This window comes from uncultured Ruminococcus sp., assembly GCF_937915125.1.
Lineage (GTDB): Bacteria > Bacillota > Clostridia > Oscillospirales > Ruminococcaceae > Ruminococcus_C.
In genome coordinates, this window is the sequence record NZ_CALDMP010000035.1 from 1 (window position 1) to 55,773 (window position 55,773).

48 protein-coding genes, 1 tRNA gene and 1 CRISPR repeat array are annotated in these 55,773 nt (G+C 48.5%); of the genes, 39 read left to right on the forward strand and 10 right to left on the reverse strand.

The features are described 5' to 3' along the window. Positions 1 to 317: 317 nt before the first annotated feature. The 5 genes from Q0418_RS04045 to Q0418_RS04060 all read left to right on the forward strand — a co-directional run bounded on the left by Q0418_RS04045 (position 318) and on the right by Q0418_RS04060 (position 2,700). On the forward strand, positions 318 to 473 hold the full coding sequence (locus Q0418_RS04045; RefSeq protein ID WP_298482485.1) for a cyclic lactone autoinducer peptide: 156 nt from the start codon (positions 318 to 320) through the stop codon (positions 471 to 473). Next, positions 473 to 1,051, forward strand: coding sequence for an accessory gene regulator ArgB-like protein (locus tag Q0418_RS04050; RefSeq protein WP_298482488.1), 579 nt, complete (start codon positions 473 to 475; stop codon positions 1,049 to 1,051). The genes Q0418_RS04045 and Q0418_RS04050 overlap by 1 nt, the downstream gene beginning before the upstream one ends. Positions 1,052 to 1,550: 499 nt before the next feature. Next, the gene (gene spoVM / locus Q0418_RS11000) at positions 1,551 to 1,646 is read left to right on the forward strand and encodes a stage V sporulation protein SpoVM (RefSeq protein ID WP_367276219.1); all 96 of its coding nucleotides are present in this window, start codon (positions 1,551 to 1,553) and stop codon (positions 1,644 to 1,646) included. A gap of 167 nt (positions 1,647 to 1,813) precedes the next feature. Then, positions 1,814 to 2,104 (forward strand): hypothetical protein, encoded by a 291-nt coding sequence (locus Q0418_RS04055; protein ID WP_298482490.1) that lies wholly within the window; start codon positions 1,814 to 1,816, stop codon positions 2,102 to 2,104. Between the two features lie 89 nt (positions 2,105 to 2,193). After that, complete coding sequence (locus tag Q0418_RS04060) at positions 2,194 to 2,700, forward strand: hypothetical protein (protein ID WP_298482492.1); 507 nt, start codon at positions 2,194 to 2,196, stop codon at positions 2,698 to 2,700. 71 nt (positions 2,701 to 2,771) lie between these two features. Here the strand turns inward: Q0418_RS04060 and spoIVA are convergent, their stop codons facing one another. The 3 genes from spoIVA to Q0418_RS04075 form a co-directional block, all read right to left on the reverse strand. After that, on the reverse strand, positions 2,772 to 4,247 hold the full coding sequence (spoIVA, locus tag Q0418_RS04065; protein WP_298482494.1) for a stage IV sporulation protein A: 1,476 nt from the start codon (positions 4,245 to 4,247) through the stop codon (positions 2,772 to 2,774). A gap of 27 nt (positions 4,248 to 4,274) precedes the next feature. Next, positions 4,275 to 5,831 (reverse strand): DUF3794 domain-containing protein, encoded by a 1,557-nt coding sequence (locus Q0418_RS04070; RefSeq protein WP_298482496.1) that lies wholly within the window; start codon positions 5,829 to 5,831, stop codon positions 4,275 to 4,277. A gap of 410 nt (positions 5,832 to 6,241) precedes the next feature. Next, a complete protein-coding gene (locus Q0418_RS04075) occupies positions 6,242 to 7,012 on the reverse strand; it encodes a type III pantothenate kinase (protein ID WP_298482498.1) in 771 nt (256 codons plus the stop codon). Between the two features lie 156 nt (positions 7,013 to 7,168). On the opposite strand from Q0418_RS04075, the gene Q0418_RS04080 reads away from it, so the two are divergent. The 5 genes from Q0418_RS04080 (at position 7,169) to Q0418_RS04100 (ending at position 11,613) form a co-directional block, all read left to right on the forward strand. After that, entirely contained in the window at positions 7,169 to 7,567 is a 399-nt protein-coding gene (locus Q0418_RS04080; RefSeq protein ID WP_298482500.1) for a hypothetical protein, read from the forward strand. Between the two features lie 124 nt (positions 7,568 to 7,691). Next, positions 7,692 to 8,906: a cofactor-independent phosphoglycerate mutase gene (locus Q0418_RS04085; RefSeq protein WP_298482502.1), complete on the forward strand. Its 1,215-nt coding sequence runs from the start codon at positions 7,692 to 7,694 to the stop codon at positions 8,904 to 8,906. Between the two features lie 22 nt (positions 8,907 to 8,928). Then, a complete protein-coding gene (locus tag Q0418_RS04090) occupies positions 8,929 to 9,861 on the forward strand; it encodes a hypothetical protein (protein ID WP_298482504.1) in 933 nt (310 codons plus the stop codon). 177 nt (positions 9,862 to 10,038) lie between these two features. Beyond that, the gene (locus Q0418_RS04095) at positions 10,039 to 11,133 is read left to right on the forward strand and encodes a hypothetical protein (RefSeq protein ID WP_298482505.1); all 1,095 of its coding nucleotides are present in this window, start codon (positions 10,039 to 10,041) and stop codon (positions 11,131 to 11,133) included. A gap of 6 nt (positions 11,134 to 11,139) precedes the next feature. Then, the gene (locus tag Q0418_RS04100; RefSeq protein WP_298482506.1) at positions 11,140 to 11,613 is read left to right on the forward strand and encodes a hypothetical protein; all 474 of its coding nucleotides are present in this window, start codon (positions 11,140 to 11,142) and stop codon (positions 11,611 to 11,613) included. 61 nt (positions 11,614 to 11,674) lie between these two features. Here the strand turns inward: Q0418_RS04100 and Q0418_RS04105 are convergent, their stop codons facing one another. Continuing rightward, entirely contained in the window at positions 11,675 to 12,793 is a 1,119-nt protein-coding gene (locus tag Q0418_RS04105; protein WP_298482508.1) for a bifunctional chorismate mutase/prephenate dehydratase, read from the reverse strand. 183 nt (positions 12,794 to 12,976) lie between these two features. On the opposite strand from Q0418_RS04105, the gene ruvC reads away from it, so the two are divergent. The 16 genes from ruvC (at position 12,977) to Q0418_RS04185 (ending at position 30,567) form a co-directional block, all read left to right on the forward strand. Further along, entirely contained in the window at positions 12,977 to 13,492 is a 516-nt protein-coding gene (ruvC, locus tag Q0418_RS04110) for a crossover junction endodeoxyribonuclease RuvC (protein WP_298482509.1), read from the forward strand. Beyond that, on the forward strand, positions 13,489 to 14,103 hold the full coding sequence (gene ruvA / locus Q0418_RS04115) for a Holliday junction branch migration protein RuvA (RefSeq protein WP_298482511.1): 615 nt from the start codon (positions 13,489 to 13,491) through the stop codon (positions 14,101 to 14,103). Before ruvC ends, ruvA begins: the two co-directional genes overlap by 4 nt. 25 nt (positions 14,104 to 14,128) lie before the next feature. Beyond that, a complete protein-coding gene (gene ruvB, locus Q0418_RS04120) occupies positions 14,129 to 15,190 on the forward strand; it encodes a Holliday junction branch migration DNA helicase RuvB (protein ID WP_298482514.1) in 1,062 nt (353 codons plus the stop codon). A gap of 68 nt (positions 15,191 to 15,258) precedes the next feature. Beyond that, entirely contained in the window at positions 15,259 to 16,611 is a 1,353-nt protein-coding gene (gene glmM, locus Q0418_RS04125; protein WP_298482516.1) for a phosphoglucosamine mutase, read from the forward strand. 4 nt (positions 16,612 to 16,615) lie between these two features. Continuing rightward, positions 16,616 to 17,326, forward strand: a complete 711-nt coding sequence (locus tag Q0418_RS04130) for a flavodoxin family protein (protein ID WP_367276220.1) — start codon at positions 16,616 to 16,618, stop codon at positions 17,324 to 17,326. A gap of 17 nt (positions 17,327 to 17,343) precedes the next feature. Continuing rightward, complete coding sequence (locus Q0418_RS04135) at positions 17,344 to 18,213, forward strand: class I SAM-dependent methyltransferase (protein ID WP_298482518.1); 870 nt, start codon at positions 17,344 to 17,346, stop codon at positions 18,211 to 18,213. Positions 18,214 to 18,220: 7 nt separating this feature from the next. Beyond that, the gene (locus tag Q0418_RS04140; RefSeq protein WP_298482520.1) at positions 18,221 to 18,439 is read left to right on the forward strand and encodes a hypothetical protein; all 219 of its coding nucleotides are present in this window, start codon (positions 18,221 to 18,223) and stop codon (positions 18,437 to 18,439) included. Positions 18,440 to 18,458: 19 nt separating this feature from the next. Beyond that, complete coding sequence (locus tag Q0418_RS04145; RefSeq protein WP_298482522.1) at positions 18,459 to 19,307, forward strand: energy-coupling factor transporter ATPase; 849 nt, start codon at positions 18,459 to 18,461, stop codon at positions 19,305 to 19,307. A gap of 14 nt (positions 19,308 to 19,321) precedes the next feature. Beyond that, complete coding sequence (locus Q0418_RS04150; protein WP_298482524.1) at positions 19,322 to 20,194, forward strand: energy-coupling factor transporter ATPase; 873 nt, start codon at positions 19,322 to 19,324, stop codon at positions 20,192 to 20,194. Then, a complete protein-coding gene (locus Q0418_RS04155; RefSeq protein WP_298482525.1) occupies positions 20,188 to 20,991 on the forward strand; it encodes an energy-coupling factor transporter transmembrane protein EcfT in 804 nt (267 codons plus the stop codon). The genes Q0418_RS04150 and Q0418_RS04155 overlap by 7 nt, the downstream gene beginning before the upstream one ends. Before the next feature lie 14 nt (positions 20,992 to 21,005). Then, on the forward strand, positions 21,006 to 23,687 hold the full coding sequence (locus tag Q0418_RS04160) for a YfhO family protein (protein ID WP_298482527.1): 2,682 nt from the start codon (positions 21,006 to 21,008) through the stop codon (positions 23,685 to 23,687). Further along, positions 23,684 to 24,418, forward strand: coding sequence for a tRNA pseudouridine(38-40) synthase TruA (gene truA / locus Q0418_RS04165; RefSeq protein WP_298482529.1), 735 nt, complete (start codon positions 23,684 to 23,686; stop codon positions 24,416 to 24,418). Before Q0418_RS04160 ends, truA begins: the two co-directional genes overlap by 4 nt. Positions 24,419 to 24,562: 144 nt before the next feature. Continuing rightward, entirely contained in the window at positions 24,563 to 25,732 is a 1,170-nt protein-coding gene (locus tag Q0418_RS04170) for a DUF5711 family protein (protein ID WP_298482530.1), read from the forward strand. A gap of 3 nt (positions 25,733 to 25,735) precedes the next feature. Beyond that, positions 25,736 to 26,626, forward strand: coding sequence for a CvpA family protein (locus Q0418_RS04175; protein WP_298482532.1), 891 nt, complete (start codon positions 25,736 to 25,738; stop codon positions 26,624 to 26,626). 228 nt (positions 26,627 to 26,854) lie between these two features. Further along, on the forward strand, positions 26,855 to 29,161 hold the full coding sequence (locus Q0418_RS04180; RefSeq protein ID WP_298482570.1) for an ATP-dependent Clp protease ATP-binding subunit: 2,307 nt from the start codon (positions 26,855 to 26,857) through the stop codon (positions 29,159 to 29,161). Positions 29,162 to 29,259: 98 nt separating this feature from the next. Further along, positions 29,260 to 30,567 carry an FAD-dependent oxidoreductase gene (locus Q0418_RS04185; RefSeq protein ID WP_298482533.1) on the forward strand — a complete coding sequence of 436 codons (1,308 nt, stop codon included), beginning with the start codon at positions 29,260 to 29,262 and terminating at the stop codon, positions 30,565 to 30,567. Positions 30,568 to 30,722: 155 nt separating this feature from the next. Here the strand turns inward: Q0418_RS04185 and Q0418_RS04190 are convergent. The 6 genes from Q0418_RS04190 to Q0418_RS04215 form a co-directional block, all read right to left on the reverse strand. Next, positions 30,723 to 30,798, reverse strand: a tRNA-Gln gene (locus Q0418_RS04190). Positions 30,799 to 31,039: 241 nt separating this feature from the next. Continuing rightward, the gene (locus Q0418_RS04195) at positions 31,040 to 31,393 is read right to left on the reverse strand and encodes an SCP2 sterol-binding domain-containing protein (protein ID WP_298482535.1); all 354 of its coding nucleotides are present in this window, start codon (positions 31,391 to 31,393) and stop codon (positions 31,040 to 31,042) included. 18 nt (positions 31,394 to 31,411) lie between these two features. Beyond that, positions 31,412 to 32,962, reverse strand: coding sequence for an AMP-binding protein (locus Q0418_RS04200; RefSeq protein WP_298482537.1), 1,551 nt, complete (start codon positions 32,960 to 32,962; stop codon positions 31,412 to 31,414). A gap of 12 nt (positions 32,963 to 32,974) precedes the next feature. Continuing rightward, the gene (locus Q0418_RS04205) at positions 32,975 to 33,205 is read right to left on the reverse strand and encodes an acyl carrier protein (protein WP_298482539.1); all 231 of its coding nucleotides are present in this window, start codon (positions 33,203 to 33,205) and stop codon (positions 32,975 to 32,977) included. Between the two features lie 13 nt (positions 33,206 to 33,218). Next, entirely contained in the window at positions 33,219 to 34,628 is a 1,410-nt protein-coding gene (locus Q0418_RS04210) for a condensation domain-containing protein (RefSeq protein ID WP_298482541.1), read from the reverse strand. Then, a complete protein-coding gene (locus Q0418_RS04215) occupies positions 34,625 to 35,614 on the reverse strand; it encodes an alpha/beta hydrolase (RefSeq protein WP_298482543.1) in 990 nt (329 codons plus the stop codon). The genes Q0418_RS04210 and Q0418_RS04215 overlap by 4 nt, the downstream gene beginning before the upstream one ends. Positions 35,615 to 35,776: 162 nt before the next feature. Here Q0418_RS04215 and Q0418_RS04220 point away from each other — a divergent pair, with 162 nt between their 5' ends. The 13 genes from Q0418_RS04220 to cas2 all read left to right on the forward strand — a co-directional run bounded on the left by Q0418_RS04220 (position 35,777) and on the right by cas2 (position 49,951). Beyond that, a complete protein-coding gene (locus Q0418_RS04220) occupies positions 35,777 to 36,385 on the forward strand; it encodes a TetR/AcrR family transcriptional regulator (protein ID WP_298482545.1) in 609 nt (202 codons plus the stop codon). 244 nt (positions 36,386 to 36,629) lie between these two features. After that, a complete protein-coding gene (locus Q0418_RS04225; protein WP_298482547.1) occupies positions 36,630 to 38,009 on the forward strand; it encodes an MATE family efflux transporter in 1,380 nt (459 codons plus the stop codon). 171 nt (positions 38,010 to 38,180) lie between these two features. After that, entirely contained in the window at positions 38,181 to 38,549 is a 369-nt protein-coding gene (locus tag Q0418_RS04230) for a CidA/LrgA family protein (RefSeq protein WP_298482549.1), read from the forward strand. Next, the gene (locus Q0418_RS04235) at positions 38,542 to 39,234 is read left to right on the forward strand and encodes an LrgB family protein (RefSeq protein ID WP_298482551.1); all 693 of its coding nucleotides are present in this window, start codon (positions 38,542 to 38,544) and stop codon (positions 39,232 to 39,234) included. The genes Q0418_RS04230 and Q0418_RS04235 overlap by 8 nt, the downstream gene beginning before the upstream one ends. 14 nt (positions 39,235 to 39,248) lie before the next feature. Continuing rightward, positions 39,249 to 39,938, forward strand: coding sequence for a FadR/GntR family transcriptional regulator (locus Q0418_RS04240; protein ID WP_298482553.1), 690 nt, complete (start codon positions 39,249 to 39,251; stop codon positions 39,936 to 39,938). A 128-nt stretch (positions 39,939 to 40,066) separates the two neighbouring features. Further along, complete coding sequence (locus Q0418_RS04245; protein WP_298482554.1) at positions 40,067 to 41,881, forward strand: glycoside hydrolase family 5 protein; 1,815 nt, start codon at positions 40,067 to 40,069, stop codon at positions 41,879 to 41,881. 266 nt (positions 41,882 to 42,147) lie between these two features. Continuing rightward, the gene (gene cas3, locus Q0418_RS04250) at positions 42,148 to 44,508 is read left to right on the forward strand and encodes a CRISPR-associated helicase Cas3' (protein WP_298482555.1); all 2,361 of its coding nucleotides are present in this window, start codon (positions 42,148 to 42,150) and stop codon (positions 44,506 to 44,508) included. Positions 44,509 to 44,551: 43 nt separating this feature from the next. Continuing rightward, positions 44,552 to 45,295 (forward strand): type I-C CRISPR-associated protein Cas5c, encoded by a 744-nt coding sequence (gene cas5c, locus Q0418_RS04255; RefSeq protein ID WP_298482557.1) that lies wholly within the window; start codon positions 44,552 to 44,554, stop codon positions 45,293 to 45,295. After that, on the forward strand, positions 45,292 to 47,115 hold the full coding sequence (cas8c, locus tag Q0418_RS04260; protein ID WP_298482559.1) for a type I-C CRISPR-associated protein Cas8c/Csd1: 1,824 nt from the start codon (positions 45,292 to 45,294) through the stop codon (positions 47,113 to 47,115). The genes cas5c and cas8c overlap by 4 nt, the downstream gene beginning before the upstream one ends. Next, complete coding sequence (gene cas7c, locus Q0418_RS04265) at positions 47,115 to 47,966, forward strand: type I-C CRISPR-associated protein Cas7/Csd2 (RefSeq protein ID WP_298482561.1); 852 nt, start codon at positions 47,115 to 47,117, stop codon at positions 47,964 to 47,966. The genes cas8c and cas7c overlap by 1 nt, the downstream gene beginning before the upstream one ends. Next, complete coding sequence (gene cas4, locus Q0418_RS04270) at positions 47,963 to 48,625, forward strand: CRISPR-associated protein Cas4 (RefSeq protein ID WP_298482563.1); 663 nt, start codon at positions 47,963 to 47,965, stop codon at positions 48,623 to 48,625. Before cas7c ends, cas4 begins: the two co-directional genes overlap by 4 nt. Before the next feature lies 1 nt (position 48,626). Then, positions 48,627 to 49,655 (forward strand): type I-C CRISPR-associated endonuclease Cas1c, encoded by a 1,029-nt coding sequence (gene cas1c, locus Q0418_RS04275; RefSeq protein ID WP_298482564.1) that lies wholly within the window; start codon positions 48,627 to 48,629, stop codon positions 49,653 to 49,655. Positions 49,656 to 49,660: 5 nt separating this feature from the next. Further along, complete coding sequence (cas2, locus tag Q0418_RS04280) at positions 49,661 to 49,951, forward strand: CRISPR-associated endonuclease Cas2 (RefSeq protein ID WP_298482566.1); 291 nt, start codon at positions 49,661 to 49,663, stop codon at positions 49,949 to 49,951. A 159-nt stretch (positions 49,952 to 50,110) separates the two neighbouring features. Continuing rightward, a CRISPR array of direct repeats spans positions 50,111 to 55,695; the repeat unit is 32 nt; unit sequence GTCGCCCCTTGCGTAGGGGCGTGGATTGAAAT. Positions 55,696 to 55,773 lie beyond the last annotated feature (78 nt).

Consider the following 55,773-nt stretch of genomic DNA (forward strand, 5'->3'; position numbering starts at 1 on the left):
ACGAAAAATCTGACGGCGCATCTGACGCACAATCTTTGTGCGGTATTGCCATAAAAATGCTCGTGAATACACAAAGTATTCACTGCGCTTTTTGCTTCATCTGACGAAAAATCTGACGGCGCATCTGACGCACAATCTTTGTGCGGTATTGCCCTAGATAAACTTGCGGCATAAATATCGTCATTCGTCGCCCTTTATTCTCAATGGGCGAAAGCCCATCTTGCGGTATTCTCCTAGACTGACAAATTTTCTGCTCGCAATTTTATCTATTTCCATTTAAGGGATTAGTATAAAAAAACGAAATGGAGGACAGGAAGATGAAGAAGAGTATACTGAAGGTATACAGTTTATTTGGCGGCATGATCGCATCTCTTGCCATGCTGATGACAGTTATGACAGTGAATTCCACATGTATTTATCTGACACATCAGGAAGAACTGCCGCAGAATGCAAAGAAACTTCGCAAATTCTGATGTTCACGAAACTATCAGATACGATTACAGAATCCCTTGCGGAGAACGGCAGGATCGAATCAGAAAATCTGGAGCTTTGCCGGTATGGCGTGAGACAGCTTCTGACAATTTTGTTGAATTGGATAACAACGCTTGTAATCGGATGGCTCTTTGGTATGATCTGGGAAAGCGTTATATTTACTGCTGCCTACATACCGCTGCGCAGCTATGCCGGTGGATTTCATGCCAAAACGCCTTTGCGCTGTTATGTTTATTCGATTTTGATGATCGCTGCCGTTCTGACAGTATTGCGGTTTGTTCCGGAACAGATCGGATATGACGGAGCTGCATACCTGGTCTCCGGTGTTGTTTTCTGGAAACTGGCACCGGTGGAGGATCCGAATAAACCTTTGGATGAAATGGAGAAAAGGGTATTCCGGCGGCGTACAATGTATATATGGCTGCTAGAAAGTGCAGTGATTTTGGTTTTATTTCTTCTGCGGCAGCAGATGGCAGGACGATGTGTTGTTTTGTCCATGCTGGTGCTGAGCGGAATGCTGATTGCAGGAAAAATCAAAAATGTCCGGTATAAATGCTGATCTCTGATTGAAGACAAACGGACAGATCAATAAAGATAAAAAAAGTAGATAACAAAAGAATCGAAGAAAAAACGAGTTGATATCACAGAAAGCCAATTTTTTCATACGTTTGGTGTTATCTGTCTTTAGCATTACACATGATTTATTGAAACGGCTCTGACGTATGCTACGAACAGACAGATACAGACAGGAACAATTCAATATTACAGAAACAGAAGCATAATGATGAATAGAACTGTCAAAACAACGATGGAATGCCACGTGATTATGAACTGGAGACAACAGAACTCACACGAGCAGAAAAATTGGGAACTGAATAAGATCGGTCTCTTCCCGAATATCTGATAAAAAATAAACATGATAATTGGGGAAGACTGTGTGAAGTCCGGACAGAGAGAAAAAATACTGTCCGGGCTTTTTGCATTCTTTTGCGATATATAGACGCACCTTTTTTCGTTATGCGGAATATACTGGATTGAACCTGAAAGGAGGAACAGAGATGAAAATTGTTGTTGTGAAGAGCCCGCGTTTGCTGTCTGGTTTGTTTCGTGTGATATTTAAAATTCAAAAGGAATCGTCTGAGGAAGAACGATAAGGTAACACTGCACAAAGAACGCCTGCGGCTTTGTGCGGTATTGCCCTGAACCATCCATATCCTATGCCTTTGTCATACAAGCTGTGACAAAGGCATATTTTTTGCGTATAGGACATAAAGTGAATCAGAAGAGATAGGCTATACTTGCGAAAAAGGAGCGTAATGACATGGAAGAATTCAAAGAAAATGACATGGAGAAACGTCAGGAGATGATTTCTTCTGAACCAATTCAGATCATTGGCGATACAGTGCCCAAAAAAGAACAGCATGCAGATGATGTGGCTCTGACGCAATGTATTCTCTGTGTGGTTCTCGTGCTTTGTGTATTTGCACTCCATTGGATAAAGCCCGAATGGCAGGAGATGCTTTTGTCACAGTATGCAGCTCATAGAGATGCACCGCCCATTGCATGGCTGGACAGCTTTCTGAAGGCGGTTCAGCAGTGGATCGCCGGATGATTCGGTTGTCTTGGCATGGTATAACATTCTGTGTGGATTTCAGCTTTTTTGCAGTTGCTGCATGGATTGCACTCAGCGGTGGACAGCGAATGCTTTGGGAAATCTTATCTGCCTGCCTGCTGCACGAACTGGGGCATCTGATAGCTATGGAGTGCTTTCATCGCCGGGTGCAGAAGGTGATGCTTTGCGGCGCAGGTGTTCTCATTCAACCGGCAGGGGATTATGCTGCCTATTGGCAGGACGAAATCGTTTTTCTCGCCGGTCCACTTGCAAATCTGTTCTTTGGTGGAATTCTTGTGGCAGTCCAAGGCGTAAATGCATTCGGAATGCTCCATCTGGGATTGGGGCTGTTTAATCTCATGCCCTATTCACATCTGGACGGTGGGTCAGTTTTGTATGCTGCACTCTCCGCTATGAATCTGCTGCCCGATCGGACAATACAAATTCTCAATGGAATCAGTCTATGCTTCTCAGCAGGACTATTTTGTGCTGCATTTGCGCTTGGCGTTCGAAATGTTTCCTTTTATGGCATGGTGTTATATCTGCTGTTTTTACAATTTCTACTGAAAAAAGAAAATACGAGATCGATCCCATGATACATTTTGGATCATATCAGCAAAAAAAGGCTGCTGCATTTACTGTGCATCAGCCTTTTTCTGAATCAAAATTATAAGATAAAACAAATCAATCCGCTGCATCCTTCGTTGATGATACGCTGCAGCGTCTCCTGCAATTTCAGCCGTGCGTCCATGGGCATTTTGGAAAGCTTGTTGTGCAGACCCTCGCCCACCAACTCGTGGAGTGATTTGCCGAAGATGTTGGATGACCAGATCTTTGTGGGGTCTTCCTCGAAGCCCTCCAGCAGATACATGACCAGCTCTTCGCTCTGCCGTTCCGTTCCCACAATAGGGCTTACTGTGGTGCGGATATCTGCACGCATCATGTGAATAGACGGTGCAGAGGCACGTAGGCGCACGCCGTATCTGCCGCCCTGCTTGATGATCTCCGGTTCTTCCAGGGTCATTTCCTCCTGATCAGGCATGACAATGCCATAGCCCGTTGCCTCTACCTCACGCAGTGCCGGTTCGATCTTGGCGTATTCTTTCTGTATCCGGCTCAGTTCCATGAGAATGGGCAGCAGGTCGTTTTCGCCGTGGATATCCAGCCCGGTCGCCTCGCCCAGGATACGATAAAACAGCGTAGAATCAATGCCGATCTGCACGGTCACGCCGCCGGAACCCATGTCAATGTCCCGTATGGCTGCATCTGTTACATAAGGACAGGTGCGTACGGCTTCTGCAAAGCTATCCGTATCCCGGATGGTATGGATCTCCGACGCTGCCTGACGAATGCAGGAAAAGACGGAATCACGCAGCCAGTGGTCTTTCTCCAGCTCGGCGATCCAGTGGGGCATGCACACGTTGATTTCCCGGACGGGAAACACCCGTAGCAGTTCGGTCAGAATGGTGCGGATATCGCTTTCGTCCAAGTCAGGACAACTTACGGGGATCACCGGCGCATTATACTGCTCCTGGAGTCTTGCCGCCAATTCCTTGGCTTCTTTCGTATGGGGATGCAGGCAGTTGAGCAGAACTGCAAAAGGTTTCCCCAGTTCTTGCAATTCTTCAATGACACGCTGTTCGCAAGCGGCATATTCTGCACGGGGCAGATCAGTAATACTGCCGTCTGTAGTGACCACCAGACCAATGGTGGAGTGCTCTGCAATGACCTTTCGGGTGCCAACTTCTGCTGCCATATTGAAGGGGACTTCCTGGTCAAACCACGGGGTATGTACCATCCGGGGATGTTCGTTTTCGATATACCCCAGCGCACTAGGGATAATATAGCCCACGCAGTCGATCATACGCACCCGCATTCTCGCTGCATCTCCCAGCGTCAGCTCCACGGCTTCTTCGGGAATGAATTTCGGTTCTGTGGTCATAATGGTTCTGCCGCCGGCAGACTGAGGGAGTTCGTCAATGGCACGTTCCCGCCAGGCTTCGCTCTGGATGTTGGGAATGACCAGCTGTTCCATGAACCGTTTGATAAAAGTGGATTTTCCCGAACGGACGGGACCGACCACGCCCACATAAATATCGCCCCTTGTACGCCGAGCAATGTCTGCATAAATATCATTTGCCATTCTATCTGCGCCTCCTGTACACACTTGTTAGTGGACGATGGGAATGAAAAGCATACCTGGTGTGGTCAGCTGTTCATCTGTCAGTTCATTTTCCTCCATGATGGCACCAACGCTGGTGTGACACCGCTTTGCAATATCCCAGACATTTTCATGCTCCACGCCGTAATACAGCTTCAGCGCATAGTCGCCGTCACGTACCAGTTTGTTTTCACCATCCACAGTCAGATCAGAAAGGCAGGTATGTCTTGCTGAGGGACAGAGGGTGCCGTGTAGCAGCAGATTTGCCTTGACGGAAATGGTGCCATCGGATGCCAGATGATAGGTGCAATCTGTGGGTTCCACCTGTGCCTGGAGCGTGGCATTATCCACAGGCGTGTCGGAATCGGTGTATACCTCGAATGCCTCTTCTTTTTCCAGGAGCATAGGCATACCTTCTGTATCCCGTGCCAGCAGACTACAGCAGAGCATACCGCTTACACGGATCCGGTTGGTGTCAGAGAGAAGCTGCATGTTGATATTGCGCACCTGGCAGTGCAGGTCATAGATGCACTCTGGAATGGTATCTCCCGGATGCAAGGTCGCATTGCACATCAGATTGGCGTGTACCGGCTCTGGTGCCATGTCGATTTGCAGGGACACGGTGCTTTGCTCACAGGGATACAACGTGGAGAAAGCGTCAGTTACCAGCTGTACTGCGGCAGTTTTCACAGCAGTGCAGCGCATCCGCAGTTCGATCTCGCACTGGAGCAGATCCATGGCACCGTTTTTTCCGGCGGTAGGCTTGAGATCACAGCGGATGACCTGAACATCGGCATTGCCCCGGTAGCTGTCGTCGATCTGTTCCATATCCACGATCTGGCTGTATGGGATGGTGAACTGCATCTGATCCAGACCGTTAGAACCGTCCTCCCGCTGCCAGGTGTAAAGAAAATGCACTTCAGCTTCCCCTTTGACAATGAGCTTTCCAGCCAGAATGGACTGCTCCTGGTGATCCAGCCGTACTTCACTGCGGACAATATTGCGGATGGGCGGTTTTGAAGTGCCCAGTTCGATATCTTCACTGAGGATCATATTTTTCATAGCGCAGCGTTTTTGTGCGGCATATTCCACCGGAATCTTTCGCAGCTGCACATGCATCCCAAAGACATCCCGGATGACCTCCTGCTTGCGGTCGCCTGTTATACGGATCTGAACAGAGACAGCACCTCTTACTTCCAGGCGGCGTGGGCTGACGGCACGGCAGTTGGCGTATGTGGTTTTGGGACGCAGATGTACGGTAGGGGAATCGGTGGGGCGGGGCAGCTCAATGCTGCGGGAAAATGTCATCTGCTGTGAGACGCATTGCAGCAGGGTACTGCCGGAGCCGCAGTAGAGCACCCGGATATCGGCACGCAGCTCATAGGTAATGCGGTCAGTGCCGGTGGTGTAGTTGACAACGGTGGGCTGAATCTCACAGCCGATGATTCGGAAGATATCTGGGTCATAGTCAGGCAGTACATAATCCAGTTCAACGCTCTGCTCCTGCATATCGTCCAGAATGGTTTCCGTGACAGGGATCATCTCCCGGTTGATTTTCAAGTCCATGTGGAACTCCTCCTTTTCGCCGTCCGGCGGCGTTTGTTTGCTCTATCCTATGCAGACAAGCGGACAGTTAGACCAAAGAGGGGATTTGTGAACACGCTCTCATTTATCTCCGCAGGCGATACCAACATTCTTCATTCCTAAGGCAACACCGCACAAAGAGCGCCTGACGGCTTTGCACGTCATATGCTTGCATCTTTTCCGTCATATTTCACAAAAATGCTCGTGAATACACAAAGTATTCACTGCGCTTTTTGCTTCATCTGACGAAAAATCTGACGGCGCATCTGACGCACAATCTTTGTGCGGTATTGCCCTAAGGCAACACCACACAATCTTTGTTCGTTATTGCCCTAATTCAAAAAATGGCACAAGGGGGATTCCCAAGTGCCAATGTTTCCTATAAGATAGATTTATGCGCCGATATTTTTCTGATATATCAGTTGCAACCCTTTCAGCAGCAGCATGTTATCCAGTACGATCTCATGCCGGCAGTGGGGGATGATATATTCGGACATGCCGCCTGTGGCGAGAAATGTGGGCGTTTCGCCGAGTTCATCTGTGATTCGATCCAGTAATCCGTCAATGCATCCTGCGGCACCATAGAGGATGCCGCTTTTCATGCATTCGATGGTATTGCTGCCGATGCATTTTTTCGGCGGCTCCAGGGAAATTTTTGGGAGCTGCGCAGTCTTTTCCGTGAGGGCGTTCATGGAGATGCCAACGCCTGGCGCAATGATGCCGCCGATATGCCGCCGCTGGGCGTCAATGACGGAAAGGGTAGTTGCTGTGCCCATGTCGATGATAACGATAGGTGGCTTGTATTCGTGAAGTGCTGCTACAGCGTCAGCCACACGGTCGCTGCCCAGCTGCGCCGGATTGTCGATGGCGATCTGCAGCCCGGTCTTGATGCCGGGACCTACGATCATCACCGGACAGCGTGCAATCTTTTCAATTGCCTTGCGCATGGAATTGTTGATAGACGGCACAACAGAAGAGATAATGCTGCCTTCGATCTCATCTGTGCGGATCTCGTAGATTTCCAGAATCGTTTTGATGGAAATGGCAAGCTCCAGGGGCGTGGCATTCTGGTTGGTGGAAATACGTTCCACAAATAAAATCTGCTGCTCCTGGAAGCAGCCGATGACAACGTTGGTGTTGCCGATATCAATGGCGAGTACCATGGAAATACCTCCGGGATAGAAATTTCTTTTTCGCTATTATAGCATAGTTTACGTGGAAATGCAAGTTGTGATGAAAAAATCCGAGTTTCAAAATCAGTTGAAAAAATGTTGTTGTTGTGTTATAATGAACAAAATGGAAGAAAGGTAAGAGAAGATATGAAACGAAATGATGCAGAATACAGAAACATACTTCTTTGTATTCTGTTCGGAATGTTTTTGCTGACAGCATATTGTGTACATAAAAATCAAATTAGCGTTGAATCTTTTTCTTTTTCCCATGATGCAGATGTCTATCAATTTGAGGATATTCAGCGAGCAGGTGTAAAAACCAACGGATTCTCGAATACCCAGGAAACATCCGTTACAAATGCAGGTCAGGCAGTTGCACTTGCTAAAAATGAGCTTACAATCTCCTATAATCAAATTGCTGTAGAATATGATGCACAAAGCTGTATGTGGCGTGTGTGCTTTTCCACCAAAAATACTGCTGGCAATGAACAGGCGGTTTATCTGAACTCAGATGGTACAACAAGGCTCTGCACTTGGGGAGAATGAATACCAAACGAAAAAATCCCACCGGAAACGCTGGACAAAATCCGGCGCATATGCTATAATGAATAACGAACAAATTGGAAAACACCCAATTTTCTGAAAAAAGTGAGAGCAGGAGGCTTATCTGATGAAATATCTGGTAGTTTTATGTGATGGTATGGCGGATTATCCCGTGGATGCACTGGGCGGAAAGACACCCCTGGAGGCTGCGGATACTCCGAATATGGATGCGCTGGCAAAAAAATCCACTGTTGGTCTGGTGAAAACCGTGCAGGACGGCATGAAGCCGGGCAGCGATGTTGCAAATCTCTCTGTTTTGGGCTATGACCCCATGAAGTATTACACCGGACGTTCTCCGCTGGAGGCAGGCAGCATCGGTATTGATATGAAGCCCACAGACGTATCTTTGCGCTGCAATCTGGTGACGCTCAGCGATGAACCCAACTATGAAGATCGCACGCTGGTGGACTATTGCGCTGACGATATCTCCACTGAAGAGGCACGGATCCTCATGCAGGCAGTCCAGGAGGCACTGGGAACGGAAACATTCCGGTTCTATACCGGTGTGGCATATCGTCACTGCCTGATCTGGGATCACGGTACCACCGATCTGGGCGGATTGACACCGCCTCATGATATCACAGGTCAGCCGGTGAAGGACTATCTGCCCCTGTGTCATAGCCAGAATGCCGCACCGTTGTACGATCTGATGGTGCGCTCTTATGATGTACTGAAAGACCATCCCGTGAACCAGGAGCGTATGAAGCAAGGCAAGCGTCCGGCAAACAGCATCTGGCTCTGGGGTGAGGGCGTCCGTGCCAACCTGGATCCCTTTGCGGAAAAGTATGGTCTCCATGGCTCCATGATCTCGGCAGTGGATCTGCTCAAGGGCATTGGTAAATTCTCCGGCATGGATATCGTGGAAGTTGAAGGCGCTACCGGTTACATTGACACCAATTTTGACGGCAAGGCTGCGGCTGCCATTGCGGAATTTGAACGTGGTCAGGATTTTGTCTACATTCACGTAGAGGCACCGGACGAGTGCGGTCATCGTGCAGAGATCCAGAACAAGGCAGATGCCATTTCTCTCATTGACAAGAAGATTCTCGGCCCAGTAGTGGGTGCGCTGGAGAAAATGGGTGAGTTCAAGGTGCTGGTAATGCCTGACCATGCAACGCCTCTCTCTCTGAAGACCCATACCAATGACCCCATTCCGTTCCTGATCTACGACAGCCGTGATCCGAAAAACGGTCCGGAAACGTTCAGCGAAAAAACCGCAAAGGCAACCGGTCTCTATATTGACGAGGGATTCCGGATGATGCAGAATTTTGCCGCAAAGTAAGGCAGGTGTGCTTCAGCAAAGGATGAAACAATTTTTCAAAATGTACCGTCTGGTACTTCTCAGCTTAGCCGCAGTCATAGCGGTACTTGCACTGACTGCTGGGTATACCGTCGGTGTGGTGAGTCAGAACGATGTGATAGCACAGATCGACACGAATATCGGTTCGGTGGAGGCATATCTGGAGAAAAATAAAAATACTACCACCACATTGACAGAAGAATTCAAGGAAGAATATGCAGCAAAAACCAGAACCATCGCCATGCTGCTGGCGCAGGACAGTTCTTTTATTACGGATGATCGTACGCTGGAGGAACTGCGTGTCACAGTGGATGCGGATATGATCAGCGTTGCAGATGTGGACGGCAATGTGGTTGCAAGCACAGACCCTTCCGGGGAAGGCACTTCTATCCGGGAGGAATTCCGCAGCCATCTGGAAGATACGGTGTATACTGAAGTGCTGTTCCTGCTGGAATCCGACACGCCCACCATTGTGGCGGCATCGGCTCTGGATGGTGGCAATGGTCTGGTACAGATCACATTCTCTGCGAATTCCATGGTGTCACTTCTACAGGATGCAGATCTGGCGAATGTGGCATCGGATATGCCCTTGTATTCCTCCGGAACTACTGCCATTCTGGAAACGGATACGCTGAAATATATCAGCTGTACCGACTCGTCCCAGATCGGCAAAAAAGCGGAGTATGATCCGGGGAAACTGCAAAAGAAAAAGGGTAAGTTCGATATAGAAAATACAGACGGCAAGACAGAAATGGTGCACTATCAGACCAGTGGGGATTATATTATCCTGGCAACGGTTTCTTATTCTGATATTTACCATATGCGCAATGTCGTTATGGGCTGGATCATCTGCGGCGGCGTGCTGATGCTGATCGTTACAGCACTGGCATTGCGGATGGTGTTCCTGCGGCAGGAAAAAGCGAAAAAGACTTCATAAAAGAGAAAGCCACCTGGAAAGAACCGGGTGGCTTTTATTTGTTTAGTGTATACATATATTTTATTTAATTTTGTTTATGTTGGATATTGACATGGTGGTTTTTATATGTTATCATATATATAGAATTCAATATTAAAATTCAAATGTGTATTATCTTATTAGAAAAGGATTCTTATTATGAAAATAAAAACAGCAACATTAAAATTCATATCTTCAGTTATTGCATTAAATCTATTTGGAAGTACAGCGTCGTTGTCAGCTTATGCTGATAATATGGTGGAAAATGAGAATGATTATGAACAATATGTATCTGATATTCTTCATGCTTATCTCAAAGAAGAAAATATTGGTGACAGTGGAATTGCGAATATTAGTAAAAAAATGGATGTTTATGATTTTTCAACTGGTGTTGATTGTAAGGATATATATTTTGTTATTTCTGATGAAAACATATTTGGAACTTTAACAGTACAGGAAGTTGAGGGGAATTTCTATTCTTCATTCGATAAAACAACTTATTCTAAATTGCAATCTGAATATGCTATTGGCGATTCAATTTGTTTGGGCTTTTATGGAAATCAATTTCTTGTTTATACCGAAAATGGATATTATCATGCCGATTCGGGCGATGTGGTGACAGGATTAGACTACTTTAATAGTGTAAATGCTAATGTAACACCAATTGAAATAGATAGCCAAATCGATTTAGCAAGCATTCCTATGCAGAAAAGTGTTCTTTATAATAATGTTTTGGATGTTCCTCTTGCAGCTAATGCATTAATGAATGGAAAAGGGTTATGTTGGGCAGCATGTATTGCGTCAAAATATAATTACTATCATGGAACAAGTATGCCATGTCAAGCGGTATATAGCAAATTACAACATACATATGGTGGAACGCCGGATGGAAGTATTATTTGGGTTTTAAAAGGATATCATGCGTATAATATGGCTTCTATGATGACAGATGGAGTCATGTCTTGTTCGGAGGTTACTTCACATATTCAGAAAAATAATCCTATACATGTAGATTTATCTGGACAAACATCTAGTGGTACAAATGTATATCACGCTGTTCTTTTGTGTGGTGTAAAAGTGTATCAGGGATATGCCTTGTATTATATAGGTGATTCAAACCGCACAGAGTACTTGACCTCAGTATATGTTTCTTCAGAGATGATGCAGGGAAAAACATCATTTGTGTATGCCGTTCCAAATGATTGGCAAGGTACAGAATTTAGTGAATGGCGATGGTCTGCTTGTGAAGGATGATGTGATATGAAAAAAAGTTTTTTATGTTTAGTTGCAATTTTGAATATTGGCTTTGTTTACCTTTTCACAGGATGTGAATCTCATGATGAACAAGAATCAGCAGATTTACTGGAATCGAATTTACCAGTTCAAACGAGTTGTGTAAATCAGCTGCCAGCCGGAGACACTGCATCTGCAATTTGTTATCAAGGCACTGTGTACTACGGTCTGGATGCATCCTGTGATCCGCCGGAAGAAACTGCCGGTGCTGAATATGTAGGGAAAACCAAAGCCATGGAAGCAGAAGGTACATTTATCTCTCCGCAAGACGAACTGGAATTCACTGGAGGAGGGGGAATGGATGTATATGTCGTCATGCAGAATGATACTGTACAAAAATTTATTATCCGGCTTGAGAACCCTGATATTGCGCCTGGCTATGTGGCATTGGACAGCTTGACCACACAAAAACCCGACTATTACGATACTGATACCGAATAGAAAAAACCGACCTGCTGCATTTTCTAAAGCAGGTCGGTTTGTATTTTATGATATATGAAAATTATTCCATGACAACAGCATTTCCCAGCAATTTAAATTCCTGACAGCTCTTGCAGAGATCGTTCAGAAAAGCGGCAATGCTGCGGTCACGCAGATTTCCTTTGAAGTCGATGTGGAATACTACATCGAAGCTGCCATTCCGGATGGGACGGCTTTCGATTTTGGTCATATCCAGCCCGTACAGGAAGAACTTGTTCAGGATCCGGCTCAGGCTGCCCGGTTCGTTGGAAATGGTCAGCATAACAGAAATGACGGATGCATCCGGGCTGACCTGCATATTCTTCGTAATGCAGATGAACTGGGTGTAGTTAGGTACCACATTGGAGATGCGGGAGGCGATCACATCCAGGCGGTTCAACTGTGCGCATTCCTCCGAACAGATAGCAGCGATGGTCTTGTCACCGGCTTCTGCCGCCATCTGCGCTGCCGTAGCGGTGTTGCTGTAATCCCGTCTCGGCAGATGATGGGCATCCAGGAAATCGCTGCACTGAGAAAGTGCCTGGGGGTGGGAATATACCAAGGCAATGTCGTCCAGAGTTGTGCCAGGCAGGGCTGCCAGACAGTGGGTCACTTCCACCTGATTCATGGCAGTAATGAAGAAACTGTGCTTGCCCATGAGATCCACTGTCTGTGTCACGGTACCGGAAGTGCTGTTGTAGATGGGCAGTACGCCGTATTCCAGTTCGCCGGATTCCACAGCCTCGAACACATGTTCAAAAGTAGGGTAGAACCGGATCTCCCGTCCCGGAAAAAACGCCTGAGCAGCAGTCTCGGAGTTTGCACCTACGGTGCCCTGACAGCCGATTTTCACTGCTTTTTCCATGTGCGGCAACCCGATTTCCGGTGCTTCTTCTGCTGCAATCAGCATTTTCTGCTGTAATTGGGAGCTGATGCTCATCATATTGGCAAACATGGTGCGGGAGGCAAGTCCCAGTCCCTCAGCGGCATTCTGTTCCACCCGATCCAGCACCTGCTTTTCTCGGTCTGCCTGAAAAACCGGCATATTGTGTGCCTTTTTATATCGTGCAACATCCTGGCAGAGCAGCATGCGCTGTTCAAACAGGGATTGGATCTGTCGATCCAGCTTGTCAATTTCAACTCGAATTTCACTCAGTTCCATGGCGAAGTCCTTTCCTTGCGATGATCTGCGGCATCTGCGCCGCCTTACTTCCCATTATACACAATTTTTTTTCAAAAATCAAGATAAAAATTTGAATAGCTATTGAAAATGACTCCTGTTTTGTGCTATAATGAAATGTACGTGTAATGTTTCGCGGAAAATGGGAGATAGGAGGGATGTCTTGTGCGGATTCTGGGAATAGACCCGGGCTATGCCATTGTGGGATTTGGCGTGGTATCATACCACGGTTCGGATTTCACACCGCTGGAATATGGTGCCATTACCACAGAAGCCGGAACTCGGTTTGCGGCACGGCTGACTGCGATCTATGACGATCTGGACTTTCTGCTGAAACGGTTTCAGCCGGACTGTATTGCCATTGAACGATTGTATTTTACTTCCAATCAAAAAACAGTAATTGATGTGGCACAGGCGCGCGGCGTCATTGTCCTCTGTGCAGAGCAGCACGGCATTCCACTGTATGAATATACGCCGCTTCAGGTGAAACAGGCAGTTGTAGGCTATGGCAAGGCGGAAAAGCGGCAGGTCATGGATATGACACGGCGTATTCTGAAGCTGGCACAGATCCCGAAGCCGGACGATGCAGCAGATGCACTGGCACTTGCCATTTGTCATGGTCACTGCGCAACTGGTGTGCAGTTACAGGAGCGAAAAATCAGAACAGGAGATACCGTATGATTTATAGTGTACATGGAAAACTGATCGCAAAGGAGCCGTCATTGGCGGTGGTGGAATGCGGCGGCGTGGGTTATGCCTGCCGGACGACATTCTATACCCTGGGACAGCTGGGCAGCGTAGGCGAAACTGTCTTTTTGTATACGGTGCTGTCTGTCCGGGAGGATGCAGCGGAACTGTTCGGCTTTGCCACAAAACAGGAATTGCAGTGCTTCCGGCTGTTGGTGTCGGTTTCCGGCGTAGGATCTAAAGCAGCCCTTTCCATCTTGTCTGACCTGTCGCCGGATCAGTTCCTGCTGACAGTGGCATCCGGAGACAGCAAGGCGCTGACTCGTACCAAAGGTATCGGTGCGAAATCGGCACAGCGCATTGTCATGGAGTTGAAAGATAAGATCGCCGGAGAATCCATCGGACTTCTTGCCGGAACGGAAACAGCGGCAGTATCTGCGGCATCCCAGTCCACCGGCAATGTGGGTGAGGCAATCGAAGCACTTGTCACTCTGGGCTATACCCAGAGTGAAGTGGCACCTATTGTGGCAAAACTAGATCCCACCTTGTCCTCGTCGGAACTGATCCGGCGGACATTGCAGGAATTCGGAAAGAATCGTGCATAAGCAGGGGAAAAAGGAGTGAGACAGTATGATCGAAACCAGCGATATGGAGTTTGACAACCGGATGGTAACACCCAGAGAGGTGGAGGAGGATCACGAAGTAGAAGTGACGCTTCGCCCTCAGAATCTGGTGGAATATATCGGGCAGGATAAAGTCAAGGAAAATCTGGCGGTATATATTGAAGCAGCGAAACGCCGCGGGGATTCTCTGGATCACGTGCTGCTGTACGGTCCGCCGGGACTGGGTAAAACGACGCTTTCATCCATCATTGCCCATGAAATGGGCGTGAATCTGCGTGTAACCACAGGCCCGGCAATTGAAAAAGCAGGCGATCTTGCGGCGATCCTGACGAATTTGCAGCCGAATGACGTGCTGTTCATTGACGAGATCCACCGCCTGAACCGACAGGTAGAGGAGATCCTCTACCCAGCACTGGAGGATCACGCCATTGATATCATTATGGGAAAAGGCCCCTCTGCCCGCTCTCTGCGTGTGGATCTGAATCCCTTTACATTGGTGGGAGCAACCACAAGAGCTGGACAGTTGTCCAGTCCTCTTCGTGACCGGTTCGGCGTGATTTTACGGCTCGAACTATATACGACAGAACAGCTGACGGATATTGTACGCCGCAGTGCAATGATCCTGAAAATACCCTGCACCATTGACGGTGCAACGGAAATTGCCAGCCGTGCCAGAGGAACACCTCGTATTGCAAACCGGTTGCTGAAACGTGTCCGGGATTTTGCAGATGTCATCGGTAACGGTGAGATCACAGAGGAGATCGCTCATATGGCACTGGATCGTCTGGAGATCGACGAACTGGGACTGGACAGCAATGACCGTCGGATGCTGGAAATGATCATCAAAGGCTACAGTGGCGGTCCAGTGGGTCTGGAGACCCTTGCTTCGGCATTGGGTGAAGAGACGGTGACACTGGAAGATGTCTGTGAGCCGTATCTGATGCAGCTGGGCTTTTTGGCAAGAACACCGAGAGGACGCTGCGCCACTGCATTGGCGTATCAGCATCTGGGCTATCGTCAGCCGGATGTGAACGGCGGTATGGAGGGACAGATGTCCCTGGCGGATTGATGTAAAAGTTTTTTCGAAAACAATAAAAATAGACAATATGATTTTATGATGAAAGGAAACTATGACTTATGGGTAGATTATTTGGAACAGATGGCGCAAGAGGCGTTGCGATTACAGAACTGACATGCGAATTGGCGATGCAGATCGGTCGTGCCGCAGCACTTGTCCTGACAAAGGAAACAAAACACCGCGCAAAAATTTTCATCGGCAAGGATACTCGTATCTCTTCCGATGTGCTGGAGGCTGCGCTCTGTGCCGGCATTTGTTCTGTCGGTGCAGAAGCAGTAAAGCTGGGTGTTGTTCCTACGCCAGCAGTGGCATATCTTGTACGGACGAAGGGTGCCGATGCCGGTGTCATGATCTCGGCATCTCACAACAGCGTGGAATTCAATGGCATCAAGCTGTTTGCATCTACGGGATATAAGCTGCCGGATGCCATTGAAGAGGAGATCGAAGCACTGATTCTTGACCATCCGGAACAGATCGTTCTGCAATCCCATATCAATGTGGGTGCGATTTCTACATATGAAAATGCCAAGGAGGATTATATTTCCTATCTGGCAAGCTGTATCCATACGGACTGTACAGGGATGCGTGTGGCACTGGACTGCGCCAACGGCAGTTCTTCTACCACAGCAGAAGCTCTGTTCACTCGTCTGGGTGCATCGGTACATATGCTCAGCGCAGAGCCGGACGGCACCAATATCAACAAGAACTGCGGTTCCACCCATATGGAACAGCTCATGGAATATGTCAAGACTCATGACTGCGATCTGGGGCTTGCTTTTGATGGAGATGCAGACCGTTGTCTGGCAGTAGATGAAAACGGTGTGCTCATTGATGGCGACAAGATCATTGCCATCTGCGCTCAGGCGATGCAGCAGGAGGGGAATCTCAAGGGCAACACTGCCGTTGTGACAGTTATGACCAACCTGGGCTTCTTCCACTTTGCCAAGGCGAACAATATCAATACCATGGCAACCAAGGTAGGCGATCGCTATGTACTGGAGCAGATGCTTGCCGGTGGCTATAATATCGGCGGCGAACAGAGCGGTCATATTATTTTCCTGGATGAAGCGACCACTGGTGACGGAGAACTGTCCGGCATCAAGCTCATGGAGATCCTGAAAAAGTCCGGCAAGAAGGTGAGCGAACTGGCAGAGCTGATGGAGACATTCCCTCAGGTGCTGTACAATGTAACCATTCCGGCAGAGAAAAAGGGACACTGGCAGGAGGATGCGGATATTGCTGCGCTGATTGAAAAGTACACAGAAGAACTGGGCGACAACGGCAGAATTCTTGTCCGGGAAAGCGGCACCGAACCGCTGGTGCGTGTTATGGTCGAGGGCAAGGATGCCCGGCAGATCGAGACAGCGGCACAGGCGATCACGGAGCAGGTCAAGATTTTTGCAGGGGCGTAAATAGATGGCGTCAGATATGCGAGTGGTAATGATCCACGGACAGAATCACAGGGGTTCGACTTACCATCTGGGGAAAATGCTGGCGGAACAGCTTGACGCAGAGGTGACAGAGTTTTTTCTTCCCAGAGATTTTGGAGAATTCTGTGTGGGATGTGCCAGCTGCTTTGCAAAATCCGAGAAGCTTTGTCCGCATTACGAGAAGCTAAAGCCTATTACACAGGCGATGGATGCAGCAGATGTTTTGATTCTGACCAGCCCTGTTTATGTGTATCATGCTACCGGTGCAATGAAAGCATGGCTTGATCATTATGGCTATCGCTGGATGGTGCATCGTCCGGAAAGCGCCATGTTTTCGAAACAAGTTGTTTGTATTGCAACAGCAGCAGGTGCCGGCATGAGATCTACGCTCAAGGATATGGCAGACAGCATGTTCTTCTGGGGTATTCCGAAGATTTATAAGTATGGAGCAGCAGTGCGTGCCACTGCATGGGAACAGATACCGGAAAAACGGCAGAAAAAGTATCAGAAACATATGACTGCTTTGGCAAAGCGTATTCGCAGACGATGCGGCGCTGTCAAGCCCGGCATGAAAACTAAAGGGTTCTTTTTCATCATGCGATTGATGCAAAAAAACGGATGGTGTGAGCCGGATGTAGTGTATTGGAAGGAAATGGGCTGGATTGGAAAAGCACGTCCGTGGAAAATGAAAAAATAAGATAGGAGCAATCCAAATTGAGAGCAGCAAATCAATGGAAACAATATCGGATTCTGGACACATCCGAACTGGAAAAACTAGAAATGTGGAACGGCGTCACTCTGGTGCGCCCAGATCCCCAGATCATCTGGAAAACCCCGAAAGCCCATCCGGCGTGGAGAAAAGCAGACGGTCACTACAGCCGTTCCTCTTCCGGCGGCGGCAGCTGGGCATTTGCCAGAAAACTGCCTACCTCCTGGGAAATGCAGTATGAACCGCTGAACTTGACTTTCAAGATTCAGCCCACCGGCTTCAAGCATACGGGACTGTTCCCGGAGCAGGCGGTGAACTGGGACTGGATGGCAGAGCAAATACGGAATGCCGGGCGACCCATTTCCGTGCTGAATCTGTTCGCTTATACGGGAGGTGCGACCCTGGCTTGTGCAGCGGCAGGCGCATCGGTGTGTCACGTGGATGCATCCAAAGGCATGGTGCAGTGGGCACGGGAAAATGCCGCACTGTCTGGACTGACCGAGAAGCCTGTGCGCTGGATCGTGGATGACTGCGAAAAATTTGTGGCACGGGAGATACGCCGGGGCAGAAAGTATGATGTGGTCATTATGGATCCTCCCAGCTACGGCAGAGGACCGGGCGGCGAGGTCTGGAAGCTGGAGGAAAACATCTACGATCTGGTGCAGCTTTGCGCTGGCGTTCTGTCCGATGATCCTTTGTTCTTCCTGCTGAACAGCTATACTACCGGGCTTTCTCCGGCAGTTATGGGATATCTTCTGGGCAGTGTGCTGAAGCCGAAGTTCGGCGGCAGTGTGACCGCCGATGAGATCGGACTGCCTGTGGAGCAGAGCGGTATGGTATTGCCCTGTGGTTCTACGGCAATATGGCAGAAGTGAGAATCCCATGAATCGGAAACAATGCATTGCCGTTCTGATCGGCTTTCTCTCCCTGCTGGCAGACGGCTTCGCAGCAGCGGTCAACTATCTGGATTACCGGTTGGTTTATGGCAATACCTTTGGCACAGTCGGTTCTGTCGTCCTGTTCTGGGCACCCTATTTGTTGTTCGGGGCAGCTGTCATTGTGCTGGTGGCCGTTCTGGTGATTTTGATGAAACCGAAGTGATTTGGAAGGAGGAACTCCCATGGAAATCCGTATTGCGGCAGAGCATCTGTCGTTCCACTACACCGACGAGGACGGCAAAACTGCTTCGCCGGAGATTCTGAAAGACCTTTCCCTGACGTTGGAAGCTGGTTCCTTTGTGGCAGTTCTGGGGCATAATGGCTGCGGCAAATCCACTCTGGCAAAGCATATGAATGCCATCCTTGTGCCCACGCAGGGGCATATGTACGTGTCCGGCATAGACACCTGCGACGACGAAAAACTCTATGATATCCGCCAGCGTGTGGGAATGGTCTTTCAGAATCCGGATAACCAGATCGTAGCAACTATTGTGGAGGAGGATGTGGCATTCGGTCCGGAAAATCTCGGCTTGCTGCCGGAGGAGATACGTCGGCGGGTTGATGATGCTCTGAAAGCTGTGGGAATGTACGAATACCGGATGCATGCGCCTAACCAGCTGTCCGGCGGTCAGAAGCAGCGTGTTGCCATTGCCGGCATTATTGCCATGCGTCCGTCCTGTATCGTGCTGGATGAACCTACCGCTATGCTGGACCCCAAGGGACGGCGTGAGGTCATGAAGACCATCCGCATGCTGAATCACACCTATGGCATTACCATTGTGCTGATTACCCACTATATGGAAGAAGCAGCACAGGCAGACCGTGTCATTGTTATGGATGAAGGGAAGATTCTGCTGGACGATGCGCCGGCGGAAGTGTTCTCCCATGTGGAACAGATGAAGCAGGTGGGGCTGGACGTGCCGCAGGTGACAGAACTGGTGTATGAACTGCGGCAGTGCGGATTGGAACTGGATCCGCACATTATTACAGAAGAAGATTGTGTATTGGCATTGCTGGAACAGCTTGCGTGAAATGAGGTGAGTGTTTGGCTACATTACAAACCGAGGGATTAACGTATCGCTATGGGATCGGGACGCCTTTTGAAAAGACTGCAGTGGATCATGTGGATCTGGAAATTCCGTCCGGATCATTTGTTGGGGTGATCGGGCATACGGGATCGGGAAAATCCACTCTGATCCAGCACCTGAACGGCTTGTTGAAGCCTACAGAGGGTACCGTAAAGCTGGACGGCGTAGATATCTGGTCGGACAAGTCCGGGATGCGTCAGGTGCGGTTCCGGGTGGGACTGGTATTTCAGTATCCGGAGTATCAGATCTTCGAGGAAACAGTGGCAAAGGACATTGCTTTCGGTCCCCGCAATATGGGTCTGGCAGAAGAGGAAGTGCAGGCACGGGTCAAAGAAACGGCTGCCATTGTAGGACTTTCGGAAGAAATCCTGGAGCAGTCACCCTTTCTGCTGTCCGGCGGTCAGAAACGCCGTGTGGCAATTGCCGGAGTTATGGCAATGCGCCCGGAAGTGCTGATTCTTGACGAGCCGACTGCTGGTCTCGATCCTCGTGGCAGAGAGGAGATTCTCCGGGAGATTCATGCGTATCGGGAGAAAACCGGCAGCACCATTCTGCTGGTCTCCCACAGTATGGAGGATGTAGCACGCCACGCAGAACGGATTCTGGTGATGAATGCCGGAAAGGTGTTCTGTTACGACACGGTGCAGAATGTATTCCGCCGTGCACAGGAATTGCAGTCCATTGGGCTGGCAGTGCCTCAGATCACACGTGTCTGTGCTGCGCTCCGGGCACAGGGACTGTCCATTGACGATGATATCTTTACTGTTGAACAGGCAAAGGAACAACTTCTGGCATTGTACCGGAAAAAGGAGGCGAGAGGCGGATGCTGAAGGATATTACCATCGGACAATATTTTCCCGGAGACAGCGTGGTACACCGCATGGATCCCCGGTTTAAGATCGTCATGACCCTGCTGTTTATTGCCATGCTCTTTATGGGACAACATCTGTATTCGCTGATCTTTGGAATAATATTTTGCCTGCTGGCACTGGCACTGTCCCGGATTCCGGTGCGCCTGATCTGGAAAAGTATCAAGCCTCTGCTGGTGATCCTGATGATTACGGCAGTGCTGGACTTATTCTTCATTGACGGCGGCAAGGTGTATTTCAAATGGCTGTTTTTCCAGATCACGGAGGATGGCGTCAGGACAGCGATCCTCATGGTCGTGCGTATTGTGATACTGCTCATCGGTTCGTCCTTGTTGACCTATACCACATCGCCCATTGCATTGACAGATGCCATTGAGCGGCTGCTTTCGCCTTTGAAAAAGATCCATGTGCCGGTGCACGCCTTTGCCATGATGATGACCATTGCACTGCGGTTTATTCCCACTTTGCTGGAGGAAACGGATAAGATCATGACCGCACAGAAAGCCCGTGGCGCAAGCTTCAGTGAGGGAAATTTGATACAGCGTGCAAAAGCTTTGGTGCCTGTTCTGGTGCCGCTGTTCGTGTCTGCATTTCGCAGGGCAGAGGAACTTGCCACTGCCATGGAATGCCGGTGCTACCGGGGAGAAACCGGGAGAACCAAAATGCGTCAGCTGCACGCTGCCGGACGGGACTATGCAGCTATGACTGTGACCATTCTGCTGTTCGCCGCTGCGGTTGCAGTGAAAATCATCTGGTGAGGAGAACCAATCTCATGACAATATTGCATTCCAAGACATTGAATCATGCAGAATATGCTGCCCGGAAAAAAGAGCCAAAGCTGTATTTGCTGCTGTCTTTTTTCATTCCCATGATTTTTCTGGGCATTGGCCTTGTATTGCAGGATGTCCATCCCTTTGGCGACCGGCAGATTCTGGTGACGGATTTCTGGCATCAGTACTATCCGTTTTTACGTCTGCTCCATGAAAAGCTGCAAAGCGGCGGTTCCCTTCTTTATACATGGGATTCGGGATTGGGAACGAACTTTCTGTCTATGATGGCATATTATGCCGCAAGTCCGCTGAATCTGCTGACTGCCCTTGTGCCGGAGTCTGTACTGCGTGAGGCAGTCACGGTTGAACTGCTTTTGAAAGTCGGCTTTGCAGGATTGTTTTTTGCACTGTTTCTGAAAGGAACATTCCGGCGCAATGACTTTTCCCTCTGCCTGTTTTCCGTAATGTATGCCCTGTGCAGCTATATTCTGGGTTATTACTGGAATATCATCTGGCTGGATACTGTGGCATTGCTGCCCCTGGTGGTGCTGGGACTGGTCTATCTGGTGCGGGACGGAAAATACCGGCTCTATGTCATTGCGCTGGGGCTGTCTTTGTTTTCCAATTACTACATCGGCATGTTCACCTGCATATTTGCTGTCATTGCCTATCTTTGCCTCTGTGTATTCTATTTGAGACCACGCCAGCTGTCGGGCAGAACGCTTGCCATGGCAGGCTGTTCTCTGCTGGGCGGTGCTCTGGCGGCAGTAGTGCTTCTGCCGGCATATTACGGCTTACAGCTGACCTACAGCGTCAACAATGTATTTCCCACCATGGTGCAGTTTTATGAAAACTGGCAGACACTGCTGGCGAATCTGATCAGCTACCATGCACCCACTTCCAAAGATGGACTTCCCAATCTGGCGTGCGGTGTTCTGAGTCTCGTGCTGATGGGTCCCTTTCTGCGTTCCGGAAAAATACGCATCCGGGAAAAAATCGCCGCCATTCTGGTGCTGGCATTTCTGATGGTGAGCTGCAACTGCAATGTGCTGAACTTTATCTGGCATGGGTTCCATTTCCCGAATATGCTGCCCTATCGGTTTTCGTTCCTGTTCTCCTTTGTGCTGCTGACGCTGGCATATCGGGGATTCCAGCTGGTGTTGGAGGAAAAGTTGAAAATCTGGGATGTACTTGCGATGCTGGTTATGGCGTTCCTTGTGTTCCTGGTATCTTATCACATCCAGGAAAATCGTGCGGTCTACTGGTCTCTAATCACAGCACTTCTCTATGCCGTGATCATTCTCCTTTATTTCCGCCAGTTTTTCAACAAGCAGTTGTTCTGCGCAGCCATATCTATTGTGCTGGCATTTGAGCTGTTCCAAAATGTAAAGCTGGGCACAGAAGAGGTTTCAACTTCCGATTATGCCAGCTACCCCACGGCGGAGGCATCGGTGGATGCACTTCTGGAGGAAATCGATGCACAGGATGATACTCTGTTTTATCGTACAGAGATGTCCACCTGGTACACGCTGAACGATCCGGCGCTGTATGGCTATCATGGTTTGTCCCAGTTTTCTTCCATGGCAAATGAGAGTATCTCCAAGTGGATGCTTGCTCTGGGGCTGCCTGCCTCAGAAGCCGGGAATCGTTATTATTACGGCGGCTCCACGCCGGTGACCAATATGTTCACGGGTATCCGCTATCTGATCTGCCGCAGTGGTTCGGTACTGGACAACAGGGAATGGCAATCCATTGCCAGGGATGCGGGTTGTACGGCTTATAAGAATGCATTTGATCTTCCCATAGGATTCCAGACAGAGAACGATCTGGCATCCTATGAATGCCAGCCCGACGGCAACCCCTTTGAAAATCAGAACACGCTATTCCGCCTTGCGACGGGAATTGAGCAGCCCCTGTTCACTGCAGTAGAAGTGCGGGATGTGAATTATTCCGGGGCAAGTGCTCTGAAAAATGGCTATGGAAATTACACCTATCAAGCAGAGACTGGGGCGGTAAACCGCAGTCTGCAATACAATTATCAGACCCAGCGTATATCGGATCTCTATGGCTATATGACAGTTACTGGTGGAACAAATGTGACAATTACCCGGGACGGTGCTTTTCTGTCATCTTATAGTATTTCCAAGCAGCCTTATATTTTTCCGATGGGCACCTATGAGGGAAATGAAACGGCAGGTCTTACTGTTGCACTTCCGGAGGATGCGACCTCAGGAATCGTGACGGTCTATGTATACCAGCTGGATCAGGATGTCTTGACGGAAGGTTACGCAAAGCTTTCTGCCGGAGCGGTCACGCTGACGGAATTTTCGGATACCAGACTGACAGGTACTATGACAGCCCAAGAGGATGGACTGTGTTATTTTTCCATTCCCTATGAATCGGGCTGGACTGCAAAAGTGGACGGTGTCAGAACGGACGTTACGCCGGTGGGTGATGCCATGGTGGCTGTGCCGATATCTGCCGGGGAACATACCATTACGCTGACCTATAAGCCGGAGGGATTTGTGGTTGGTGCACTGTGTTCTGGTGGCGCAATTGTGATCCTGATACTGCTGTATGTGCTGGAACGCAAAAGAAAGAGACCGCTGCTGCAGCCGATTCCGGAAAAACCGAAACCGGAAGAACTGCCGGCAGAAACGGAAACGGAGGAAACGGCATCATGAGAAATCTGAAAGTGACCATGGCATTCCGTGGCACACGATATCACGGCTTTCAGCGTCAGCCCAATGCACTGACAGTGCAGGAAGTGGTGGAAGAATCCCTTTCCAAGCTGCTTAACGAGCCGGTGACCATTCAGGGCTGTTCCCGGACGGATACGGGAGTACATGCAAAGGAATTCTGCTTTTCCATGCAGACAGAAAAGCCCATTCCGCCGCGGAATTTCATCCGTGGTGCCTGCGGTTATCTGCCGGAGGATATTTCCATTTTGTCTGTGGAAGATATGCCGCCGGAGTTTCACGCCCGGTTCAGTTGTCAGGCAAAGCAGTATATGTACCGGATCCACAACAGTGAGAGCAAAAATCCTTTTACTACGGATCTGGAATTGCACTATCGGCGAAAACTGGATGTGAAGTTGATGCGGGAAGCGGCGCAGCATTTTGTGGGAACACATGACTTTGCAGCGCTCTGTACAAATTGCACAGAAAAGCAGAGCACCATTCGTACAATCTACGACATTACCATAGAAAAAGATGGGAACACCGTAATTTTGCTTGTCAAAGGAAATGGATTTCTGTATAATATGGTTAGGATTCTTGTGGGGACACTGCTGAGTGTCAACGAGGGCAGGATTCCTGTGTCCGAACTGGATGCACTGCTGGAATCTCGTGACCGGACACGTGCCGGAATTACGGCGCAGGCACATGGTCTTTCGTTGTACCGGGTGTTTTATTGAGATATACGAATGTATTGTTACAGCTGCAAACAGTGATACGGGCGACCAATGGTCGCCCCTACATTGGTACACATATACATTGATAGAACTGACATTGAACGAAATATATGACATATCGGCAGGAAAGGAGACAACAGAAAAAGCATGAGCTATGATTCTGATGATATGATCGAAAAGCGAAAGCGGCGCAGCAGATTGCGGGGATTGCGAAATTTCGTGATTTTTTTACTGATCGCATCTTTTTGCGGCTATTTGTATATTCAGCGTGATGCCTGGATTCCCAAGCTGGAGGGAATCGGCAGCCGTTATGAAACCGTAACACAGAATGACGGTACACTGGCTGAGGGAAATTTTCCGCTGACCATTTCCGGTAATACAGGCTATCAGGTGGAATTGGTGGATGATACCTTATTTTTGCTCCATGACGCTTATCTGGATCTGTACTCTCTCCACGGAGATTCCAGAGATACCCGACAGCACGCTTATCAGAACGCAATGATTCGCTCTGCCGGAAAATATGCATTGTTGTTTGAAAGCGGAGGGACATCGTTCCGGTTGGATTCTAAACACAAAAATATCTACAGCAAGTCTGTGGACGAGGATATTATTTCCGGAACGGTCAGCAAAAACGGAACAGTTGCCCTTGTCACAGAATCCAGTTCCTACGCCTGTTCCATCAGCGTATATGACAACACGGGAAAACGGATCTATCAGCGCAACTGCATTGAACATGTCATTGATGTGACATTTCACGAGGACAGCGAGGGTTGCTGCTACACTTCCATCAATGTGGAAAACGGCGTGCTGCAAAGTACCGTGACAAGCGTTTTGTTCCGCCAGAAGGATACACAGTGGACTTCGCTGCCACTGGATACGCTTGTGGTGAAATCGGGCTTTTCGTCGGACGGAACGCTGTGTGTGGTTGGAAATACAGCCTGTGCATATTATAGCAGTGCCGGCGAAATGCTGGGCACATACAATTATAACGGCACGCTTGTTAGCGCCGATCTGGAAAATGGAAGAGCAGCACTGATTATTCAGGACGATCAGAAACGGGATACCTCTCTGGTTCTTCTGGATCAGTCAGCCACAGATGTATCTGTTACCAAACTGGATGATACAGCAGAACTAGTGCGTGTGTTTGACGGCGACGCCATTGTCATGAGCCCCGGAAATGTGACATCCTACGATTTTGGGGGAACAGCTTTGGCAACTGTGGGACTGGAAGGTTCCTATACCTCTTTCATCAAACAGGACGGTTACTTGTTCCTGATGGGATATGACCAGATCGACCGTGTGGATTTTAAGGAGTAATTCGTGGAAGCTTGGATGAATCAAACCTGGTGGCTCTATGATCTGACTGTGCTGGCGATCTTCATTCTTTGTGTTTGGAGCGGATGGCAGCGTGGTCTGCTTCGTTCCATTGCCGGCTTGCTGGGCTATGGTGCAGCTGCACTTCTCGCAGGGATCCTGGCGCAGCCGGCGGCGGAATATGTTTATGACCGCTGGCTGGCAGAGCCGTGCGCTTCCGTACTGGAACAGAAACTGGAAGAATATCATCTGGCTGATACAGTGCAGCAGATGCTCTCATCCTACGGCGTGCAGCTGGACAATGCCGTATTGCAGCAGATCGCAGCCCAGCCGGATCAGGCGGCAGATGCACTGTACAGTGCTGTTTCTCAGGAGACGGGGATTCCCACGGACTGGCTGAAAAAGGGGCTTTCCCAGTCTATCGACAGCGCCGCACAGCAGATGTTCACAGGACTGCCGGAATGGATGACGGATGCATTGCTGCCGTCAAATGATACAGCACAGCTGCAAAACCGGGCGATCCAGTCTGTAGCGCTGGTGCTTTCCAGTAATACCGAGGATGCGGCAGAAAAATTGACAGCGCTTTATCTTCGTCCGGTAATGGTTCCGATGATTAAAACTTTTACTTTTTCTGTTCTATTTCTCTTGATTTCTGCATTGTTACAGGTTATAATAAAATGTATATCCTCTCTGCGCCGTACCGAAACGGGACGGCTGGGAGATCAGACAATAGGTGCAGCTGTCGGATGTGTGCAGGCTGTTCTACTTTTGGTGATGATGGGGAAACTGACAGGATGGATTGTAGAACACGGCGCAGGTCAGCTTGCATTTTTCAATGAAGCAGTGATTGGAAAATCGGTATTGTTTCAGTCGATATATCATATTGTGAGCAAATGAAAATATCGTTGCCCGATAGGGCAATACCGCACAAAGATTGTGCGTCAGATGCGCTGTCAGATTTTTCGTCAGATGAAACAAAAAGCGCAGTGAATACTTTGTGTATTCACGAGCATTTTTGTGAAATATGACGAAAAAGATGCAAGCATATGACGTGCAAAGCCGCTAGGCGCTCTTTGTGCGGTGTTGCCATAGAGATTCTGATAGAAGAAAGGTGAGAAAAACATGATGTTATGCACTCGATGCAAAAAGCGGCCGGCGGTCGTACTGATCACGGCAATGCATGGCGACCAGAAGAAAAACGAAGGTCTGTGCCTGGTATGTGCCAAGGAAATGAACATTCCGCAGGTCAATGAATATATGAAGCATATGGGAATCTCCGACGAAGAGTTGGAGCAGATCTCCAATCAGATGATGGATCTGGTAGACGGGGACAGCTTTGAAATGGGCGGTTCCGGTGTGATCCCGCAGTTTTTGGAGAATATGCAAAATCTGATGAAGGACAGCGGAAAGATCCTGCAAAACATGGAGAATGCCAATCCGCCGGCACCGGTGGAGGAAGAGGGAACAGCTTCTGGGGAACAGCAGGAGACCTCCCGCCGGGAACGCCGTTCCAAGCGGAAAAAGGAACTGAAGTTCCTGGGGAATTACTGCACGAACCTGAGCCAGCGTGCCGCTGAGGGCAAGTTGGATGCAGTGATCGGCAGAGACAAGGAGATTTCCCGTGTCATTCAGATTCTGTCCCGCCGGACAAAGAATAATCCCTGCCTGATCGGTGAGCCGGGCGTCGGAAAGACGGCAATTGCAGAGGGTATCGCTCAGCATATCCACGCCGGAACAGTGCCCATGCACCTGAAAGACAAGCAGGTGTACTTACTGGATCTGACATCGCTTGTTGCCGGGACGCAATTCCGGGGACAGTTCGAAAGCCGTGTCAAAGGACTGATCTCAGAGGTAAAGCAAGAGGGAAATATTATTCTCTTCATTGACGAAGTGCACAATCTGGTGGGCGCCGGCAATTCCGAGGGCTCTATGAATGCAGCGAATATTCTGAAACCTGCATTGTCCCGCGGAGAGATTCAGGTCATCGGCGCAACGACATTTGAGGAGTATCGGAAGTATATTGAAAAAGATTCTGCCCTGGAGCGTCGTTTCCAGCCTGTAACGGTAAATGAGCCTACGGTAGATGAAACGGTAGAGGTACTCAGCGGCATTGCCAAATATTATGAGGAATACCACCGGGTACACATTTCGCCGGCTATGATCCGCCTGTGTGCAGTTCTGGCGGAACGCTATATTACAGACCGTTTTCTTCCGGACAAGGCAATCGACCTGCTGGACGAAAGCTGCGCCTGCACCAGTCTGCGCTCTCCGGAAATCGAGAACTATGATATGTTGCTGAAGAAAAAGCAGGCACTGGAAGAGAAGGAAAAGTCCATTGAGGATGAAACGGAGATCGATTATGAAGCCCTTGCACAGGTAAAGGGTGAGCTGATTCGCCTGAAATCCAGTCTGGAGGTTGCAGAAGCGGAACTGGAACAGGTACAGGTTACAAGCGATGATCTGGCAAAGGTCATTGAACTGTGGACAGGGATCCCGGCACATAAAATTGCAGAGACCGAGTTCACGAAGCTGGCAAATCTGGAGGAACGTCTGAAAGCCCGTGTGGTTGGACAGGATGAAGCTGTCGATTTGCTGGCAAAGGCAATCAAGCGTACCCGTGTACAGCTGAGTCCTCGCCGCCGTCCGGCATCCTTTATCTTTGTGGGTCCCACCGGCGTAGGTAAGACAGAGCTGGTAAAGGTACTGTCCGAGGAACTGTTCGACTCCAATGAGCCGCTGATTCGTCTGGATATGACGGAGTTTATGGAGAAGCACTCTGTGGCACGGATGATCGGTTCACCTCCTGGCTATGTGGGCTATGACGAAGCCGGTCAGCTGACGGAAAAGGTGCGCCGCCGTCCCTATTCGGTAATTCTGTTCGATGAGATCGAAAAGGCGCATCCGGATGTTATGAACATTCTCATGCAGATTCTGGACGAGGGCAAGATCGACGATGCACAGGGCAGAACGGTCAGCTTCGAGAATACCGTTATCTGCATGACCTCCAATGCTGGCTCTACAGACAAGAGCATTGGTGTAGGCTTCAACCGGACGGAGACAGAAGTGTCTAAGGAAAAGGCAATGAAGGGTCTCCGGGAATTCCTGCGGCCGGAATTTATCAGCCGTATTGACGAGGTTGTCGTATTCCGGAATCTGACCAAGGAGGACTTCCAGAAGATCGCAGCATTGATGCTAGATGAGATGAAGGAACCCCTTGCAGAGAAAGACATTACTGTGGAATATGACAATGCAGCATTGGCTGCCATTGCGGAGGAGGCATTTGGCAAGCCGTATGGTGCCCGTGATATCCGCCGTGTGATCCGCCAGAAAGTGGAGGATCAGGTGGCATCCCTGATTATTGGGCACAATACAGAGATCCAGAAGCTGCTGATTTCCGACCAGGACGGCAAGATCACAGTGACATATCAATAAACAAGGAAAAGAGGGCATTGTGGAAAACGCAATGCTCTTTTTTGCAATCCGTAATAATTCCGCACGTTCTGCATACCCTAATCAAAAAAGAAAGTGAGATGCAGAAGATGCAGTCTATCTGGCATAGAAATTGTGAAATGCCCCGGTTTCCGGCTTTGCAGGGAGATATCAAAGCAGACGTTCTGGTGATCGGCGGCGGTATTGCAGGACTTCTGACGGCGTATCTGCTGGGGCAGAAAGGCGTTTCAGCCGTGCTTGTGGAAGGGGATGCCCTATGCAGTGGCACCACACAGAATACCACAGCAAAGATCACTGTGCAGCATGGCTTGATTTATCATAACCTGCTGAAACTGGGCGGCGTGGAGATGGCGCAGAAATATTACAAACTCCAACGGGCATCGCTGCAAAAATATGCGGCACTGTGTAAGGATATCCAGTGTGATTTTCAGCGAAAGGACAACTATGTCTATTCTGTGGAAAATCCGGAGATACTGGAGACGGAACTGGATGCATTGCAGCGTGCCAGAATCCCGGCGAAGTTTGCAGAAAACCTGCCGCTGCCGTTTTCCACTGTAGGAGCGGTGGAATTCACTGAGCAGGCACAGTTTCATCCCTTGCAGTTCCTGTCGCAGATTGCCAAGTCGTGCAGCGTCTATGAGCACACATTTGTCTACGATATCCGGGATAACCAGGTCTGGACGGAACACGGTGTCATTACCGCTGACCGGATCGTGGTGGCAACCCATTTTCCTTTCTGGAATGGCCGCGGCAGATACTATCTGAAACTGTACCAGCATCGTTCCTATGTGCTGGCACTGGCGAATGCGCCGGATCTGAACGGTATGTATCTGGATGAAAAGCAAACAGGGCTGTCTTTCCGGAATTACGGCGATATGCTGCTTCTGGGCGGCGGTTCCCACCGTACCGGAAAGAAAGGCGGCGGATGGGCGGAACTCCAGATGAAAGCAAAGCTATATTATCCCGACGCAGAAGAAGTCTGCCGCTGGGCAGCTCAGGATTGCATGAGCCTGGACGATCTGCCCTATATCGGGAGCTATTACGGACGAAATTCCCAGCTGTACGTGGCAGCGGGATTTGGGAAATGGGGCATGACCGGAGCAATGACGGCGGCAATGGTATTGACGGACATGCTCACAAGCGTGTCCAATGAAGCGGCGGATATATTTTATCCGTCCAGAAGCATCATGCAGCCGCAGTTGTACCGGAATCTTCTGGAGACTGCCTCAAACTTCTTCCGGCTGACACCCAAGCGATGTACGCATCTGGGTTGTGCACTCCACTGGAATCCGTCAGAGCATTCCTGGGACTGCGCTTGTCATGGCTCCCGTTTTTCGGAGGACGGGCATGTACTGGAAAATCCGGCAAAGCGTAACCGAGAGTCATAAGTTGCAGCATAAGAAAGGGCTGTTGCAAGGACAGTAAAATCCTGGTTAACAGGTCGATGTGGGCATCGCACCGTTTTTCTGTTGGATTTTGACTGCCTGCAACAGCCCTTTTTACATAAAAAAATAGCTCCCACGATTGTGAGAGCTGTTTGTATTGGTTGGGGTGGAAGGATTTGAACCCTCGGAATGATGGAGTCAGAGTCCACTGCCTTACCGCTTGGCTACACCCCAATTTCTATTTTTCTTGTCCGCTTTGCTTTACCTCAGCTGACTTATATAGTATACCACTTTTCGAGGGGAATGTCAACTGTTTTTCTGCAAAAATTATAAGATTAACTTTTGGGTGCTCAAACAAAATAAAATAAACATACAATCAATACATAGAGTCGATCTTTGATTTTGAAATGCAAAAAGAAAACTGCACATGTAATGAACTACATGTGCAGTCTGGAGAAATATTGAGAAAAAGAGCTTATTTTTTCTTTTTCTTCTCGGCTTTTTTGATGCTTTCGATCATGTTCTGAAGTTCCATTGCTCTTCCGAGATCACCCTCCACTTTCAGCTTTCCTGTGGTGTAAGCGAAGACGGAATTCAAGGAACCGTCTGCGATTTTCAGGAAGTCTTCGGCGGTAGCAATCAGCTTGACATCACGGTCGTAATACTCATAGGGCTCTACATAGAGCTTGCTGTTCAGCAATTCAATGTAGAATGCGCCTGCGCCTTCGCCGACAATATCCACCTGTACGGCAAGATGACCGGTCAGCTTGCTGACATCGGCTTTCATGAATTCAGCCTTTGCCGCGTTAAAAACTTCTTCGTACGTCATATGATTTCCTCCTAAGGTTTATTGGAAAATCGCACCTTGCTGCGACTGTTCCCGTTTGATTTTCTTGGATGTGGTCTTGTCGAATTCCACATTCCGGATCCGCAGACAGTGAATCTGCTTTGCAGATGAAACGGTCTTGTTGATTTCTAGTACCTGTTCCTGTAACAGCCGCTTCATTTCGTCTATGCCATATGCTTCACAGAATTCGGTATTGGGGAAGATCTCCGCAGTGATCATGCTGTTTTCCGCATAGACCAATACCTCAGAGAGCCAGTCCAGTCCGGCGAATTTGTTTTCCAGTTCTTCCGGGGAGACGTTTTCGCCATTGCTCAGAATGATCAGATTTTTCTTTCTGCCGGTGAGGAACAGATGGCGCTTTTCATCCACGTAGCCCAGGTCACCGGTTCTCAGCCAGCCGTCCTCAGTCAGTGCTTCTGCGGTAGCCTCCGGATTATGGTAGTATCCCATCATAACAGAGGGACTCTTTGCCCAGATCTCGCCGTCTACGATCTTGACCTCACAGCCGTTTACAATCGTGCCGATATCGCCAATGCTTTCATCTTCCAGATTTGCAGTGGAAATACGAGGAGAACATTCAGTCATGCCATAGCCCTGTGCAATGGGAATACCGAGAGCGCGATATCCCTCGATCAGCTTGGGATTGAGGTAAGCACCGCCGCTGTAAATACCCCGGAGTTTTCCGCCGAATACGGCATTGGCAATTGCCTGGATGGGGATATCCGGCTTTGCTGCTGCGGCAGCCTGGATCTTCTTATAAATGGTCTCAGCGATCATGGGTACCAGCAGGATCAGCGTGGGCTGATACCGCTTCAGGTTCTGCGCAATGTGCATCATGGAATCGTTAACGCAGACTGTGGTACCATACCGCAGAGAAAGGAGAATGTCACACGTGAAGCAGTATACGTGATGAATGGGAAGTACCGTCAGCAGGACATCTTCCGGTGTACTCTCGTTGTCCTGGCACATGGTATTGTCGATGAGATTGCTGTGGGACAGCATAACGCCCTTGCTCTTTCCGGTAGTACCGGAAGTGTAGAGAATGGCTGCACAGGATGCCGGATCAATGGGTGTCCATTCCATAGGCTCATTTTCTGCCAGAACCTGTGCCAGAGAGAGGACATCGGGCATCTCCTGGAGAGATACATAGGTGTGGATAGCAGGACAGTTTTTCCGGACAGCAGGGAGCATGGGTGCATACCGGGCGTCGAAGAAGAATACCTCTGCATCCGAACGCTGCAAATGATCGCACAGATCATCAACGCCCATCTGGGCATCCAGGGGGACAATGACATTGCCGCCGCCCACGGTGCCGAAATATGCAGTCAGATATGCGGCGCTAGTCAGACCGATCACTGCAGCATGCAGTTTCTTGCCGTTGGCGCTTTTCTGGAGAAAACTGCTAACTTTTCGGCAGTTATCATAGAGCTGTACATATGTCGTTTCTGCATCTTCTTTGCCGGCTTTTTCCTTGAGAAATGTCTTTTCTCCATAGCAGGCAGCAGACTGTACGATCAGATCCTGTAAGGTTTTTACCAATGTTTTATCCATTGCAATTCTCCTTTATTTCTGCTGGAGCGATTCCAGATATGCAATCGCTTCTCCTACGGTGCGCAGCTTCAGCACATCCTCTTCCTCAATGGTCACGTCCAGCTGTTCCTCCAATTCTCCCAGAAAACTCATAAAATCATAGGAATTGAAGTGCAGGTCTTCGATAAAGCGTGCTTCCGGTGTAATCTCCTCCGGCTCTACGTCTACGTATTCCAGAATAGTTGTTTTCAGTTCTTCCAGCATGATAACATCCTCCTCAGATCATGTCCAGTATTTCGCCGATGGTTCTGCTGCTGTTCTCAATACCCCGGAACAGCACGCGGCAGAGATAGTAATAGAGATATTCCATCTCATAATCAGTGACAGCGTCTTTTTTGTATTCGAAATTGAAGTCCAGCCCATTGTCCTCCACCCGGTGCATTACGGTTAAGTAAAGGGGCTGTGCGGCAACACCGTTGGTGTACCAGAAACTCTTGTACGGAATATCCGGGATCTTGTCCGCATCCTGCTGCAGGGTCAGGGGCTGGTAGGTCAGGGCAAGGCTTTCATAGCTTGCACCGGGTTGAAAATTCCAGTGGTTTCTGCGTCGTGCGGTATACTCTACCGGGTCGAAATTCGCATGGCGGAACAGACGATTCTGCGCTTCCTGCATCATGTGCAGCCCTTCCAGGAAGGTTATATCCGGTTCCATAATGGTACGAAGGGGGAAGAAGTGAACGCGTGTACCGCCGGAACGTTTTTCCAGCAGTGTACCCCGGCGAGCCACACAGCTCTTGATGGAAACGTCCTTTTCGTTGTCGTTGAATTTGGAAAGAACCGTCCGCAGACCCATGAGCAGCAGACAAACCATAGGTACATGGTTTTCCTCACAGAACCGCATAAGCCGGTTAGAGGGATGCTTTTCCAGATGATAAATAGAAATGGAAGCCTCCGGGCTGGTAGAAGTGATGATCGCACTGCGCTGGTTGGGATTTTTGTTCTCTCTGCGCTGGGTGATGAGACGTCCCATACCGTTGAAATCCGTGTACATGGGTTCGCTTTTTGTGATCTCTTCCATCCAGTATTTTTCGTCCTTCTGGCGGGCAGAGGAATTGGCTTCATAAGCAAGGTCACGCTCTATCGCCTTGATGTAAGACTGCATGGGCTTTGGCATTTCAGTGCCATAACGCTTTGCGCAGTACAACTCCAGTACATCCCGGTCAAAGGCGATGATGGAGCTGGAGTCCATAGTCATGTGGTCAGCCTTGAAGTAGATGCCGTTATAACCGTTGGGCAGCTTGATCATGACGATCTGATTCATGGGGGAGTGGAACCGCTTGAACGGAACTGCTGTCCACTTCCGCATTTCATTGTGTGCATCTTCTTCATTCCATTTGGAGAAGTCACGCAGTTCAATGTCACGGTCTTCAAAGGGTACCAGATACTGATAAACCGTGCCGTCCTGATCCTGCAAAAAACGGAGCCGCATGGACTCAAACCGCTGGTATGCCTCATAAATGGCTTCTTTCAGAATGGAAAAATCTACTTCCTGCTGGATGTACAGTCCGGTGCCGATATTCAGCAGCTGGTGATAGGGACAATAGAGAATGGAATAGTTGTGAATGCGCTGTGCCGCCGTCAGCGGGTAGCACTGCAAGTTGACGCCATTCACCTGAAATTCTTTCATGTAGTTTCCTTCTTTCCGCTGTCGCTGGGAATCCACTTCTCAATAAATCGGGATTCCGCTTCTTCATACTGGGGCTGATTTTCATAATAGCTTGCACCGTGACCGGCATGTTCTACAAGAAGCAATTCCTTCGGTGCACTGCATAGCTCATAGTTCTTCTGACTCATCCAGGTGGGAACGAAATTGTCCTCCTTGCCGTGGATAAACAGCGTTGGACATCTGGTGTCCCGTACGGCGGTAAGTGTGGAATAATCCTGGAAGCCGTAGCCTGCCTTTTTGCGGCACATAGCATCGTTGATATTCATGACCGGGAATGGGGGCAGGTGATAGTCACGCTTTAAAATATGTGAGAATACATCGTAGGGCGACGTGAAGGCACAGTCTGCAATGACGCCCTTCACCGATTCCGGCAGATCCGGCGCACCGGCAGCCATGAGCACAGTAGTACCACCCATGGAGGTGCCGTGCAGGAGAATCCGTTTGTCTTCGCCGAACCGTTCCGTCACATAATCGATCCATGCACGGCAGTCAAAGCGGTCGAGAATGCCGAAGCCGATGTATTTTCCCTCGCTTTCCCCGTGGGCACGATGATCTGGGATCAGACAGTCGAAGCCTTGCTGGTGAAAGAAATACGAGTGGGCTGCAAAGTCGCTCAGACCGCAGCTGGTGTAGCCGTGACAGCCGATGACGATGCGGTCAGAGGGCTTCTCTGCCGGCAGGTAATAAGCATGAAGATGGATACCGTCTCTGGCAGTAATGGTGATCGGTTCCAGGTTCTGCTGCATCAGCCATTCCTTTTTCGGGTGGATGATTTTTTTGTATTCTTCCCACTTCTGCATGTCAGCCATTTCACTGATATCGACTTTGATCGAATCCTGCCGTGGAATGACACGCCGAAATAATGTGGTGGCACCGCCGAATGCAGCAGCTGTCCCTGCCAGGACAGTGCCGCCGACAATTGCGCCAAGAAGTGCTGCTGTTCCCATTTCATCTCTCCTCATTCATTTTTCGACCAATGGTCGAAATGGATTGTCTTTATTTTAACACGTTTTCGACCAGTGGTCAAGTATTTTGCGGTGGATTTTCTTGTCAAATCTGAAATTTTGTGATATAATGAGAAAAAGTCAAGAGAAAGCAAGTGATTTCCTATGAAAAGTGATAAGAAAAAACGAATTTTAGACGCAACCGAACAACTGATGTGCGTTATGCCGGATCGGGATATTTCGGTTAATCTCATTGCCAAAAAAGCCGACATCGGAAAAGGGAGCGTTTACTATTATTTTGAAAGCAAGGAAGAGATTCTTTACGCTGTCATTGAACGGTGCTATAAAAAGGCAATTCATGAATACTTCGGCGGCATTCAGTCTGAAGCATCTGCTCTGGAAAAAATCAAGGTGCTGTTCCAGAGCATGATCAAGAGTGAATTTCACGACAACCAGAAAAATCTTATCCGCACCTTGCATCTCCATGAGAGTACATTGCTGCACAACCAGATGAAGCTCGTAGCGATTCAGGAGCTTTCTCCCATTATGGAAGAACTGCTGATACAAGGGATCGCAGAAGGCTCTGTATATACAGAAACGCCAAAGGAAAGCGCAGAAATGATTGTGGCAGTGATCACCTTTTTTCTGGATAATACTGTTTTTCCGAACGACCCCAGAATGGGAGTAAAGCTGAAGATCTTTTCCAATGTGTTGGATACTTGTCTCCATGCGGTTCCCGGCAGCTTTGATTTCCTGTGGGAACCGAGGAAATGAAATAGAACTGATATCCAAAAATTTGACAAACCAAAATGGGCGTGCTATAATAAGAATATCATTACTATAACATTATAAAATGGTATCAATTCCGGGAGTTCCCACAAGAGGGAGCATCCCGGATTTCTTGCCTTGACATTTAGAATGTGTTCACATAAAATAGATGTGCATTCTGTTTTTATGTAAACACGCTCTAGACAGCCTGCAAATGCAGAGTATGTTGTGAAAGACGGAAGGGATTTCTATGAGGTCTGAAACGAAGCGTTATGAGATCGACATGTGCAGCGGTCCGGTTCTCAAAAAGATGCTTCTTTTTGCGCTACCGCTGATGGCGTCGAGTATTCTCCAGCTGCTGTTCAATGCGGCGGATATTGTGGTGGTGGGAAAATTTGCCGGAGACAATTCTCTTGCCGCCGTGGGTTCCAACACAGCCCTCATCAATCTTCTGACCAATTTATTTGTAGGGCTGTCCATCGGTGCCAATGTGGTTGCGGCGAGATCTTATGGGGCAAAGTCGTGGGATGACCTGGGAAAGACGGTACATACATCCATGCTGCTCAGTATGCTCAGCGGTCTGCTTCTCATGGTAGTCGGCGTTATTGGTGCAAAGCAAATGCTGATCTGGATGCAGACGCCGGAGGAAGTGCTGCCTCTTGCCGCAGTATATCTGCGCATTTATTTTCTCGGTATGATGTCCACCATGGTGTATAATTTCGGCAGTGCACTGCTTCGTGCTGTAGGGGACACAAAACGACCGCTCTATTTTCTGCTTCTTGCCGGCGTGATCAATGTGGTTCTGAATCTGTTGTTGGTGATCGTATTCCGGATGAATGTCATGGGCGTTGCCCTGGCGACTGTGATTTCCGAAACGGTTTCCGCCGTACTGATCCTGCGCTGTCTGATGAAAGAAGAAAGCGGCATTCATCTGGATTGGAAGGCGCTGCGAATTGACCGGACGAAAATGCTTCAGATCCTGCGGATCGGACTGCCGGCAGGCTTTCAGGGTGTCGTTTTTGCCCTGTCCAATGTGGTCATCCAGTCCTCGGTGAATCTCTTCGGTAATATCGTAGTTGCCGGCAATTCCGCCGCTGCCAATATCGAAAGCTTTGTCTATATGGCAATGAATGCCTTTTATCAGGCGACTTTGTCCTTTGTCAGCCAGAACTATGGCGCCGGGGAAGAAAAGCGTATTAATCGTATTGTTCTGACGGGGCAACTCTGCGTTATTACAGTGGGGATTCTGCTGGGCAATGGAGTAGTGCTCCTGGGAAAACCTCTGCTGCATATTTATTCTGACAGCCCGGAAGTCATTGCCGCCGGTATGGTACGACTAAAATACATCAGCCGTGTGTATGCCCTCTGCGGCATCATGGACGTTATGGTAGGCGCACTGCGCGGTATCGGTTATTCTGTTATGCCTATGGTGGTGTCAATCGTAGGCGTTTGCGGTCTACGGCTGGTGTGGCTGGCAACGGTATTCCAGATGCCAGCGTATCACCGTATCGAAACGGTGTATATTTCCTATGCCGTCACGTGGATTCTGACAACTTTGATCTATGTCACCGCTTTCCTGTGGATTCGCTCCCACCAGCGCCAAAGAGCCAGAAGTGTCTTATTGAAATAATGTGATATATTAGCCGACATGCAATTATTGTGTGTCGGCTATTTATGACACGGTTCATCTCTATATCAGAACAACTTTACAAAATATAGCGTGTTTAACAATAGATTCCTCTTGACGCTGAAGTATCCTCGTGCTATAATTGGTAGTACCAATTTGAATGGAGGAATTGTTGTGAAGTGGATTAAGCAATTCGGTATTATTTTAGGCATTTCGTTTTTGGGGGAGATCCTGGAGGAATGTATGCCGCTGCCCATCCCGGCGAGCATTTATGGCATCGTTCTCCTGTTTCTCTGTCTGAAATTCCATGTGATTCCGTATGCATCTGTGCGGGAGACGGGAACATTTCTCATTGAGATCATGCCGCTGATGTTTATTCCGGCGGCGGTGGGGCTTCTGGAATCCTGGGATGTCATTCGTCCGGCATGGCTGGAATATATTGCTGTGATAGTGCTGTCCACCTTTGTTGTCATGATTATCTCCGGCAGGATCACCCAGTTTGTGATTCGCCGCAGGAAAGGGGAGGAAACGAAACATGCGTGATTTCTTAGAAAATTCTGCTTTTTTCGGTGTTGTGGTCAGTGTACTGTCCTATGGAGCAGGTGTACTGTTGAAAAAGAAATGCAAGCTTGCCATCTTCAATCCGCTGTTAGTCTCTATTGCTATCACAATTGCTTTTCTGGCGTGTACCCATATCAGCTATGATAAATACTATGAAGGTGCGAAATATCTCAGCTATTTACTGACCCCAGCCACAGTCTGCCTGGCGATACCGCTGTACGAGCAGCTGGAACTGTTGAAGCATAACTGGAAAGCCATTGTGATCGGCATACTTTCCGGTGTCCTGTCCAGTCTGGGGACAATCCTGGGAATGGCAATGTTGTTTCAGTTTGACCACCAAGAATATGTCACCTTCCTGCCGAAATCCATTACAACGGCAATTGGCATGGGCGTTTCGGAAAAACTCGGGGGCTATGTTTCCATTAGCGTTGCGGCGATCATCATTACAGGTGTGTTGGGGAATATCTTTGCGGAATGGATTTTCCGGCTGTTCCGTATCCAGGAACCCATTGCCAGAGGTATTGCACTGGGCACAGCGTCCCATGCCATTGGCACTGCAAAAGCCATGGAACTGGGAGAGGCAGAGGGTGCCATGAGCAGTCTTTCCATTGTGGTTGCCGGATTGATCACAGTTGTCGGCGCAACGATATTTGCACATATTATGTAAGGACGGTAAAATAGATGAGAGACGAATCCAGAGAATATCAGAAGGTAATCGCCTATCTGTCCGACATGATCGCATCTGGAGAACTGACAATGGGTTCCCGGCTGCCCACAGAGCGGAAAATTGCAGAAACGCTGTCCATCGGGCGCAATTCCACCAGAGAAGCTCTGCGAATGCTGGAAAATACGGGAGTCATTGAAAGCCGAAGGGGATCGGGCAATTATCTGGTAGGAAATCTGTCCAGGGCAATTTCAGACGCAGTTGATATGATGCTGCTTCTGCGGCAGACAGACCGGACGGAAATTTGTTCTTTTCGCCGCAATATGGAAAAGGCTGTCTGCCGGACGATCATGGAAAATCACACCTTTTCCAATTGGCATGCAAATGCACTGGAATTGCTGAACGCTTCAGAAAAGTCAGAGTCATTTCCGGAACAGGTGGAACTGGACCGACGGTTTCACTATTTGTTGATCTATGCCACAGAAAACCATTTTTGGATCACCATGATGGAACCCATTGCTGATGTGTATCGTCGCTGGATCGACGCCGCACTGCTGTCTGCAGATGAACAGGTGACAGCGCAGCTTCATCAGGCGCATATGGATATGTTTCGTGCACTGGACAGTGAAGATATGATACTTTGTGAAAATGCAATTGACAGGCACTATGATCTGGCAGATATGGAAATGAGAAAAGGGAATAGCTGAATCGATATCGTTCATACGCTCAGATAACGTCATTCTTCAGGCGTCTCGTGAAATTTTGCATAAAATTTCTTGACACCATGAAATTCTATGGTATAATAAAGGTAATATGTTTTTTGGAGGTATATTGTATGAAGTTTTGGAAAAAGCTCGCCGCCTGTATGCTGGCAGGCGCAATGACGGTATCTTTTGCCGCATGCGGTTCTGGCTCCGGTGATTCGTCCTCAAAAACGGAGGAATCCGGCGAAGAGGAGAGCAAGGCTGTTCAGTTTGATGGTGATTTTACCATTGGCGTGGACAAGGTGGCAGAAGCCATGGGCGCCGGCTGGAACCTGGGCAATCAGCTGGAGGCAAATTCCGGTGGCAAGGTCAACGAGACTGTATGGGGCAATCCGGAGGTAACACAGGAATTGATTTCTGCTGTTGCAGACGCCGGATTCACTACAGTCCGTGTGCCGGTTTCCTATCTGGATCGTATTGATGATGCCAACGGTTATCAGGTGGATTCCGCATGGCTGGATCGTGTAGAGGAAGTGGTGCAGTACTGCTATAATGAAGGTCTGTACGTGATCATCAATATGCACGGTGACGGTTATAACTCCATTGACGGCGGCTGGTTCCTGGTAAACGGCGAGGATCAGGATTATATCTGTGAAAAATATGAAGCTGTATGGAAACAGATCGCAGAGCGCTTCAAAGACTATGACGAGCACCTGATTTTCGAGTCCATGAACGAAGAATTCGACAACAACTATAACGCTGATCCGAACCGGGAATACTATGCAAATCTGAACAAGTACAACCAGATCTTTGTGGATACTGTTCGTGCTTCCGGTTCCAAGAACACCCACCGCTGGCTGCTGATGCCGGGCTGGAACACTAACATTGAATATACTGTTGGTGATTACGGCTTTGAAATGCCTACCGATGCAAACTGCACTGCCGGTGAGAGCCGTATGATGGTTTCTGTTCACTATTACGACCCGTGGGATTACTGCGGTACTGAAGATCTAAAAACTATCCTGTGGGGTGACTATGGTCTGAACCTCATCGAAGTCAATGGATTCCCGAAAATGAATTATCCGAAGTGGGGCGACCAGGATTATCTGGATGGTCTGTTCCAGCAGTTGCATGACAAGTTTGTTGCAAATGACATTCCGGTTATCATCGGTGAATATGGCTGTATCGATAAGTCCAGCGCTTATGCAGATTTCACAGGTCAGATTCAGGGCAACCGTGCATATTTCAACGGCTACGTTGCCGGAAAGGCTGCTTCTCTGGGTATAATTCCGGTATACTGGGACAATGGTTATAATGGTGTATACGGTTTCGGTCTGTTTGACCGCAACACCTATGAGCAGACTCAGCCGGAGATCATTTCCACCATTATTAAGGCAGTGGAGAACAAGGACCCGAAGGCAGGTCTGGATACGGTTGTTGAGACAAAGGTAGAAAAGACTTCTGAAGCACATGCGTATATCGGTATTCAGACAGAGGTCTATACGTTCCGGAATGCATACAGCGATGCAAGTTATGGTGCGGCAACTGATCATTTCAATACCCTCATCAAGTGGGGCGAAAATGATGAAATCATTGATACAGGTGCGACATTTACTGATGCAACGATTACAGAGGATGGCACATACACCGTATCTGTTGACGGCTATGATTTCTCTTCTGACAGCAGCAAACTGAATATGCTGTTTGTCAGCACAGATTTTGCGTATTATAATACGATGGATGTAACAGACGTTGTTGTAAAGTGCGATGACAAGGAGATTTCCATTGAAAAGCCTCTTGTTATGGCAGATGATCAGGGCAATCTGTATATTGAACTGGTGAACATCTACAACACCGACCTTGCAGCACTGGATTACACTATGCCGACGAATAGCTTTAGCGTGACCTTTACCATCAGCGGTATGGACAAGGTATTGGCTTCGTAAAACAAACTGATCAGAGATTAGAATAAAAACCTCTCAGAGCATTTTCTCTGGGAGGTTTTTTCTATAGCGTTCTGTCTTATTTGTTGGAATTATGTTGGCAGGAAATGGGAAACTGTGTCGAATTATGTCGAATAAAAATGTAAAGAAACTGATAAATCTGACAAAAACTATTGCAAAATATTTTTAACGGGTGTATAATGTGAACAAGACAGATGCAGTGCTTCTGTTATTCACAATTAACGGAATAAAGAACATGGAGGTGAACAATGACGTATATTGCTCATAAAAAAGAGGACAGTGATGAGATCCAGACAGTGTCTGCCCATTGTGAAGATGTGGCTAAACTTTCGTCCGAACTGGGAAAGCATGCGGGAATGTCTGCAATGGGAAAGCTTGCAGGATTGCTGCATGATGCTGGAAAATATGCGCCTTCCTTTCAGCAGTATATTTCCGGAGAGGGAGGATACAGGCGCGGAGAAATAGATCATGCCTTTTGCGGTGCAAGATATCTCTGCGAATTTGCTGACCGGAAAGGGGAAAATCATCTATACTATAACGTGTCGAGACTGATTGCAAGGGTGATCGTGTCTCACCATGGGATTCATGACTGGCTGTTATCGAATGGAGATGACTATCTTCAGAATCGCATCAGCAAAGAGGAGGAATATGATCTCGTATCGGTTCAACTGCGTGAGATATACTCGGAAGCGGAACTGACGATGTACCTGGAAGATGCCCATAAGGAATATTGCAGTATCCGGAAATCAATCAAGGAGATCAGTCAGGACCCAGGGCAGTTTGCCTTTTACCTGGGAATGCTGGAACGGACGCTCCAGTCTGTTCTGATCGATGCAGACCGGACGGATACGGCGGATTTCTGCAATGGCAATCCGGAACAGGTATCCAGGCAGGTGGATGGTATCTGGAAAAATGCTCTGGATGCACTCATGAAGCGGCTGGATCAATTCGACAATATCACTGAAATTGCCCGGATTCGAAGCAGCATTTCAGAGAGATGCAGCGAATTTGCCGGAACAAAAACAGGAATCTGCCAGCTTATTGTACCCACAGGCGGCGGAAAGACTTTGTCATCTCTCCGGTTTGCCTTGCTGGATTGTCTGAATCATAGAAAAGAGCGAATTTTTTACATTGCACCGTTTATGTCCATACTGGAACAAAACAGCGGCATCTTTCGGGAAATCATAGGCGATGACAATTTTCTGGAGCATCACTCCAATGTCATACATGGCAAAGAACAGCCCAACGAACTGCAAAAGTATGAGCTTCTCACTGAACGCTGGGATGTACCTATGATTGCCACAACCATGGTGCAGTTTATGAATACATTGTTCTCGGACAAGATGGCTTCGGTTCGCCGGATGCATCGGCTGGCAAATTCCGTGATTCTCATTGATGAGGTACAGTCCATCCCAGTAAACTGTATTTCCATGTTCACTGCGGCAATGAACTATTTGTCCAAAATCTGCGGATGTACCATTGTATTGTGTACTGCCACACAGCCGGATTTTTGCTGGAATGAATCCAGCTTTCAACTGCTGCTTGATGATAATTCCAGTATGACGGGGGCGTATTCCGACGATTTTGCCGCACTGAACCGTACTGAGATCGTTCCCGTATTTCAGGATAACGGCTATTCCAACTGTGAAATTGCAAATTTTTGTTATGAGAAGTATCTGGAAGAACGCTCTGTGCTTCTGATCGTCAATACAAAATCCGTTGCCCGTGAAGTGTACCAGCTTCTGAAAGATCGGAATGAGACATATCCAGGGGAAGAGCAAGCGCATCTGATTCACCTGAGTACAAATATGTGTCCTAGACATCGGCAGGATCAGATCGGAAAAATGAGAAGTCTCCTGAAACAAGGGGAACGTATCATCTGCGTTTCCACACAGCTCATTGAAGCAGGTGTGGACATCTCATTTCGCTGTGTCATACGTTCCCTCGCCGGATTGGATCGTGTGGCACAGGCAGCTGGACGATGCAACAGAAACGGAGAATCTGCATTGCTCGGTAAGGTCTATGTGATCAAAGCACAGGAGGAAAAAATAAGCTATATGCCGGAAATTGCTTCGGGAAAATCCATTGCAGAACGATTTTTTCTGGATCCCTCTGAGAAGGCATATTTGTCGCCCCAGACCATCCAATCTTATTTCCGTCTTTTCTATGAGGAAAACCGCAGTATGGTGGATTTCCCGGTGGATGCCTTTCAAAGCAAACACACGCTTGTGGAATTGCTCTCTTTGAATTTGTCCGTGTGGGGAAAGCGAAGGATGAAGCATCTCAAATACAGTGCACAGGCGTTTCAAACAGCCGGGCAGTTGTTTGAGATGATCGATGAAAATTCTGTCAGCGTTGTTGCGCCTTACGGCGAGGATGCCAAGGAACTGATTCTGAAGCTACAGCAAAGCAGCGATGTGGACATGTATCTGCTGCGGCAGTTGCAGAAGTATACCATAGGGATACCCCATTACCAATATCAGAAGCTGTTGGAAAATGGCTGCTTGTATGTGACTAGTCATGATATTGTGATACTGGCTGAAGAGAACTACAGCACGGATTTCGGTTTGACAGAAGAGGCCGGTATGTCGAAAATTATGGTATATTGATATATTCTCCTGGAGATCAGTGAAATTGAAACAGAAAGGAGTTATGAAATTGAAGGAACACAGAAATACAGTGGAATTTTCTGTCTATGGAAAATACGCACTTTTTTCCGATGTGATCACCCGTCCCGGCAAAGAAAAGACAACGTATATGATACCGACATATGAAGCGCTGAAAGGGGTCATGCACAGTATCTATTTCAAGCCGACTCTGATATGGTATATTGACCGGGTGCGGATCATGAACCAGATTCAGACAGTTCGGAAAGGGATGCGTCCTCTGGTGTATGCTGATATGAAAAAACCGGATCTGGCGTATTATACCTACCTGACGGATGTGCATTATCAGGTGCAGGCACATTTCGAGTGGAATCTGAACCGTCCGGAGCTGCAAAATGACAGAAACGAAAACAAGCATCACAACATTGCAAAACGGATGATTGCACGAGGCGGACGGAGAGATATTTTTTTCGGGACACGTGAATGCCAGGGATACGTAGAACCATGTGTATTTGGCGAAGGCGAGGGCTTTTATGACAACAGCGGCACCGTGCCCTATAACCTGATGTATCACGGAATCACATATTCTGATGAAGTTGAGAATGAAGAGGACAAGGGTTTCATGACGGTACGCTTCTGGAATCCGGTCATGCAGGACGGAATCATCGACTTTCTCCCGCCAAAGGATTGCACGATCAAGAGAAAGATCAGGCCCATGGAAATGAAAGTATTCGGAAAAGAGCATCAGAATTTCAGTGGTTTGGACGAATTTTCAGAGGTGATGGAATGAGCTGGACAAATGAATTATACAAGGTTTATACGCACCATAAGGATGACCAGGATTTTCTGCCCCTGTATCATATTCAAGTGCAGGCTGCATATGAAGTTACCCTTGATGAAAAAAGCCGATTTGTTACCGCAGAAGCCCTGGAAAAAGAGCGAGCGGTAACGCTTGCTCCTGTTACAGAGGATTCTGCAACGAGAACCAGCGGTATGGCGGCTATGCCGTTTACAGAAAAACTGAGCTATATTGCAGGAGATTACAACCAGTATGCAGACGATAAGAATGCAGAAGAGAAATTTGAACTGTACCGGAAACAGATGGAGCGTTGGATGGGAAGTGATTTCTGCCATCCCGCTGTGGGTATCGTATATCAGTATGTGATACAGAAAAGTCTGATACATGATTTGGTGCGGTGTCAGATTTTCCAGACGGACGACAAAACCGGGAAGCCAAAGGTGGAGGATGTCTTTGTCAGATTCCGCATCAATTATACGGACAAAAGCAAAACGGCTAAGACCTGGGAAGATAAAGCGTTACAAGACTGCTTTATTGCGTTTAACCGGCAGGTGGAGGGCAAAAAGGAACTGTGCTATGCTTCCGGTGAGGTTGTTCCCATTACCTATAAGCATCCGGCAAAGATCCTGAATGCCGGCGATAAAGCAAAGCTGATCTCTGCCAATGACGATGCCGGTTTTGCCTATCGGGGACGGTTTTCTTCCAAGGAAGAGGCGTTTTCTGTGGGATATGAATATTCCAATCAGATTCATAATGCGCTGAGCTGGCTGATACAAAGCAAAAGATATGTGCGGTTTGGTTCTCTTTATCTGCTTATATGGGAATCAGAGGATCAGCCTCTGCCGGATATCTGCAAGCCGGCAATTGATATTGAGGACGAATTTGAAGGGGAGGATGCAGATGCATCGACATCCCCGGGGGCATATTCCAATTTTAAGAGCGATCTGTATCAGATGATTGAGGGCTATCGGCAGGATTTCGACTATGATGCCAAGGTCATGCTCATGGGACTGGATGAAACAACGCCCGGAAAAGGACGTATCTCCATGTCACTTTACACGGAGATTGCAGGCTCCAGATATCTGGAGAATATACAGTACTGGCATGAAACCACCGCAGCAGAACGGTGGTATGGCAAAAAGAAAAAGTCGGTTTTCAATTCCTTTTCCCTGTTTGAAATTGTCAATGCGGCATTCGGACATGAAGAAGGAGGAAAGCTTGCGTGCAAGTCGGAAGTTTTGGATAATACCATTCTCAGACTTGTTCCCTGCGTGACGGAACGCAGAAAAATTCCGTCTGATATTATACATCACCTGTGTGCAAATGCATCCCGCCCGTTGGCTTACGATAAAAAGTATAACCACAGACTGGTGCTGGAAGTTGCATGCGGTATGATCCGAAAAAGAAATATTGAAAAACACGAAGGAGTGGTAGCAGTGGCTTATGATCCCAACGAACGAGACCGCAGTTATTTGTATGGATGTCTGCTGGCGCTGGCAAACAAAACGGAGGCGGATACTTATGACGCCGATGACCGGAACTCACGCAGTACAAATGCCCAGCGATACTGGGAAGCGTTTTCCAAAAGACCTTGTCAGACATGGAAAATCATTGAAGAACGGCTACAGCCTTATCTGAACAAGGCGGGGAGCTACAGAACATATTATGAGAAGCGCTTCAATGAGATCATGGACAAAATGACCATGGACGTGTTCTCGGACGACAGCGCTTTGTCTCCGGCATATCTGCTGGGATATCATCATTATACATCTTATTTGTACAAGAAAAACAATACTGAGGAGGAATCGTAATGGCAGCTTTGGAACATAAAATTGATTTTGCGTTGATCGTCACCGTAAAAAATGCAAACCCCAATGGAGACCCCTTGAATGGAAACCGTCCCCGTGAGACCTATGACGGATACGGAGAGATCTCCGATGTCTGCATCAAGCGGAAAATCAGAAATCGCTTTCAGGATATGGGAGAGAATATCTTTGTCCAGTCTGCGGACAGAGCAACAGATGAATTCACAAGTCTCCAGGGCCGTGCAGAGGGCTGTACAGAATTAAAGGCAATCGTGAAAGGGAAAAAGACAGATGCGGTAAAATATGCAGAAGCTGCATGCCGGGAGTGGATTGATGTCAGAACCTTCGGGCAGGTGTTTGCATTCAAGGATATTTCAGTCGGTGTCCGTGGCCCCGTCAGCATTCAGCCGGCGATCAGCGTATCACCTATTGATATTGTCAGTATGCAGATTACCAAAAGTGTCAATGGCGAGGACAAGGCGGGACGTTCTTCCGATACCATGGGTATGAAGCATTCTGTAGATTTTGGCATGTATGTGATCTATGGCAGCGTAAATTGCCAGCTTGCAGAAAAAACAGGCTTCTCCGCAGAAGATGCGGCTTTGCTGAAAGAGGCGCTCAAGACCCTTTTCGAAAACGACTGTTCCTCTGCACGTCCGGAAGGCAGCATGGAAGTTTGCCGCTTGTACTGGTGGGAGCACGACTGCAAGATGCCGAAATACTCCTCTGCAAAGGTGCATCGTCAGCTGAAAGTGAATTTGAAAGAAGGCGTGCAGCGTCCTGCAAGCTTCTGGGATTATGAGATCTCACTGGATGCTCTTGAAGGGTTGTATGCGGAAATCATTGACCTGATATGAGTTATCCGGAAGAGGAATATCTGATGCTTTCCGGAATTCAGCACTTTATGTTTTGCCGCCGGCAATGGGCGTTGATCCACATCGAACAGCAGTGGGATGAGAATTATCGCACAATGGACGGAAAGCTTATGCACAACAAAGTTCATGACAACAGTTTCCGAGAAACGAGAAAGGGCGTTGTTACCATAAGAGCACTGCCGGTCAGTTCGGCTGTGCTTGGTATCAGCGGAGAATGTGATGCGGTGGAATTCCATAGATCGAAATCCGGCGTATGGATTCCAAAATTAGATGGGAAATATACAGCTGTTCCGGTGGAATACAAGCGTGGAAAACCAAAAGAGGATTTGTCAGATACTATGCAATTGCTGTTGCAAGCTATGTGTCTGGAGGAAATGCTTTCCGCTTCTATACCTTTTGGCTATTTGTATTACGGCGAAACAAGGCGTCGTGTCAAAATTGAATTTACGGATGCACTTCGGAAAACAGCACAGGAAATGACAGAGGAAATGCATGATCTTTTTCGCCGGCAGCATACACCCAAAGCTCGACGGACAAAAGCGTGCAACGCATGTTCGCTGAAGCATATCTGTCTGCCTGTGCTCCAGAAGAAGAAAACGGTACAATCGTATCTTCGTACAATGCTGGACAGTGAGGGATGATATGAAAAAACTGTTGAATACATTGTATATTTTTACTCCGGGCAAACGGCTTTCTCTGGCTGGAGAGACAGTTGTGATCAAAGATGGCGGCACAGTGGTGAGTACCGTTCCTTTAATCAGCCTAGAGAGCATTCTGATTTGCGGCGGAGGTGCAACACCGGAACTAATGGGAAAATGTGCATCTGATGGAATCGCACTGACGTTTCTGAACAGGCATGGCAAATTTCTCGCAAGAGTACAGGGCGCAGTCAACGGCAACGTCCTGCTGCGTAGACAGCAGTACAGAATTGCAGATGATGCACAGGAAAGTCTGAAAATTGCCAGGAATATGATTCTTGGGAAACTCTTCAACAGCCGGTGGACGCTGGAACGTACGATACGTGATCATGGATTGCGGATTCAGACAGAACGGTTCCGGGAAAAGTCGGATTATCTGAAAAACAATATCAAGAGGCTTTCGAAAATAGAGTCGCTTGATTCCCTGCGTGGTTTGGAGGGCGAATCTGCCGTTTCTTATTTTTCGGTATTTGATGATATGATCTTACAGCAGAAAGAACAATTCTATTTTAAAAACCGGAATAAAAGACCGCCGCAGGATAATGTCAATGCACTGCTGTCCTTTGCGTATAGCCTGATGACTTCCATGTGTTCTTCTGCGCTGGAATCTGTGGGATTGGATCCGTATGTGGGATTTCTGCATACAGACAGACCGGGGAGAGCTTCTCTTGCGTTAGATCTTGTGGAAGAGTTCCGTTCTTCCTTTTGCGATCGCTTTGTACTGACGCTGATCAATAAAAAGATCATCGGGGATTCCGATTTTATGCAGGAAGAGGATGGCGCAGTCTTATTGACAGATGAAGGCAGAATGAAGTTCATTCAGTCCTGGCAGAAGCGCAAGCTGGAAACATTGACGCATCCATTTCTTGAGGAAAAGCTCCAATGGGGATTAGTGCCCTATGTCCAGGCTTTGCTGCTTGCCAGATATATTCGTGGCGATCTGGATGAATATCCGCCATTTCTGTGGAAGTGAAGCCCATGCTGATATTGGTGACATATGATGTGAGCACAGAGGATAACGCCGGAAAAAAGCGCTTGCGCCGGGTTGCAAAAGAGTGCGTGAATTACGGAACAAGGGTGCAGAATTCTGTGTTTGAATGCGTCGTTGACGGCGCAAAGTTACGGCTGTTGAAGGAGAAACTGATCAATGTGATCGATCCGGAAAAAGACAGCCTGCGGTTCTATTGTCTTGGGAATAATTACAAAACTAAAGTGGAGCACTATGGCGTAAAAATGGGTCTTGATCTGGAAGAACCGCTGATCTTTTAGTGCGAATGTCAAGTGAACAGAAAATCACTGCTGGATTCGCACCGCTTTTTCTCGTGTTTTTTCACTTGCTTTTCTTATCAAAGTATACGAAAGTATTTGCTTTGTTGCAAAGTATACAGAAATCTGTTCTTTCTTATTGTAGATTTTGTCTGCTTTGCAGTCGCCCCTTGCGTAGGGGCGTGGATTGAAATTGCTCTGGTTTTGGCATAGTAGGAAATGCGCTTTGTCGCCCCTTGCGTAGGGGCGTGGATTGAAATTCCCCGGTGTGCCAGGATCAGCACTCTGCCGCCTGTCGCCCCTTGCGTAGGGGCGTGGATTGAAATTGATGTCTTTGCGCCAGAACCTGTGATGCCGTCTGCGGTCGCCCCTTGCGTAGGGGCGTGGATTGAAATCGGCTGAGAAAATGGATCACCGCCAGTACCTATTGGGTCGCCCCTTGCGTAGGGGCGTGGATTGAAATTGGTTGGTACAGATGCACTTACAAGCATACCGATGTCGCCCCTTGCGTAGGGGCGTGGATTGAAATTTTGTATTGACAAGTAGGTCAAAATGTAGTACAATGTCGCCCCTTGCGTAGGGGCGTGGATTGAAATGCCAATAATGGTATCCATATCATGCGCACATAGAGAGTCGCCCCTTGCGTAGGGGCGTGGATTGAAATGTCAATTTGCACAATTTCTACTTTGCCGACTGCGGTCGCCCCTTGCGTAGGGGCGTGGATTGAAATCGTGCTCCTGCTGGTATGTCAAAAAAAGACCTGTGTCGCCCCTTGCGTAGGGGCGTGGATTGAAATCATTGACGTATCTCAATATTTTACAAAAGGCATGATGTCGCCCCTTGCGTAGGGGCGTGGATTGAAATAGAACGCCAGGTTCGCCATCTGCGGCAATACGGTGGTCGCCCCTTGCGTAGGGGCGTGGATTGAAATCATGCTGGCGTTCAGATCGCACAGAATGTCATTCAGTCGCCCCTTGCGTAGGGGCGTGGATTGAAATGCTGCACGAAATTGGATATGGAAGTGGTGATGGAGTCGCCCCTTGCGTAGGGGCGTGGATTGAAATATTGACCCGTCAAACTTTTCGTTAAAGTCTCCAAGGTCGCCCCTTGCGTAGGGGCGTGGATTGAAATTTCCTACGGTACAACAGAAGCTTTGTTTCTTGGAAGTCGCCCCTTGCGTAGGGGCGTGGATTGAAATGCACTCAAAGCTATTGACAGTACATATATTGATGGTCGCCCCTTGCGTAGGGGCGTGGATTGAAATAATCGAACAGCTTGTATAATGAACAGGGTGCTCAGTCGCCCCTTGCGTAGGGGCGTGGATTGAAATTTAATCGAAAACAATTATGAATTTGAATGATGGAGTCGCCCCTTGCGTAGGGGCGTGGATTGAAATTGTGATGATACGGTCGGATTCGTCTGGACATATGTCGCCCCTTGCGTAGGGGCGTGGATTGAAATAATCGAACAGCTTGTATAATGAACAGGGTGCTCAACGGTCGCCCCTTGCGTAGGGGCGTGGATTGAAATCTAGACTTGCAGATGGTCTTTCTCAGCTTGCAGAAAGTCGCCCCTTGCGTAGGGGCGTGGATTGAAATCGCATATAACAAATTTTAATGTAAATCCATTGTCGTCGCCCCTTGCGTAGGGGCGTGGATTGAAATGTTTCCGTCCTCGTCAATGATGGTATCGTCATACGTCGCCCCTTGCGTAGGGGCGTGGATTGAAATTTTTCTATGCACCGCCATTACAGGACTAATTTTGTGTCGCCCCTTGCGTAGGGGCGTGGATTGAAATCCTGGGCAGGATACGACGTACACCGCAGGAACTGGTAGTCGCCCCTTGCGTAGGGGCGTGGATTGAAATCTGCGGTTTTATACCCACCTTGCTGCATAAGATCAGTCGCCCCTTGCGTAGGGGCGTGGATTGAAATGCAAATGATGGACTTGGTCACGTGTCAGATGCTGAGGTCGCCCCTTGCGTAGGGGCGTGGATTGAAATACAACTGTTGTGTTTCCACAGTCGCAAACGCACTCGTCGCCCCTTGCGTAGGGGCGTGGATTGAAATTAGGTTCGCCAGAAAATTGTGGTAAAGCACCATTAGTCGCCCCTTGCGTAGGGGCGTGGATTGAAATTGCTGGAGCATAGTTTCCACACCAATCTCCGTGCAGTCGCCCCTTGCGTAGGGGCGTGGATTGAAATAATCTGTAATATCATCTGGTAAGATTAGGATAAAGTCGCCCCTTGCGTAGGGGCGTGGATTGAAATGTTTATTTTGATGATTGACTCCGCAAGCACAAGGTCGCCCCTTGCGTAGGGGCGTGGATTGAAATGCCTCAATGTGCAGAGACGATGTCGCAGGAATCGTAGTCGCCCCTTGCGTAGGGGCGTGGATTGAAATTCAGCATCTGACACGTGACCAAGTCCATCATTTGCGTCGCCCCTTGCGTAGGGGCGTGGATTGAAATATCATTGACCAGCCGTTATCTGTTGTAGTATTTTGTCGCCCCTTGCGTAGGGGCGTGGATTGAAATGCATAAAATGGAATCTGCACTTGATGTGTGGATTGGTCGCCCCTTGCGTAGGGGCGTGGATTGAAATTCACCGACAACAACGTCTTATACGATTCCTGCGAGTCGCCCCTTGCGTAGGGGCGTGGATTGAAATCACATTGGGAGGGCTAACCAGTGATAATCAGCGAACGGTCGCCCCTTGCGTAGGGGCGTGGATTGAAATAATACAGACGTAATATCATTTGCATCCGCATAGGTCGCCCCTTGCGTAGGGGCGTGGATTGAAATACCCATAATGTTGCTCTTGTATGCCGTAGCTCATGGTCGCCCCTTGCGTAGGGGCGTGGATTGAAATCGAAGATGGACATGGACGGACTCGGAGACTACAGGTCGCCCCTTGCGTAGGGGCGTGGATTGAAATGACTGTTGTTGGGCAGTGGAATGCACAATCAAAAGTCGCCCCTTGCGTAGGGGCGTGGATTGAAATTCGTAAAATTTTTCTCTTTTCCATCGCCGTGCAGACCGTCGCCCCTTGCGTAGGGGCGTGGATTGAAATCTAGCAATTGACGTGTGCTCTCAACGTCGCTGTGTGCAGTCGCCCCTTGCGTAGGGGCGTGGATTGAAATTTTTGTCATGAGAGGAATCAATATTGAAAAGCGCAGTCGCCCCTTGCGTAGGGGCGTGGATTGAAATGTCCTCAAGATCAAAACCAACGCCAGCGGAAACCTGTCGCCCCTTGCGTAGGGGCGTGGATTGAAATTCACATCGTGGCTTTCATACTGCCACATCTTTAGTCGCCCCTTGCGTAGGGGCGTGGATTGAAATATCAACAGTAAACGATTGCACAATATTTTTCAAGGTCGCCCCTTGCGTAGGGGCGTGGATTGAAATAGCCAATCAGTAGCACCTGTAATACCATCCCATGTCGCCCCTTGCGTAGGGGCGTGGATTGAAATGTATTGTAGGTAGTACTTCGCTTGTCACCCATTTGTCGCCCCTTGCGTAGGGGCGTGGATTGAAATTGCTTGATGATCTTAGCAAGCTCACCAACAAGGATGGTCGCCCCTTGCGTAGGGGCGTGGATTGAAATTTGATCCTTTGCCTTATAACCATCAATAAACCCTCTGTCGCCCCTTGCGTAGGGGCGTGGATTGAAATATAAAAATCCTTGCGAAGATATCCGTATTGCAAGCGAGTCGCCCCTTGCGTAGGGGCGTGGATTGAAATCAAAAAAGGATGATCTTATTGTGTGCGGACGATGGTCGCCCCTTGCGTAGGGGCGTGGATTGAAATTTATCCTCCGCCGCTCTGGCTGTTGTATTGTAATGTCGCCCCTTGCGTAGGGGCGTGGATTGAAATTTCGGTTGATTATCCATCAATTTCCGCCGATGTTGTCGCCCCTTGCGTAGGGGCGTGGATTGAAATTATTAATGTCCGTTTGTCAAGGATTGCTCAATCGTCGCCCCTTGCGTAGGGGCGTGGATTGAAATTTGACGAGGAACATATCGAGTGGATAGAAAGTCCGTCGCCCCTTGCGTAGGGGCGTGGATTGAAATTGATATCAAGGGACATGGTGGCGTAGATGTTGCTGTCGCCCCTTGCGTAGGGGCGTGGATTGAAATGCTAATTCAAACTGCGCGTTTACGTTCGGGTGGAATCGTCGCCCCTTGCGTAGGGGCGTGGATTGAAATTGGGCTAAAAATCCCATTGTAGTATTTGGTTGACGTCGCCCCTTGCGTAGGGGCGTGGATTGAAATTATCTCCCGGTAATCATCAAAGATGTATTGCCAGGTCGCCCCTTGCGTAGGGGCGTGGATTGAAATATCTCGGTTATGTTTCTCAGCCTCGGTGGCTGGGGTCGCCCCTTGCGTAGGGGCGTGGATTGAAATTAACTGCATGGTGCCTGTTTTGGGGTGGAGAATACAGTCGCCCCTTGCGTAGGGGCGTGGATTGAAATTTAACTAGTATCCCCTATTACGTAAAGGAAGTTGAGTCGCCCCTTGCGTAGGGGCGTGGATTGAAATTTCAACAATACCACCTCCAAAAAAATGTTTCACGTGTCGCCCCTTGCGTAGGGGCGTGGATTGAAATTGAATCGAGCCGCCGACAGGCGGCGAGCACCAAAGGTCGCCCCTTGCGTAGGGGCGTGGATTGAAATATAAATTGGGGCTTGCAAAAAATAGCCCCGTGTGTGTCGCCCCTTGCGTAGGGGCGTGGATTGAAATCCGGTATGGGGGAGTGTTTAAAGGGTAGGGGCGAAGTCGCCCCTTGCGTAGGGGCGTGGATTGAAATGTGCTTTGTCCCATTTGATCCCGATGTTGAATTGTCGCCCCTTGCGTAGGGGCGTGGATTGAAATCGGATATAGGACAAAAGTCCAATTTCGAGCACGGTCGCCCCTTGCGTAGGGGCGTGGATTGAAATACTCCTGTTTTTCGCACGATCTGTCGTAAAAATGCGTCGCCCCTTGCGTAGGGGCGTGGATTGAAATGCTGCTGTGCAAAGAGCCCTGCAACATGACAACCCGTCGCCCCTTGCGTAGGGGCGTGGATTGAAATGTCAGTCACAAGATCAGCTACCTGGTGTAGCTGAGGTCGCCCCTTGCGTAGGGGCGTGGATTGAAATATGAAAAGCCCTCCCTTAATACGATGTGAATATTATAGTCGCCCCTTGCGTAGTGGCGTGGATTGAAATTTTTTGAATTTGACGAAGATGATTGAAAAAGGATGTCGCCCCTTGCGTAGGGGCGTGGATTGAAATACGAAGGATGAAACTGATTTTTGCACGGCTGTAGTTGTCGCCCCTTGCGTAGGGGCGTGGATTGAAATTGATAACTTTCTTGATACAATCTCAAAAGCACGTAGTCGCCCCTTGCGTAGGGGCGTGGATTGAAATCAGGGTAAACAGTATACGTTATGCACATCGTCTGATAGTCGCCCCTTGCGTAGGGGCGTGGATTGAAATCAACGTGAAAAGCAAGTATGACGTTTTTCTTTCCCACGTCGCCCCTTGCGTAGGGGCGTGGATTGAAATCAGTTTGGGCGGCTGTTCAAATTTGGCTTTTTTACCGTCGCCCCTTGCGTAGGGGCGTGGATTGAAATGTCAAAAATAATTGTTGTAACAAGGGGGAATTCTGGTCGCCCCTTGCGTAGGGGCGTGGATTGAAATCAGTAAAAACCTTGCCCAATTGTCCCACGTCCTGTCGTCGCCCCTTGCGTAGGGGCGTGGATTGAAATAACAATTATGACAAAATCCCTACTTAGTCTCTCCTTAAACCACAAAAAATCACCGAAATATCGACAAAATCGTCCAAA

Coding starts and splice junctions, on each gene's coding strand:
- Q0418_RS04045 (WP_298482485.1), top strand. CDS start 318: ATGAAGAAGAGTATACTGAAGGTATACAGTTTATTTGGCGGCATGATC.
- Q0418_RS04050 (WP_298482488.1), top strand. CDS start 473: ATGTTCACGAAACTATCAGATACGATTACAGAATCCCTTGCGGAGAAC.
- spoVM (WP_367276219.1), top strand. CDS start 1,551: ATGAAAATTGTTGTTGTGAAGAGCCCGCGTTTGCTGTCTGGTTTGTTT.
- Q0418_RS04055 (WP_298482490.1), top strand. CDS start 1,814: ATGGAAGAATTCAAAGAAAATGACATGGAGAAACGTCAGGAGATGATT.
- Q0418_RS04060 (WP_298482492.1), top strand. CDS start 2,194: ATGCTTTGGGAAATCTTATCTGCCTGCCTGCTGCACGAACTGGGGCAT.
- spoIVA (WP_298482494.1), bottom strand. CDS start 4,247: ATGGCAAATGATATTTATGCAGACATTGCTCGGCGTACAAGGGGCGAT.
- Q0418_RS04070 (WP_298482496.1), bottom strand. CDS start 5,831: ATGGACTTGAAAATCAACCGGGAGATGATCCCTGTCACGGAAACCATT.
- Q0418_RS04075 (WP_298482498.1), bottom strand. CDS start 7,012: ATGGTACTCGCCATTGATATCGGCAACACCAACGTTGTCATCGGCTGC.
- Q0418_RS04080 (WP_298482500.1), top strand. CDS start 7,169: ATGAAACGAAATGATGCAGAATACAGAAACATACTTCTTTGTATTCTG.
- Q0418_RS04085 (WP_298482502.1), top strand. CDS start 7,692: ATGAAATATCTGGTAGTTTTATGTGATGGTATGGCGGATTATCCCGTG.
- Q0418_RS04090 (WP_298482504.1), top strand. CDS start 8,929: ATGAAACAATTTTTCAAAATGTACCGTCTGGTACTTCTCAGCTTAGCC.
- Q0418_RS04095 (WP_298482505.1), top strand. CDS start 10,039: ATGAAAATAAAAACAGCAACATTAAAATTCATATCTTCAGTTATTGCA.
- Q0418_RS04100 (WP_298482506.1), top strand. CDS start 11,140: ATGAAAAAAAGTTTTTTATGTTTAGTTGCAATTTTGAATATTGGCTTT.
- Q0418_RS04105 (WP_298482508.1), bottom strand. CDS start 12,793: ATGGAACTGAGTGAAATTCGAGTTGAAATTGACAAGCTGGATCGACAG.
- ruvA (WP_298482511.1), top strand. CDS start 13,489: ATGATTTATAGTGTACATGGAAAACTGATCGCAAAGGAGCCGTCATTG.
- ruvB (WP_298482514.1), top strand. CDS start 14,129: ATGATCGAAACCAGCGATATGGAGTTTGACAACCGGATGGTAACACCC.
- glmM (WP_298482516.1), top strand. CDS start 15,259: ATGGGTAGATTATTTGGAACAGATGGCGCAAGAGGCGTTGCGATTACA.
- Q0418_RS04130 (WP_367276220.1), top strand. CDS start 16,616: ATGGCGTCAGATATGCGAGTGGTAATGATCCACGGACAGAATCACAGG.
- Q0418_RS04140 (WP_298482520.1), top strand. CDS start 18,221: ATGAATCGGAAACAATGCATTGCCGTTCTGATCGGCTTTCTCTCCCTG.
- Q0418_RS04145 (WP_298482522.1), top strand. CDS start 18,459: ATGGAAATCCGTATTGCGGCAGAGCATCTGTCGTTCCACTACACCGAC.
- Q0418_RS04155 (WP_298482525.1), top strand. CDS start 20,188: ATGCTGAAGGATATTACCATCGGACAATATTTTCCCGGAGACAGCGTG.
- Q0418_RS04160 (WP_298482527.1), top strand. CDS start 21,006: ATGACAATATTGCATTCCAAGACATTGAATCATGCAGAATATGCTGCC.
- truA (WP_298482529.1), top strand. CDS start 23,684: ATGAGAAATCTGAAAGTGACCATGGCATTCCGTGGCACACGATATCAC.
- Q0418_RS04170 (WP_298482530.1), top strand. CDS start 24,563: ATGAGCTATGATTCTGATGATATGATCGAAAAGCGAAAGCGGCGCAGC.
- Q0418_RS04180 (WP_298482570.1), top strand. CDS start 26,855: ATGTTATGCACTCGATGCAAAAAGCGGCCGGCGGTCGTACTGATCACG.
- Q0418_RS04185 (WP_298482533.1), top strand. CDS start 29,260: ATGCAGAAGATGCAGTCTATCTGGCATAGAAATTGTGAAATGCCCCGG.
- Q0418_RS04195 (WP_298482535.1), bottom strand. CDS start 31,393: ATGACGTACGAAGAAGTTTTTAACGCGGCAAAGGCTGAATTCATGAAA.
- Q0418_RS04200 (WP_298482537.1), bottom strand. CDS start 32,962: ATGGATAAAACATTGGTAAAAACCTTACAGGATCTGATCGTACAGTCT.
- Q0418_RS04205 (WP_298482539.1), bottom strand. CDS start 33,205: ATGCTGGAAGAACTGAAAACAACTATTCTGGAATACGTAGACGTAGAG.
- Q0418_RS04210 (WP_298482541.1), bottom strand. CDS start 34,628: ATGAAAGAATTTCAGGTGAATGGCGTCAACTTGCAGTGCTACCCGCTG.
- Q0418_RS04215 (WP_298482543.1), bottom strand. CDS start 35,614: ATGGGAACAGCAGCACTTCTTGGCGCAATTGTCGGCGGCACTGTCCTG.
- Q0418_RS04220 (WP_298482545.1), top strand. CDS start 35,777: ATGAAAAGTGATAAGAAAAAACGAATTTTAGACGCAACCGAACAACTG.
- Q0418_RS04225 (WP_298482547.1), top strand. CDS start 36,630: ATGAGGTCTGAAACGAAGCGTTATGAGATCGACATGTGCAGCGGTCCG.
- Q0418_RS04235 (WP_298482551.1), top strand. CDS start 38,542: ATGCGTGATTTCTTAGAAAATTCTGCTTTTTTCGGTGTTGTGGTCAGT.
- Q0418_RS04240 (WP_298482553.1), top strand. CDS start 39,249: ATGAGAGACGAATCCAGAGAATATCAGAAGGTAATCGCCTATCTGTCC.
- Q0418_RS04245 (WP_298482554.1), top strand. CDS start 40,067: ATGAAGTTTTGGAAAAAGCTCGCCGCCTGTATGCTGGCAGGCGCAATG.
- cas3 (WP_298482555.1), top strand. CDS start 42,148: ATGACGTATATTGCTCATAAAAAAGAGGACAGTGATGAGATCCAGACA.
- cas5c (WP_298482557.1), top strand. CDS start 44,552: ATGAAATTGAAGGAACACAGAAATACAGTGGAATTTTCTGTCTATGGA.
- cas8c (WP_298482559.1), top strand. CDS start 45,292: ATGAGCTGGACAAATGAATTATACAAGGTTTATACGCACCATAAGGAT.
- cas7c (WP_298482561.1), top strand. CDS start 47,115: ATGGCAGCTTTGGAACATAAAATTGATTTTGCGTTGATCGTCACCGTA.
- cas4 (WP_298482563.1), top strand. CDS start 47,963: ATGAGTTATCCGGAAGAGGAATATCTGATGCTTTCCGGAATTCAGCAC.
- cas1c (WP_298482564.1), top strand. CDS start 48,627: ATGAAAAAACTGTTGAATACATTGTATATTTTTACTCCGGGCAAACGG.
- cas2 (WP_298482566.1), top strand. CDS start 49,661: ATGCTGATATTGGTGACATATGATGTGAGCACAGAGGATAACGCCGGA.